Genomic DNA, 57671 nt, shown 5'->3' on the forward strand with positions numbered 1-57671 from the left:
CATTGCAGAACTGGGTTTTATTGTGGTACAGATTGACGGAATGGGAACATCCAATCGTTCCAAGTCTTTTCATGATGTGTGTTGGCAGAATTTGAAAGATGGGGGCTTTCCCGATCGTAAACTTTGGATCAAGGCAGCCGCCAAAAAGTATCCGTACATGAATGCGGATAAAGTTGGAATTTTTGGAACCTCGGCAGGTGGGCAGAACGCCGCCGCTGCCTTGGTGTTCAACTCGGATTTTTATGATGTGGCCGTATCTTCCTGTGGCTGTCACGACAATAGAATGGACAAGATCTGGTGGAACGAGCAGTTCATGGGTTACCCCATCGGACCTCATTATGCAGCTAGCTCCAACATTGAGAATGCGGCCCAAATGGGCGGTAATTTAATGCTGATCTTGGGAGAGGTGGATGATAATGTGGATCCGGCGACCACGATGCAATTTGCCAATGCCCTCATCAAGGCCAACAAAGATTTTGAGTTGGTCACCATTCCAGGCATGGGGCACTCTTCTGGAGGCGATTTTGGGGAACGTAAGCGCAAGGATTTCTTTGTGGAGCATCTTTTGGGAGTTACCCCTCCTTCTTGGGAAGAAGTTTATGATTAATTAAAAAATATTGTTGAACTGAAAATGTTCAGAATAAAAGCTTTAGCATAAAAATGAAAATGAACAAACAATTTTACTTCACCTTGTTGGGCCTTGTTTTTGGCATGTCGACAATGGTGGCCCAAAGTGGCAATCAAATATTGGATGGTATCGGTGAAACGGGAATGATAGCCCGATATATCTTCAATGGTGATGCCAAGGATTGGTCCCGTAATAATCTACATGGTAGAATTTATGGTCCAAATGCCCAATTTGAAGATGATGAAAAGTTTGGTAAGGTACTTTCCTTGCCAGGAGATGACAAGACCTTTGTTTCCATTCCTGGAGAAGCCGTGGAAGGAGAAGAATCTTTAAGTATCACTGCTTGGGTGAATTTCAACGCTGATCAAGTGGGTCAGACCCTTTTTGACTTTGGAAAGGATGACCGCACACACTTTTTTGTATCTCCTTTTGGAACCAAGAAAAAAGATAGATTACAGGCTCAGATTCTTCAAAATGGTAAGGAAAAGTATACGGCCCATGCCAACGATATTACTATTGAAACCAACCAATGGATACACTTGGCGGTAGTCCTTGACATTCCTTCCAAAACCATGGGCATCTTTGTTGATGGCAAGCAAGTAGGACAGGTGGAGAGCATGGAAATGGAACTGGAAGAATTGTTCACGCATGAAAACCTGTTGTATATCGGACGATCAATTACCTCCAATAATCCCTTTCTAAATGCGAAAATCCATGATTTTAGACTGTATCGCATTCCGTTGAGTGAACAACAAATTGGAAGGATTCGATACATTGCGTTAAGGGGAGGTGAAGAAGCGGTTAGGAGAGAAAAACCGGAGGATAATCTTCCCCAATTTGAAACCAATAACCCCCAATTGTACAATAGTTACTTAGCCGGTGTTTCCGATGTTCAGGTAGAAACAAAGGTTGGAAATCTTCCAAGGTTACCACGTTTTGTAAAAGGAACCTACAAAAGTGGTGTCCAAGGTCCTGAGGTTAGGGTTTTATGGCCAGCTCCAACAGACAATGCCGATGTACAACAACCAGGTACTTATGAGGTGATTGGAAAAGTGGCAGGTACCAATTTTCAACCCAAAGCCATTATCACAGTTAAAAGTGGTGATGATGAAGCAACCCCACACCAAACTTTGGAAGCCTTTGAACTTGCAGATGTTACCTTGGATTCAGACGCCTTGGGCAATCAAACCAAGTTTATTGAAAATAGGGATAAGTTCATCAATACCTTGGCGGAGACCAACCCGGATGCCTTCCTATACATGTTCCGAAATGCATTTGGTCAACCGCAACCCGCAGGTGCAACACCTCTGGGAGTTTGGGACAGTCAGGAGACCAAATTGCGCGGCCATGCCACGGGACATTATCTTACAGCCATTGCCCAAGCGTACGCCAGTACGGGGTACGACAAAAATTTGCAGGCCAACTTTGCCAAAAAAATGGATTATATGGTGAATACCCTTTATGAGCTTTCCCAACTTTCTGGGCATGCAAATGTAGCTGGTGGGCCATATGTTTCCAATCCAACTGAAGTGCCACCGGGCGATGGAAGGGAAGGATTTGATTCCGATTTGAGCGAAGGTGGTATCAGAACCGATTATTGGAATTGGGGCGAAGGATTTGTCAGTGCCTACCCGCCCGACCAATTCATCATGCTGGAAGGAGGAGCCAAGTACGGGACCCAAAAAACACAGATTTGGGCACCTTACTACACCTTGCATAAGATATTGGCCGGCTTGATGGATATTTACGAGGTTACCGGAAACCAAAAAGCTTTGGATATTGCCAAAGGAATGGGAAGTTGGGTACATGCCCGTTTAAGTCAAGTGCCGGTTGATACCCTTATCAGCATGTGGAACACCTACATTGCTGGAGAATTTGGTGGCATGAACGAAGCCATGGCCCGTTTGTACCGAATCACCAATGAGCATCGCTATTTGGAAGTGGCACAATTGTTCGATAACATCAAAGTCTTTTTTGGCGATGCCGAACATTCGCACGGACTTGCCAAAAATGTAGACACTTTTAGGGGGTTGCATGCCAACCAGCATATTCCTCAGATCATGGGCGCATTGGAAATTTATCGGGATTCCGAAATTCCCGAATACTTCCGTGTAGCGGATAACTTTTGGTACAAGGCCAAGAACGATTACATGTATAGTATTGGGGGAGTTGCAGGTGCCCGAAATCCTACGAACGCTGAATGTTTTATTGGTCAACCCGCCACTTTGTATGAAAATGGGTTTTCCGCAGGGGGACAGAACGAAACCTGTGCCACGTATAACATGCTCAAGTTGACCCGCAACCTTTTTATGTTCGATCAGCGTACCGAGTTGATGGACTATTATGAGCGAGGTCTGTATAACCATATTTTGGCTTCGGTGGCTGAGGATAGTCCGGCAAATACCTACCACGTGCCGCTTAGACCAGGTTCCATCAAAAGGTTTGGCAATGCCGATATGACCGGATTTACCTGTTGCAACGGTACCGCTTTGGAGAGCAGTACCAAACTTCAAAATTCCATTTATTTTGAAAGTCACGATCATAAAGCCTTGTATGTGAACCTGTTTGTTCCTTCCACCTTGCAATGGAAAGAAAGGAACATCACCGTGGAACAAAAAACCACTTTCCCTAAGGAAGATCATACACAATTGATCATAAAGGGAAAAGGAAAATTCAACCTTAACGTTCGTGTACCCCAATGGGCCACCAAAGGGTTTTATGTGAAGATCAATGGTAAGGAAGAGAAAGTATTGGCCCAGACCGGTTCATACCTTACCTTATCCAGAAATTGGAAAAATGGAGACACTGTGGATATCAAAATGCCTTTTCAGTTTCATTTAGATCCAGTGATGGACCAACAGAATATTGCCAGCTTGTTTTACGGTCCTATCTTGCTAGTGGCCCAGGAGCCAGAAGCTAGAAATGACTGGAGAAAGGTTACTTTGGATGCCAGTGATTTGGGCAAAACGATCCAAGGTAATCCAGAGAAATTGGAGTTCACCATTGATGGGGTGGTTTTTAAACCCTTTTATGAAACTTATGGAAGGCATTCCGTGTATTTGGATGTAACCCTAAAATAAATCAGTAAGAAAAGAGACAACAATTTAATACCTTGAAAGACCAATCGATGCACCTCATGGAGCATTTTTAAAAACCAACACCAACATGATCAAAATGGGTTTAAAGAAAATCGGGACTTTGGCACTTGCCTTAATCGGTTCTATCGCTTCGGCACAGAACAGCAAATTGGCCGATCTAGTTACGGAATTTGAAGCGGACAATTGGGCGTTGAACCGAACCTACAATGTCCATGAATCCCAAGAATATTATCAAAGGTTCAAAACCTTTTATGCCGATTGGGAGAAAAAAATGGCTGCATTGGATTTTGATGGACTTTCGCAACAGGGAAAAGTGGATTATGTGCTGTTGAAAAACCAAGTGACCAAAGGGTCCTATTTTTTAAATCAAGATTATGATGAATTCAAACAAGTAGAGCAAGTTGCGGCATTTGCCAAGGATATTTACCCTTTTATCAAGGAAAGAAGAAGGGGAAAAAGACCTGATGCCAAAAATTTCGCCCAAATACTTCAAGATGCCTCAAAGACCATAACTGCTGATACCGAAGCTTGGAAATCCAAACCCTTCAAGGATTGGCAAACGGCCGACAAGGCTTCGGGAGTAGTAGTGTCACTTCAAAAAGGATTGGAAGAAGCCTATAATTTCTACTATGCTTACGACCCGGATTTTACATGGTGGGTGAAGGAACCCTACAAAAAAATCAACGCAGAGCTTACAACCTATGCCGAGTTCCTCAAAAACAACTATTCGCAGAACAGTGTTAAGGACGATGGAAGTGGAATCATAGGAAAACCCATTGGTGAAGCGGCCCTTAAGGAAAGTCTGGCTATGGAATTTATCCCATACACTCCTGCTGAACTCATCAAAACCGCAGAAGAACAATTTGCTTGGTGCAAAAGTGAAATGATCAAAGCCTCCCGTGAAATGGGTTACGGTGACGATTGGAAAGCGGCCTTGGAACATGTGAAGAACACCTATGTACCAGCTGGGGATCAACCGCAGGCCATCATGGATTTGTATTCCCATTCCGTGAAATTTATTGAAGATCGTGATTTGATCACCTTGCCAGAATTGGCCAAGGAAACCTGGGGGATGGAAATGATGAGTCCAGAGCGTCAAAAGGTGAACCCGTTCTTTTTGGGTGGAAGGGATATCATCATCTCGTATCCCACTTTAGATATGGATCATGACGATAAGTTGATGAGCATGCGTGGCAACAACCCTAATTTTTCGTTTCCAACGGTGCAACATGAATTGCTGCCAGGCCATAACTTACAATACTTTATGACCAGCAGGAACAAGAGTTACAGAAGACCTTTTTCCACACCATTCTGGACGGAAGGTTGGTCCCTGTATTGGGAAATCATTCTTTGGAACAAGGATTTTCCGCAAACACCCGAGCAAAAAATGGGTATGCTCTTTTGGAGGATTCACCGTTGTGCGCGGATCATTTTCTCCCTAAAATTCCATTTGGGTGAAATGACCCCTCAACAGTGTATTGATCTTTTGGTGGATCAAGTAGGCCACGAATATGCCAATGCCGAAGCTGAGGTGCGCCGTTCCTTCACTACCAACTATCCGCCTTTGTACCAGTTGGCCTATATGATGGGTGGCCTGCAGTTTTATGCACTCCGAAATGAGATGCTGGAGAAAGGTTGGACAGAGAAGCAATTCCATGATAGGGTAATGCAGGAAGGCAGAATCCCCATTGAATTATTGCGAAGCTTGTTGCAAGATCTTCCCTTGAACAAAAATTACAAGACCAAGTGGAAATTCTCCACTCAGTTCAAGTAAAAAACTATTGAAATAAGGATAAAGGAACCAGGCAATTCTTTTGAATTGCCCCATTCTCTTCCCACTAATATCGAATACAGACCAAAATGAAGCATATCAATTTTTGGATGGCTGTCCTTCTATGCGCCATCATATTACCTGAAGCACAAGCGCAACAGACCTATTGGAGTCGCGTTGAAAAAAGGGAATCCACCTTGGGGGTTTCCGATGTATATCAAAAATTTGAAACGCCGGATTTCAAGTTGAAATTGGTGCGAGCTTCCCAAACCGTTGCCGCTTTGAACCCGGTCAAAGAACCTTATTTTGATTTCACTCCAGGTGACCGATTGGAAATTAGGGACAAGGATAGTCTGTATCATTTGGGAGACATCAATCTTAGGATCAAGGAAGCTAACGGAGAGTGGAAAAAGTATTCCACTGCATACCACCGGGCTACAGTGACTCCTTTGTCAACCACTGGAAATATATTGGCCGCCGCCGATTTGGCCAATACCTTGCCATCCGATATTCCGGTTTCGGTAAAACGCTATTACGAATTGGATAATGACAAGCTGGTCATACGTTTTGAAATTACAAACAAGTCGGGCTCACCTGTCGAAATTGGAGCATTGGGTATCCCGATGGTCTTCAATAACATACTAGAAGGTAAATCGTTGGTGGAAACACATGCCCAAAATGTATTTTTTGATCCTTATATCGGAAAAGATGCCGGCTATTTGGAAGTAAAGCGTTTAAGTGGAAGAGGACCGGCCTTATTGGTATTGCCGAAAGAAAATATGGCTTTTGAGAACTATAGGCCTTTAATTGACGACCCCACCCCTAAAAGCATCGTGTTTGAAGGTTTTCATGAGTGGATGGTATACAGCAAGGCTTATGCTGAAAATGAATGGAAAGGTGTGGAGCAGTGGAATGAACCGACTTCCCTTGTATTAAAACCTGGGGAGTCCAAGAACTTTTCCTTCAAGCTGGTCTTGTCCGAAGGGATTAAAAATATTCAAGAAACCTTGGTACAGGAAGCGCTACCGGTAGCTGTGGGCGTACCTGGCTATGTGTTGCCACAGGATGTAAAAGGGCAACTTTTCCTTCAATATAAAAATGAAGTGGCCTCTATAAAAGTGGAGCCAAAAGGTGCTTTGGAAATAAAAGCAGATGGAAAAACACCATCAGGCAGCTTAAAATATGTGGTTCAAGGAAAAAATTGGGGCAGGGCCCGGGTTACCATTACCTATGTTGATGGGGTGCAACAAACCGTGAACTACAAAGTCATCAAACCCGAATCTGAGGTCATCCGTGATTTTGGACATTTCTTGACCACTGAGCAATGGTTCGATGATCCCAATGATCCTTTTGGCAGAAATCCATCGCCCATAACATACGATTACGAGAAAAAGGAACAGGTTACCAAAGATGGGAGGGCGTGGATCAGTGGATTAAGTGATGAAGGTGGTGCAGGTAGCTGGTTGGCCGCCATTATGAAGCAATTGGTTCAGCCAGATCGAGGGGAAATAACCAAACTGCAACATTTTGTGGACGAAACCCTTTGGGGAAACATCCAATACAATGAAGGACCGAACAAATATGGGGTAAAAAAGAGCGTGTTTTATTATTCTCCGGATTCCCTGCCCAAAGGCACTTACGACGAAAAAGTGAACTACAATACCTGGGCGGCTTGGGACCACAAGCATGCCAATGATCCAGGCAGGTCGTATAATTATCCCCATGTGGCTGCGGCCTATTGGGTATTATACCGATTGGCGCGATATCATCAGGGATTGGTGGACAACCATTCTTGGGATTGGTATTTGGAAAACGCCTACCAGACCAGTGTTGCCATGGTGGAAAAAGCACCTTATTATGCCCAATTCGGTCAAATGGAAGGGTCTGTTTTCCTTTTGATATTAAAAGATTTGCAAAACGAAGGACTGACCAAGGAGGCCACTGATCTTGAGGAAAGAATGAAACAACGAGCTGAACATTGGAGGGCCTTGGATTATCCTTTTGGTAGTGAAATGCCTTGGGATTCCACCGGTCAGGAAGAAGTGTACATGTGGTCCGATTATTTTGGGTTTGACAGGAAAGCATTCATTACCCTGAATGCCATTTTGGCCTACATGCCTACCATGCCGCATTGGGCCTATAACGGTAATGCCAGAAGATATTGGGACTTTTTGTATGGTGGAAAAGCAGGTCCAACCTCAAGGGTGGAACGTCAGATCCATCATTATGGTTCCTCGTTGAATGCGATCCCCGTTTTGAACCAATTCCGAAAAAAACCGGATGATCTGTACTTGTTGCGTGTTGGTTATGGTGGACTTTTGGGCGGGATCTCCAATATTACGCAGGATGGTTTTGGTCCCGCGGCCTTTCATTCGTACCCATCCACCCTTAAAATTGATGGAATTTCAGGGGACTACGGTTCCGGTTTTTACGGCTATGCAGTGAACACCTCTTCTTATTTGGTTAAAGACGAACATTTGGGATGGTTGGCCTTTGGTGGAAACCTTACCCAAAAAGGAGATGTAGTAGAAATGGAAATTACAACTGCTTCCAAATCAAGGGTGTTCATTGCGCCGAAAAACCTGTGGTTGACCTTGGATGCAGGAACAGTTCAAAAGGTAACCTACAACACGGCAACAGGTGAAGTTTTATTGACTTTAGGTGGTATTACGGAGCATACTCCGGTTGCTTATTTACGGATAGATGGTGAAACAACACTTCCATATAAAAAAGTGAGGGGTGCCTATGAGATTGAGTTGGGCAAGAAAGAAATCCAAATCAAACTTTAAAGACCAGCCATGAGGATTAGGGTTGTGACGAAATTGTTTTGCCTTTTTGGGCTGCTCGTATTGGGGTGCCAGAGAAAGGTAGAACAATCTGAAGTTTCACAATCCTCGCATGGGCCCAATCCCATTTTACCGGGTTATTTTGCGGATCCCACCATTAAAAAATTTGGGGACATTTATTACATCTATGCCACAACCGATAATGAAATGTTGGCATCTGGTGTCCCTACGGTCTGGTACAGCAAAGACTTTAAAAATTGGTACAATTATACCATGGAGGTACCTTCCTTGGAATCGGTGAACCTTAGGAATTTTTGGGCACCTGATATCATTGAAGGTGCGGACGGAAAGTATTATCTCTACTTCGGAAATTGTCAGGCAGGATGCAAAATCTATGGATACGTTTCGGATACCCCGATTGGTCCTTGGAAAAAGTTGAACGAGGACGATACCCCGGTGATTGCCCATCATTATCCACGTGAAGGGTTTCCATCCTTAGATGCACAATTTTTTCAGGACGATGATGGTAAAATCTATAGCTATTGGGGCACTTGGGTGCATTACAATGGCGGTTATGCCGTTGGGGAGCTGGATACTTTGAGTATGGCCAAAATGTTCAATGCCAAGAACATTCCTTTGGAAGAGACCCCGGAACCTTTTGAGGCAGCTTACATGATGAAAAAGGGGGACAAATACATTTTTATGTACTCCGGAGGTTCCTGCCATGATGAAACATATAATGTTCGGTATGCGTATTCCGATTCCCCTTATGGACCTTTCGTGCCAGGGGAAAACAACCCCATTTTGGAGACCAATGCAGATGGAACGGTGCATGGACCAGGGCATCATTCGGTTTTGGAAGAAGATGGGCACTACTATATCGTGTATCACAAGCATGACTATCCCATGACAAGAGGAGGATTGTCTCGTCAGGTCTCTGCTGATGAACTGATTTTTGAAAACGATTCCACCCTCAAAAAAGTGGAACCGGGAACAAGTACTATTTTGGCGGACATTTCTTCGGATGTGCCAAAAAATATCGCATTGGGTGCCAAGACATTGGCATCATCAAGCTATCAGGTACAAACCAAGCAACTCGATTACGAATATAGTCCAGCCCATGCCACGGATGACCACAATGCCACCCTCTGGAAGGCCGGTAACAATTCCTTTCCGCAAGATTTGACTGTGGATTTAGGCCAAGTCACCAACATTAAAAGGGTGATGACCCAATTTGAATTTGCCGGGTATTATTATCAGTACAAATTGGAATATTCAAAAGATGGAAAATCATGGCAACTATTTGCTGATCGATCACAAAACAGAACTCCGGGAAGTCCCATGATCGATGATGGCGATGTAAATGGGCGTTATGTAAAATTGACCATTTTGGGAACCGAGAAAACAGGCTTGTTCGCTTCCGTTTGGAACATTAAAGTGTACGACAGCTTGTTTGAGATTCCGCTGAAAACTGAAAGTAATCCATCTAACGAAGGACCGGGAATAGCCAGCCAGCATAAACAAATAGTTGGGATCGATGCCAAGGAAATCAACCAAAGCAGTTTGGATTCTATTGCTAACCAAGGGAGTCTGGGTGGCTCTTTTGTTAAAAATGGAAAGGTGGAGCTTACTGTTGATGATGAAGGGGTTAAGGCCTTTAAATTTTCCGAAGGTGCATTGGAATTAGATCAACCAGTCCCGAAACGTCTGGAATGGAACGGCGCCTTTACCGTGGCCACTTGGGTAAAAAATCCCGAAATTGGAAAGGAAGGGGAGTGCTTGGTTGCTTGGTGCGATAGGTTCCGATATGGTTTGGCGAACAGCTACAATGCCATGCACTTCAACAGTGGTAATTATGGCGCGGCCGCCCATTTGGACGGCCATTTTGATATGGCATTTGACCAATTGCCGTCTGCCGATACTTGGCATCATTTGGTTTTGACCTTTGATGGGGTAGTGGAAAAAATGTATGTGGATGGGAAATTGGATAATTCCCAGATCATGGTTTTGGCCTCACAAGTAGAGAATGCTAAAATACGGATAGGAGCGTCTGATGTGGGAGAACACTTTTCCGGATATCTGGCTTCTTTAAAGATGTATGATTATGCTTTGGATTTGAACGAAATCACGGATTTGATGAAAACGTCCGCCCCAAATTCTTTGATGGAAAAATAAGGAGCTAATAATTTAGATCTTAAAGTTGAAACCATCCTCTTCCACCTTTTTCTCATATTTTTCCTTGTCGAAAATATAGAGATAAGCACCTTTTCTGGAAACGGTCATATCTTTTTCATCCAATTTTACCAGCACGTCCAAAGAGTTGATCTTGTTGATGAAGTTCCGCTTGTCCAGTTTTTTGTCCAAAATCGATTCGTATAAATTCTGGAGTTGTCGCATGGTGAATTTTTCGGGCAGCAATTCAAATCCAATCGGATTGGTCATAGCCTTGCGCCGGAGTCTTGCGATCGCTTTTTGAACCATTTCATCATGGTCAAATATCAGTTCCGGTGCATTCTTAAGTTCGATCCAACTGGCAGAATCGATTTGTATGCCGTCAAAATTATGGGCGTTCACATCAATCAAGGCGTAATAACAGACAGATATGGTGCGTTGCCCTGGATCACGGTCAACTTTACTGTAGGTGTAAAGTTGTTCCATATAGATATCACCGAGTCCCGTCAGAGTTTTCAAAACCCGGACCGCAGCTTGATCAAGATTTTCGTTTTTCTTTAGAAACCCGCCGATCAGCGACCATTTGCCTTTTTCCGGTTCAAAATTCCGTTTGATCAACAATATTTTTAAATCCTTTTTGTCGAATCCAAAAATGATACAGTCCACCGCTAAAAGGACCTGGTCCTCTTTCTGGTAGTAATTAAGTTGCAAGTTGGCATCTTTGGCAACTTCCAAATTGTCTGAAACTTTCATGAAGTCTAAAATCCTAATTCTAAAATTATAAAACAAATATAGAGGGAGGATTCCACAACAAAATTTATAAGTGTTAAAAATACATTTTTTTAACGGATTGTTTGCATTTCCGAACTTTCTTTCCTTTATTTATAGTGTTTAATAAACACTTATAAAAAACAATACGATAAATCTTTTAGATTCAACTAAATGCCTTGCTTTTGATCTAAACTGTAAAAAGTTTTTCCAATGCTGTAATGTTTTGTCTTTTTAGCTCGGGGCTTTGCATCTAATCTTGAAGTGTACTTGTTTTAAAGTTCTGATTTTTAAATAATTATATTAAATATAATTAAGTTTAGTTAATTCTTGAATTCCGCGTCCTTTACTGGGCGCGGAATCTATTAGTGAAATAATTAACGTCTAGCACCACTTTTGAAAACGCTTGGTGCCTTATGGGTTCTGGATGAATCGAAGGGATTTTGCAAAATCCTAATGGATACACATAAATATATTTCTATGAAAGTAATGACTTGGATTATAGGTGTTTTTGTTTCGATGGCAGTTTCGGCGCAAACTACCGTTACCATATCGGAGCCATCGGAGAAGGTGACCATCAGCAAACATATCTATGGTCATTTTGCCGAACACTTGGGTCGTTGTATTTATGATGGCATATATGTTGGGGAAAACAGTGCCATTCCCAATACTGATGGGGTAAGAAATGATATCATATCGGCCCTGAAGCAATTGGATATTCCCAACTTGAGATGGCCGGGAGGATGTTTTGCCGATACCTACCATTGGAAAGATGGGGTGGGTCCCAAAAAAGATCGTCCTACCATGGTCAACAGATGGTGGGGAGGTGTTACGGAAGATAATAGTTTTGGTACCCACGACTTTTTGAACCTCTGTGAGCAATTGGGTGCAGAACCCTATTTGGCGGCCAATGTGGGTAGCAGTACTGTTCAGGAATTTACGGAATACATACAATATGTGACCCATCCCGGTAAGAGCCCAATGTCTGACTGGAGGAGGGAAAATGGTCGTGATAAACCTTGGGAGGTGAGCTTTTGGGGCGTTGGAAACGAAATGTGGGGATGTGGGGGCAATATGACACCGGAACACTATGCAGATGTATACCGCCAATACGCCACATTCATGACCGATTGGTCCAATACCGATGGATTTTTTAGGGTGGCTTCCGGAGCCAATGTGGATGATTACCATTGGACAGAAGTGATGATGCGCGATATTCCCAAAAGCTTGATCGAAGGTGTTGCACTACATTCCTACTCTTTTGTGGAATGGAACGAAAAAGGTTCGGCAGCTGATTTTGATGAGGCACAATACTTCTCTACCATGCAGACGGCTTTGAAAATGGAGGAGCTGGTCACCAAACATTCCGCTATTATGGACAAATACGATCCCCAAAATAAGGTGGCCCTCGTAGTCGATGAGTGGGGCGGATGGTACGAGGTTGAAGAAGGTACCAACCCTGGCTTTTTGTACCAACAGAATACCATGCGGGATGCCATGATCGCAGGAGCTACCCTGAATATTTTCAATAATCACGCCAAGAGGGTCAAGATGGCCAATCTGGCCCAAACCGTAAATGTGCTTCAGGCTGTAATACTTACCGAAGGCGAAAAAATGATATTGACTCCCACTTACCATGTACTGAAAATGTACAAGGTTCATCAAGATGCCATCTTATTACCAGTAAAATTTGAATCGCCAACCTATAAATTTAATGGTGAAACATTACCGGCAGTTTCCATTTCGGCATCCAAAAAGGAATCGGGCGCAGTTCACATTTCGTTGGTGAACATCGATGCGCAAAAAGAACACATCATCAATCTTTCGATGGAAGAGTTTGGTGCAAAAAAATTGACTGGAACCATCTTGACTTCCAATAACCTACAGGACCACAATACTTTTGAGGCACCCGAAAAGGTAAAAATCAAGGCATTTTCAAAGATGAAGATTAAAAAGGGTCAGGTTGAAATATCCCTTCCCCCATTTTCCGTTGTGGTTCTTCAAACGGAATGAAAGAAGGATTTAGATAGGACAAACACATAAAAAGTAGCAAAATGAACTTAAATTATATGCGATATTTTGATCGATGCATGCTTCTTGCCATTACAATGATCTGTGCATTTGGTTGCAAGAATAAAGAGATTGTAGTCGAGACTGAAGCTGATGTTGCAACTATGGATGGGTATCCTATTGAGGCCATCAATATCAGAAACATCAAATTAAAGGATGAATTCTGGTTGCCCATTATTGAAAGGGTTCAAAAAAAGACCATTGAATACGCCATTGCCAAATGCCAGGAAGAAGGACGTTTTGACAACTTCCTGATCGCCGGCGGGGAAATGCCTGGAGAGGTAAAAGGAGCCATGCCCTTTGATGATACCGATGTGTACAAGATCATTGAGGGGGCTTCCAATTCGTTGATCAGTGCACCCAACCCAGAACTTGAAAAATTGATCGACTCCTTGGTGTCCATCATAAAAGTAGGTCAGGAATCGGATGGTTACTTGACCACATGGAGGACCATCAACCCGGCAAAACCGCCTGCAAAATGGGTAGAGGTCAAAGAAGGAAAAAGATGGGAATCCCTTTTTATGAGCCATGAGCTGTACAACGCCGGCCACTTGTACGAGGCCGCCGTGGTACATTTCAAAGCAACCGGAAAACGCAACTTTTTGGACATCGCCATTAAAAATGCCGATCTTATGGTGAAAACTTTTGGGGATGGTGAAGGCAAGATTGCTGCCGTTCCCGGTCACCAGATCATAGAAACCGGACTTATTAAATTGTATCAGGTTACCGATAAAAAGGAATACATGGATTTGGCCAAATATTTCCTTGATCATAGGGGTGATCCAGAAAACCACAAATTATTTGGACCTTATTCCCAAGACCATATTCCAGTGGTTCAACAAGATGAAGTGGTTGGACATGCCGTAAGAGCTGTGTACATGTATGCCGCCATGACGGATATTGCCGCTATTGAGAAGGATACTGCCTATTTAAAGGCTGTAAATGCCCTTTGGGACAATATGGTGAACAAAAAAATGTATGTTACGGGTGGAATCGGGGCCTTGCATGAAGGTGAAGCTTTCGGAGAAAATTATGAACTGCCCAACCTAACCGCTTACAATGAAACATGTGCTGCAATCGGCGATGTATATTGGAACCACAGGTTACACAGCCTCACAGGTGATGTAAAATACTTCGATGTTATTGAGCGGACCCTTTACAACGGATTGATTTCAGGACTTTCCTTGGATGGGCAACAATTCTTCTATCCAAATGCCTTGGAAGCTGATGGGGTCTATAAATTCAACCAAGGATCATGTACCCGTTCAGATTGGTTCGATTGTTCGTGCTGCCCAACAAATATGATCAGGTTTATCCCTGCCATGCCCGGGTTGATCTATTCCAAAACAAAAAATACTTTGTTCGTGAATCTTTATGCATCCAGTGAAGCTACGGTTTCGCTTAAGGACCGTCATCTAAAGGTGCAACAGGAAACTTCGTATCCATGGGATGGCAAGGTAAAATTGACCATAAATCCTGATCAAACGGGAGAGTTTACTTTAAAATTGAGGGTTCCTGGTTGGGCTAGAAACGAAGTGTTGCCAGGCGATTTGTATCATTTCGCATCACCAATGGATGATCAGAGCATGGTCAGCATCAACGGAGAGCAAGTAAATGCCGAGCAAAAAAATGGCTATTTCACTATTTCAAGGACCTGGCAAACAGGCGATGTGGTGGAACTGAACTTCCCCATGGAAGTTAGAAAAGTGATGGCCAGCGAGTTGGTGGCAGAGAACAAAGGTAAAATGTCCCTTGAGATTGGCCCTTTGGTGTATGCCGTTGAGGAAATGGATAACAAATCTGACTTTGACCAAATTGCCTTATACCCAAATGATCAATTCAAGGTGGAAATGCAACCCGATCTTTTGGGAGGCGTGAATACTGTTTCCAATGAACATTTGACCGCCATTCCATACTATACCTGGTCCAACAGAGGAGTGGGTAAAATGAAGGTTTGGTTGCCTGTCAAGGAAAATTAAGGGGACCCAAAAAGAATCAAATGAGAACACCATGTCAAAATTTGGTCGTTGTTTGGGTATTGATTGTTGGTTTTTTGGGCTGTAAGGACCAGGGAGCCAATACATCTGAACCATCGCATGCCACATTGGATCGTAATTTGATGGTTGACCTTAAGGATACAGGCATCAAGATTCAACCCACCATGTACGGTATCTTTTTTGAAGATATCAATTTTGCTGCGGATGGAGGTTTGTATGCCGAGATGATCAAGAACCGCTCGTTTGAGTTCACCTTGCCCAAAACGGGTTGGATGGAACCGAATAGCGACCGACATTCCTACAACAACCAGTCAGGGATCATGTCCGTGGTAAAATATGGAGGTGAAGGAGCCAACCATAATTTTGCCCGGGTTGAGGTAAAGGATCCTCAAGGGTATGTGTTGATCAACGAAGGATTTAGGGGTATGGGTGTCCACGAAGGCGCCCAATATGACCTCTCCCTGAAGGCAGCTAAACATTTGGGCGACATCACCAAAATCCATTTTCAAATAGTGGATTCTTTGGGCCAGGTATTGGGGGAAACCACAATTCTTCCCGATAATAAGGATTGGAAAACCTATAATGCCAGTTTCACGGTTTCCAAAACGGAAATGAAGGCCAAGGCCAAGATTACTTTCGAAGGAAAAGGAGAAATCGACTTGGATATGATTTCCCTTTTTCCAAAAGATACCTGGAAGGGTAGGGAGAAAGGTCTTCGGAAGGATTTGGTCCAATTGTTGGCCGATTTAAATCCAGGTTTTCTTCGTTTTCCAGGAGGCTGTATTGTAGAAGGACGGACCTTGGAACGCCGATATCAATGGAAAAAGACAGTGGGTGATATTGAGGATAGGGAAATTTTGATCAACCGATGGAACACCGAATTTGCACACAGACCGGCCCCGGATTACTACCAAAGTTTTGGGCTGGGATTCTTTGAATATTTTCAATTGTCCGAGGATATCGGAGCTCAACCCCTTCCTATTTTGGGTTGCGGAATTGCCTGTCAGTTCAATACTGGGGAGTTGGTGCCTATGGATCAATTGGACCCCTATGTTCAGGATGCCCTTGATCTTATTGAGTTTGCCAATGGCAATGTTAACACAGCTTGGGGAAAAGTAAGGGTCGAGATGGGTCACCCGGAACCTTTTAACATGAAATATATCGGTATTGGAAATGAACAATGGGGTCCTGCCTATATTGAAAGGTACATGGCGTTCGAGCAGGCCATCAAATCCAAATATCCTGAAATAGTGATTGTTTCGGGCAGTGGACCTTTCCCTGACGGCGATTATTTTGAATACGGTTGGGACCAACTTAAAAAGTTGAACGCCGAAATTGTGGACGAACATTATTACCGTCCCCCACAATGGTTCAGGGAGAATGCAGATCGTTATGATAGTTACGACCGAAACGGACCCAAGGTTTTTGCAGGGGAGTATGCCGCGCAAAGTGTGGCCATTGCAAGTCCGGAAAACAGGAACAACTGGGATTGTGCCCTTTCTGAAGCTGCTTTCATGACAGGTTTGGAGCGCAATGCCGATGTGGTCTATTTAACCTCTTACGCTCCATTGATGGCCCATGAGGAAGGTTGGCAATGGACCCCGGACATGATTTGGTTCAATAATCTACAGTCATTTGGGACCGCAAATTACCAGGTCCAAAAAATGTATTCCACAAATGCAGGTACCGATCTTTTGTCCATTTCTGAAAATGGAGAAAAATTGATCGGTCAAGGTGGGCTTTATGCCTCAGTGGTCAAGGATTCATATACTGGCGAAATCATCATCAAGGTGGTAAACACATCAAAGGGACAACAACAAATGCATATCTCTTTTGGTAATAAATCACTCAAAGGCAAAGTTGAGGTTTTGACTTTGGCTATGGATGACCTTCAGGCGGAAAATTCCTTCGCCGATCCATTTAATATCAGCCCTCTAGAAAGCACCTTCCAACTGGGAGGAGAAGCTTTGGAAGCTATTGTTCCATCGCAGGCATTTGTAATTTATAAAATCAATATTTAAATAAAATTTATCTTTTGGATAAGTTCATAATTGAAGGATAGTTAAGAAGAATGAAAAAGTATGTAATAGGATTGGATTATGGTTCGGATTCCGTGAGAGCGGTTCTGATCGATTCTCAAAATGGTGCGGAACTGGCCTCGGAGGTATTTTGGTACCCACGATGGAAGGAACAGAAATACTGTAGGCCCGAGATCAATCAGTTTCGTCAGCATCCATTGGACCATATTGAAGGATTGGAACATACGGTGAAATCAGTAGTGGAACAAAGTGGCGTGGATCCAGAAACCGTACGTGGCATTTGTATCGACACCACAGGTTCTTCACCCATGCCCATAACCAAAGATGGTACCCCATTGGCCATGATAAAAAGATTTGAGGAAAACCCGAATGCCATGATGGTGCTTTGGAAAGACCATACAGCCGTTGAGGAAGCCAATGAAATCAATGAACTGGCACGGACTTGGGGAGGTGAGGATTACACTAAATTTGAAGGGGGTATCTATTCCTCAGAATGGTTTTGGGCCAAGATATTGCATGTGGCACGGGAAGATAAAAACGTGGTAGCCAACACCTACACTTGGATGGAACATTGTGATTTTATCACCTATCTCATTGCCGATGATAAAGACCTTACTACCTTTAAAAGAAGTAGATGCGCTGCTGGGCACAAGTCCATGTGGCATGAGAGCTGGGGTGGATTGCCCAGCAAGGATTTTTTGAAAAGGCTCGATCCCTATTTGGCTGATTTACGCGATAACCTTTATGATGAAACCTTTACCTCCGATCAAGTAGCGGGCTATTTGAACCAGGAATGGGCAAAGCGATTGGGATTGACCACCAAAACGGTTGTCGCCGTGGGTACTTTTGATGCGCATGCTGGCGCTGTGGGTGCCAAGGTGGATCATCACGCTTTGGTTAGGGTGATGGGTACCAGTACGTGTGATATTATGGTGTCCTCCAACGAGGCGGTGGGCGATAAAACGGTGAAAGGCATTTGTGGTCAGGTTGATGGTTCCGTAATCCCAGGTATGGTAGGTTTGGAAGCCGGCCAATCTGCTTTTGGTGATGTATTGGCTTGGTTCAAAAATGTGTTGGAATGGCCATTGGAAAATTTGGTCATGACATCTTCCGTTTTGTCCGATCAGCAAAAAAAGGATTTGAAGGATGAAATGGAGTCCAAATTTATCAGGACGTTGGCCGAGCAGGCGGAACAGATTCCGCTAACGGAAACTGTACCGGTTGCCTTGGATTGGGTAAATGGCCGAAGAACACCGGATGCCAATCAAGAATTGAAAAGTGCAATCATGGGATTATCCCTAGGAACCAAGGCCCCCCATATTTTCAAAGCCTTGGTGAATGCCATTTGTTTTGGGGCCAAAATGATCGTGGATCGCTTTGAGGATGAAGGAGTGAAAATTGAAACGGTCATCGGTATTGGGGGTGTGGCCAGAAAGTCCCCTTTCATCATGCAGACCTTGGCCAACGTGTTGAACATGCCCATAAAAGTGGCCGAGTCGGACCAAGCTCCGGCATTGGGTGCTGCAATTTATGCCGCTGTTGCATCGGGCATTTACAATAATGTTATCGATGCCAGTAAAGTAATGGGCAGTGATTTTGAAGCAGAATATTTTCCGCAAGCATCCCAAGTAGAGGTGTATTCCAAGTTGATGGAAGCCTATAAAAAACTGGGAACGTTTGTGGAAGATCAAACCAATAAAAAGAAATAACCAATGAGCTCAAAATACAAATCGCTCAAAGAGGAATGCTACGAAGCCAATATGGAACTCAATGCCTTGGGATTGGTGATCTACACCTTTGGGAATGTGAGTGCCGTAGATCGAGATCAAGCGGTTTTTGCCATTAAACCGAGCGGAGTTCCTTATGAAACTTTAAAACCCGAGGATATGGTTATCCTCGATTATGATAACAATGTGGTGGAAGGTAACTTAAGACCTTCATCCGACACCAAAACCCATAGCTATCTATATAAAAACTGGGAAAATATTGGGGGAGTGGCCCATACCCATGCCATGTACTCCGTTTCATGGGCGCAGGCACAAAGGGACATCCCTATTTTTGGTACCACCCACGCGGATCACCTGACCCAAGACATTCCCTGTGCCCCACCAATGGCCGATGCCTTGATCGAGGGGAACTACGAACACAATACCGGAATCCAGATTTTGGATTGTTTCAAGGAAAGGAACTTGGACTATAACGAGGTGGAGATGGTATTGATCGGAAACCACGGTCCCTTTGCCTGGGGAAAGAATGCGGCCAAGGCCGTTTACAACACCAAAGTTTTGGAAACTGTGGCGCAGATGGCCTATCTCACGCTTCAGATCAATCCGAATGCACCTAGATTAAAAGATTCACTGATAAAAAAACACTACGAGCGTAAACATGGCAAAAATGCCTATTACGGTCAATAATATAATGTAATTCTAAATGAAAATAGCTAATAAAGAAATCTGGTTTGTAACAGGTAGCCAACATTTGTACGGGCCAGAAACCTTGAAACAAGTTGCCGACAATTCAAGGAATATTGTAGATGGATTGAATGGGTCTGGCAAACTACCATTGACCTTGGTTTTTAAACCAGTGGTGACCACCCCTCAAGAAATTTTGTCCTTGTGCAGGGAAGCCAGTAATCAGGAAAGCTGCATCGGAATTGTGGCATGGATGCATACTTTTTCACCTTCAAAAATGTGGATTGCCGGACTCTCAGTTTTGAGCAAGCCCCTGTGCCACCTACATACCCAGTTCAATGCCGAGATTCCTTGGAACAGCATCGATATGGATTTTATGAACCTGAACCAAGCGGCCCATGGGGATCGTGAATTTGGGTTTCTGATGTCACGTATGCGAAAAAACCGCAAAATAGTGGTTGGTCATTGGAAAAGTGAAAGGGTACAACAAAAATTGGGTGTATTTGCTCGAGTAGCGTTGGGTGTAGATGAACTCAAGCATATGAAAGTGGCCCGTTTTGGCGACAATATGCGTGAAGTGGCTGTGACCGAAGGCGATAAAGTGGCCGCCCAAGTACGTTTTGGTGTCGCTGTAAATGGATATGACTCATCAGACATTACCGATCGTTTGGACAGCATCGGTCAAAAGGCCATCGATAGTCTTGTGGAAGAATATGAATCCAGCTATACTTTGTCTTCATCCCTTCAAAAAAATGGTGCCCAAAGGGATTCCCTTTTGGAAGCTGCCAAGATTGAATTGGCCATGCGCTCCTTCTTGGAAGAAGGCGGATTCAAGGCTTTTACCGATACCTTCGAAAATTTAGGGAAACTACGTCAGTTGCCAGGTATTGCCGTTCAGCGTTTAATGGCGGATGGTTACGGTTTTGGTGGAGAAGGCGATTGGAAAACCGCTGCCATGGTCCGCACCATGAAAGTAATGGCCGAGGGATTGGAAGGGGGCACTTCTTTCATGGAAGACTACACCTATCATTTTACGCCGGAGAGGGAATACGTTTTGGGCTCGCACATGTTGGAGATTTGTCCGTCCATCGCTAGTGGTAAACCTTCCTGCGAGGTACATCCATTGGGTATTGGCGGTAAGGAAGACCCTGTGCGTTTGGTGTTCAATTCCCCGGCAGGGAATGCCCTTAACGCCTCATTGGTGGACATGGGAAACAGGTTCCGATTGATCGTGAACGAAGTGGAAGCGGTGAAGCCAATGGCAGATTTGCCTAAACTTCCGGTAGCAAGGGTACTTTGGGATCCAAAACCGAACTTGGATATTGCAGCAACAGCTTGGATCTATGCCGGTGGCGCACATCATACGGTCTATACCCAAGCGTTGACCACTGAATATATGGAAGATTTTGCCGATATATTTGGAATTGAACTTTTGGTGATCGATGCAGATACCAAAATCAGGAATTTCAAGGATCAATTGCACGCCAACGAAGCCTATTATCATTTGTTCCAACACGGGATGTAGGCCAAACACAAAAATTAACGAATAAACTATAATCATGAAAACAGTACAACCTTCCTTATTTTGTTTTGTTTTTCTTTTAACACTTCTAAATTTGGGATGCAAAGAGAACAAAAAGGAAAGCCAAACAGACATGGAAACCGAAAACACCTCAATGGAAAGTGACCACATTGCTAAATCCACCTTTGGAGAAATGCCAGATGGTACTACAGTGGATAAATACACCCTAAAGAATGCCATGGGTATGGAAGTGGATGTGATTACCTACGGGGGAATCATTACCAGATGGACCGCTCCGGATAAAAATGGAAAGTATGATGATGTAGTGCTCGGTTTTGATGACCTAAAATCCTACTTGGATGGCAATCCTTACTTTGGGGCCTTGATTGGTAGATACGGCAACCGAATTGCCAAGGGTAAATTTTCCTTGGATGGGCAAACCTATACTTTGGCCACCAATGATGGTGAAAATCATTTACATGGTGGTTTAAAGGGTTTTGATAAAGTTATCTGGGCGGCAACTCCCAAAAGTACCGATGATGGCGCCATTTTGGAATTGACCTATACCAGTGTGGATGGGGAAGAAGGCTATCCAGGTAATTTGGATGTGAAGGTTACTTACACACTGACTGGTGACAATCAACTTGAGGTTCTTTACGAGGCGGTTACGGATAAACCGACCGTGGTAAATCTTACCCAGCACAGTTATTTCAACCTTTCTGGGGATTTTACCCAAAGTGTTCTGGACCACGAACTTTTCTTGGATGCCGATGCATACCTTCCTGTTGATGGAGGTTTGATTCCAACAGGGGAGTTAAGACCAGTGTCAGGTACCCCTTTCGATTTTACAACATCTAAAGTGATGGGCAAGGAAATTGGGGCCGATGATGCACAATTGAAATTGGGCAAGGGATACGATCATTGCTGGGTGTTGAATGAAGAGGAAAGTGGATTCGGACTAGCGGCTTCGGCATATCATCCTGGTACAGGAAGGGTATTGGAGGTGTATACCGATGAGCCTGGTATCCAATTTTATAGCGGTAATTTTTTAGATGGAACACTACCTGCCCAAAAAGGCGGGGTGTACGGGCAAAGAGCCGGTTTCTGTTTGGAGACCCAGCATTATCCTGATAGTCCAAACCAACCTAGTTTCCCATCCGTCCGATTGAATCCTGGGGAAACCTATAAAACAAAGACCACTTTTAAATTAACCACCAAATAACAGTGCTATGAAAACTTTGGATTCTTTTGATTGGATCACCATATCCATTTATTTTTTGGTCCTTTTGGGCATAGCGGTTTGGGTAATCCGTAAGAAAAAGGAAAGTACCGAAGATTATTTCTTGGCTGGCCGAAATGTAGGCTGGTTCGTGGTGGGCGCCTCCATTTTTGCGTCCAATATCGGCTCTGAACACGTGGTGGGACTGGCTGGTGCCGGAGCAGGCAACCGTTTACCCATGTTGATTTATGAAATACAGGCTTGGATCGTGTTGATTTTGGGATGGGTATTCCTTCCTTTTTATGCAAGGGCAGGAGTTTTCACCATGCCCGAGTTTTTGGAAAAACGATTTGATGCCCGTTCCCGTTGGATTTTATCCGTATTCTCCATTGTAGCCTACGTGCTCACCAAAATTTCGGTTACCATCTATGCCGGTGGGGTTGTGGTTTCCGCCTTGTTGGGAATCGATTTCTGGACCGGGGCCATTGCAACTGTGGTTTTAACTGGGGTGTACACGGTACTCGGAGGAATGCGTGCTGTGGTCTATACCGAAACGCTTCAGGCCATCATCTTGGTGGTAGGTGCTGCTGCCTTGACCTTGATTGGTCTGGATCACGTGGGCGGTTGGCAGAGTATGAAAGAAACCGTTACCCCGGAATATCTCAATATGTGGAGAGCGGCTTCGGACCCTGATTTTCCATGGCCACCGTTGTTGATCGCCAGTACCATTACGGGTATTTGGTATTGGTGTACGGATCAGTACATCGTACAACGTGCCTTAACAGCAAAAAACATTAAAGAAGGAAGGAGAGGAACTATTTTCGGGGCTTTGTTAAAATTGATGCCCGTGTTCTTGTTCCTTATTCCTGGGGTGATAGCATTGACTTTGAAAATGAGGGGAGAATTGAACTGGGACAGTCCCGATCAGGCTTTTCCAGTGTTGATGAGCAACTTGTTGCCTTCTGGTCTTCGTGGATTGGTGGCAGCAGGACTTCTGGCTGCTTTGATGAGTTCCTTGGCCTCCGTTTTCAATTCCTGTTCCACATTGTTCACGGTGGATATCTATAAAAAATTACGTCCCAATACCCCTGAGAAGAAGTTGGTGCGTACCGGACAGATTGCCACGGTTATTACAGTGGTCATCGGTATCATCTGGATTCCTATCATGGCGAATATCTCTGGAGTGTTGTATGAATACCTACAGAGCGTACAATCTTATATAGCACCTCCGATCACAGCCGTATTCCTATTGGGTATCTTCCACAAACGCATCAATGCGCAAGGAGCCTATGTTACCTTGATCGTTGGATTTGTGGTCGGTGCATTGCGAATTATCCTGGAGTTGGTAAAGGATACCTTGGATCCTGGGAGTTTCTGGTTCCTCTTGGGCGATATGAACTTCCTGTCCTTTGCCTCATGGTTCTTCCTGTTCTGTATCATTTTGATTTTGGTAGTGAGCTACGCCACCGCGGCACCTGCCCCAGAAAAGGTGATGAACCTTACCTATGGCACCATTTCAGAAGAGGAAAGAAAGAAAAACAAGAACAGCTACAATTGGAAAGACATTGCCATTTCAGTGATCATTTTGGCCATTGTGGCTTATGTGATGCTTTGGTTCAATGGTAAATAATCAAATGGAAAGTAAAAAAGCCCATCCTTTGGATGGGCTTTTTTTATATCTCTAGGTTACCGGCCAATTGTTTCAAAATAATTTCGGAAACCTTGGCTTGAAACTTGGCATTGCTAAGCCGTACCTGTGCGTTGATGTAGTTTAATTGAGCTGTTCTGAACTCAATGGTAGGAATAATACCAATACGGTACTTCTCTACGGTTATGTCGAGATTTTCCTTGGCAATGGCCTCGTTTTTCTCTTCCAGTTCTATTAAACTGATATTGGTCAAATACGTTTGATAGGTGGTATTGACCAAAGAAGCCAATTCTTGTTCCTGCTGGGAAATGGCAATTTCCGCATTTTGAAGGGCCACTTTGCTCATCTTCTCGTTACGGGTTTGGTTAAAGCCATCAAAAAGGTTCAAAGAGGCGCCAAAACCATAACTGAATCCTTTTGAATCGGAACTTGTGGTAAAGCCCAACTCCGATTTAGAATTGGCTATATTGTATCCAGAGGAAACAAATACAGATGGATACCTTGCTGCTTTAATCTGTTTCAATTCCAATTCGCTTATACGCTTATTGATTTTTTCAGCTTGCAATTGCGGGTTTTCTTCGGCAACCTTGGCTTCCAATGCTTCGAGCTCCAACTTTTGGTCCACAAAGATTTCAGGGATGACCTTAAAATCATCTTTTAGGTCCCTGGCCAACTGCTCATTGAGTTGGGTCTTGGTATTTTTATACAGCTCCTGTTGGCGTTGCATCAAGGTGCGATCGGTGTTCAGGTCCACCTGAGCGTTCAGCACTTCCAATTTGGAAGCTTTTCCAATCGTAAATCGGTTGTGGGCCAACTCTACCCGTTGCTCCGAAATCAAAAGTGTGCTATCCAGCGCGGAAAGTTGCTGTTGTTGTTGCACCAGGTCGTAGTAGGTGATCATGATTTCGCCCACCTTGGTCAAAATGGCTTGCTTCAATTCTGCCTCTCCCAATTTTTGGGTTTCCTTTAATTGCTCGTAGTTTGCGAACATGCTAAATCCATCAAAAACGGTCCACTGCAAGGCTACTCCATAATTGAAACTACTGTTCTTTGCATTGTCCCGTTCTTGTATGGTACCATCGTTCCTAATCTGCGTAAGACTTTGAACGCTGTTGTTATCCGTTAGGTTGGCTCCCACTGTGGGTAACATTCCGGCCTGGCCTGGGCTAACCCCCAATTCATCAATTTTAAGGTCGTTACGGGCCGTTTTTATCTGGTAGTTGTTTTCCAGGGCAATCTTCACGGCCTCATCAACCGTTAACATTTCTTGGGCGATTCCAAAAGTGAATCCACCCACAAAAAGCAATAGTATGCAGATTCGGTTTTTTGTTTGCATTCTAGGACAGTTCAAGGGTTTTGAATTCTGGTCGTTGGACTTTTTTTCTAGACCACATATGATAAAGCGCGGGAATCACGAATAAGGTCAATACCAATGAGAACAAGGTTCCCCCGATGATCACCACACCCATGCCGGTTCTACTGGCCGAGGCGGCACCAAGGGACAAAGCAATGGGCAATGCACCCAAGGCAACGGTAAGACTGGTCATCAATATAGGTCGAAGCCTGGAAACCGAAGCCTTCATGATGGCTTCCATTTTGGTCAGACTTTCATCCTCTTCCTGTAACTGGTTGGCAAATTCTACAATCAAGATACCGTTTTTGGTTACCAACCCGATCAACATGATGGTTCCGATCTGGCTGAAAATATTCCAAGTTTCACCAAAAAGCCAAAGGGAGAACATGGCTCCTGCAACGGCCATCGGTACGGTCAATATAATGATGAAAGGATCGATGAAACTTTCAAACTGTGCAGCTAGAATCAGGAAAATCAATAGGAATGCCAATCCGAAGGCGAAAGCCGTATTGGAACTACTTTCCACAAAATCGCGAGATTCTCCCCCTAAATCCGTGGTGAAGGTTTCATCCAGTACGCGATCCTTTATTTCGTTCATGGCATCTATACCGTCCCCGATACTTTTTCCTGGTGCCAAGTTGGCGGAAACGGTGGCCGACATATATCGGTTGTTGTGGAACAATTGCGGTGGGCTGCTGTGTTCTTCCACAGAAACCAAGTTGTCCAATTGAATCAGTTGTCCTTCTTTGTTCTTTACAAAAATGGAAGTCAAATCCATGGGTTCGTCACGGTCTTGCTTGTCGAACTGCCCGATTACTTGGTATTGCTTTCCGTTCATCAAAAAGTATCCGAAACGCTGACCGCTCAAAGATAATTGAAGGGTTTGGGCTACATCCCGGACGGATACCCCAAGGCTTTCGGCTTTTTCCCTATCGATGGAAACGTAAAGCTCCGGCTTGTCGAATTTCAGGTTGACATCTACGAAAGAAAATGTGGGATTCTTTTCTGCTTCTGCCAGGAATTCTGGAATCTTTTCCTCCAATTTTTCAAAGTTCTTGGCTTGGATGATGAATTGGATCGGTGGCCCACCACGACGGTTGACCGAAATGGTCGGACGTTCCGAAACATTGGAGCGCCCCCCTACGTAGGCTTTTGCCCAACGGCCAAGATCATCCGCAATTTCACGTTGCGAACGTTCCCTTTCGCTTGGATCTACCAAAGCGACGTTGGCACGGCCACTGTTTACGGAAGATGATCCGAAACCGGGGGAGGTCAATACCAAACTAACCTTTTTCTCTGGTACGGAATCATTGATAAGTTCTGTAATATCGGTCATCAATCGATCCATATATTCATAGGAAGAGCCCTCGGGCGCTGTAACGTTCAAGCGAACGAAAGATCGGTCATCATACGGTGCCGTTTCTTTTTGGAGTAGGGAATAGAACAAAACAATCAATCCGATACAACCAAAAAGAATGGGAAAACTTAGCCACTTGCGTTGCATGAATTTTTCCAAGGAACTTTTATAGGATTCGTTCATGGCCACAAAATATTTTTCGGTGACCATGTAGAATTTGGACTTACTCTGTTTACCGGGTTTGGTCAGATAGGCATTCAACATGGGGGTAAGGGTAAGCGAAACAAAAGCCGATACCAGTACCGCAGTACCCAAAACCACACCGAACTCACGGAACAACCTTCCTACAAATCCTTCCAAAAAGATAACGGGCAAGAATACCGCCGCCAATGTGATGGATATGGAAATGACAGCAAAAAAGATTTCCTTGGAACCTTTAATGGCGGCTTCAATGGGGTTCATGCCCTCCTCAATTTTTTTATAGATGTTCTCAGTGACCACAATACCGTCATCCACAACCAGACCTGTTGCCAGTACAATAGCCAATAGGGTCAATACGTTGATGGAGAATCCCAATAGCCACATAAAAAAGAAAGTGGCGATCAACGAAACGGGTATATCCAATAACGGACGCAGGGCCAAGGACCAATTCCTAAAAAATAGGTAAATCACCAGGATTACGAGAATAATGGAAATGAGGATGGTCTCCGCCACTTCGGTCACAGCTCTTTGAACAAATTTGGTGTCGTCAATAACGATGTTCAATTTAAAGTCTTCGGGAAGATCTTTTTGAAGCTTGTCATATTCCTTATAAAACGCATCGGCAATTTCGAGGTAATTGGTCCCGGGTTGGGGTACCACCGCTACGGCAACCATCGGTTGACCGGAATCGCTCATTTTGGTCTCCATGTTCTCGCCTTCCAAACTGGCACGTCCAATATCACTCAACTGTACCAATTTTTCCCCATCGGCCATGATAATGATATTGTTGAATTGCTCTTCGGTATTCAGGTTGCCTAAAGTTTTAACGGTCAACTCTGTATTCTCGCCGGTAAGTTTCCCAGATGGCAATTCAATGTTCTGTGCCAAAAGGGCTGCCCGTACATCTGCAACGGTAAGCCCGTAAGAAGCCAATTTCAAGGGGTCTATCCATAATCTCATGGCATATCGGCGCTGTCCCCAAATTTGGACCCCGCTCACCCCAGGAATGGTTTCTATTCGTTGGGCAATTACATTTTCCGCATAATCGGAAAGTTCCAAAATATTTTTGTTATCGCTCTGCACTGTCATTGAAATGATCCTATCCGCATCGGCATCGGCTTTGGAAACTACAGGCGGCGCATCAAGATCTTCAGGTAAGCTTCGTAAGGCTTGGGATACTTTGTCGCGAACGTCGTTGGCGGCAGCTTCCAGGTCTTTGTCCAGATCAAATTCAACACTGATGGAACTGGAACCCTGTACACTGGAAGAGGTGATGTTCCGGATCCCGTCAATGGAATTGATGGCTTTTTCCAAAGGCTCCGTGATCTGTGACTCGATAATATCCGCATTGGCCCCGGAGTAACTGGTACGTACAGATACCACAGCCGGGTCAATGGATGGAAATTCCCTTACTCCTAAAAAGGTATATCCGATAACCCCGAATAGGATGATGGAAATGTTCAATACAATGGTAAGAACAGGCCGTTTAATACTTATGGTAGACAGGTTCATTGTACGTTGGTCTGAGGTTCAAGTTCTTCAAGTGTAACCTTTACAGGCGAACCATCCTTCAGTGCCATGACACCGTAGGTCAAGATCGTATCTCCAGGCTTCAGGTTCGTCAATACACGGACCACCTTACCTGTACGCGCTCCGATTTGTACATCTACTTCCTTGGCCATTCCATTTTGGTATACAAAGATCCGTTTTCCATTTTGAACAGGGATCAATGCTTCGGAGGGTACCAATAAGGCATCATCTATGGTTTCCAATGGCAAACTTACGCTAGCATATGCACCAGGATATAATCCATTCTCACGATTGTCGGCAATTGCACGCATCCGTAGTGTTCTGGTGGTGATTTCCACCTCTGGGTCAATGGCATAAATGGTAGCCTTGTATTCTTCTTCGGAATCGGAAGTAGCGAACGTAAGTACCGTGCCCATACTGATTTGTGAGGCATATTTTTCTGGCACTGAAAAGGTGATTTTCAGATTATCCGTATTCACCAGTTTGGCAATTACGGTAGATGGGGTAACATAGGTTCCCATAGAAATGGAACGCAATCCGATGGTTCCAGAAAATGGGGCCCTGATAGAGGTTTTGGACAATTGGGCAGCAATGAGATCGGCTTCCGAAGTGGCCGATTGGTAATCTGCACTGGCAATGTCGTATTCTTCTTGGCTGATGGCCTGTTTCTCCAACAATAATTTGGCCCTACGTTCATTTTCCGAAGCCAGTTTTTTGGCAGTCTGTGCCTTGGACAACTGGGCTTGGAGTTCAATGTCGTTCACTTTTAGGAGCACCTGTCCTTTTGTTACCTTGCTTCCTTCCTTAAAATTGATGCTTTCAACAATTCCAGATACCTCACTTCTGATTTCAATCTGTTCATCGGCCTCCAAGGTTCCGGAAATGGCGATGTTGTCCTTGAAAATCTGAGGTTTAAGGATCATTCCGGATACTGTGGTAACTCTTGGGCCAGTATCCATGTTCTGTCCTATTTCAGCGTTGGACATGATTCTGTAGGCGATAAGAGCGCCTATTCCAACAACTAGTAAGATGTAGACTATATGCTTTACTTTCATTTTGGTTTGGTGGATGGTATTGGTTTTCAATAAAAACCGCTCAACGCCAAAGATAAAGTTTACCTAGTGTTCTTTAAAAAACGACGCTGGTATTTTAACAGGCGAATCCCTTGAACGTCCATATGTTATGGGTTAACGACAAAATAGGCGGTGTGAACCACATGATGGGCGGTTAAATTTGTTAAAATTGGCTTTATTAGGGTATTGACCAATATCATTTTCCAGATGTAGGCATAGATGTACCTTTAGGAAAAGAGATAGCCATGAGAACGGTTTTGATCCCTACTGATTTTTCTAAAAATGCGCTGCACGCCCTGCGTTATGCCCAAGAATTGTACAAATGCGAGCGGGTATGCTTTTTTATTTTCCATGCCTATGCCGATGAGGTTTACGGGGAGTATAAAACGGCTTCGTCCGAACAAATAGCGCAACTGAAGGCTGAAAAAAAACAAGGAATAGAAAGGAACTTGGATCAAATGCTAGAGGAAGTCGTGGGAACCCCACCCAATCCTCTCCATACATATGAGTCGGTTGCAAGTTTCGACACCTTGGTGGATGGGATCAATGACTTTGTGGACGACATGAACATAGATTTGGTTATCATGGGCACCAAAGGGGAGACCAGCGACCACAAGACCACATTTGGTAGTTATACCGTGGAGGTGTTCAAATATGTAAAATGTCCCGTTTTGGCGGTTCCTGAGGAATTTGAGTACCGCCAACCCAAGAATATCCTCTTTCCCACGGATTATATGTTGCCATACAAACGCAGGGAATTGAAACTGTTGGGCGATTTGGCGGGTAAGTTCAAGTCCAATGTCTATTGTCTATATATAACCGATTTTGAAGAGCTGAGCCCTAGGCAGGAAGACAACAAAAAGTTTTTGGAAGATACTTTGACAAGGCCCTACGTGTTTTTTGAGACCACAGGTGTTCAGAATAGGGCCGATGCGATCATGACGCAAATAGATGAAAAGAAAGTGGATATGTTGGTCATGGTCAATTCACGACATTCTTTTTTTGAGGATATGCTCTACCGCTCTACTGTAGATCTTTTGAGTTTGAAAATGAAAATCCCCTTTTTGGTGATGCAGAACCTTAACCGTTGAAGATAAAGCGCATCATATTACCCACGGATTTTTCCAAAAATGCTTGGAATGCCATGGTTTATGCCCTTACCATCTTTAAAGATGCAGCTTGTGAATTCTTTGTTTTGAATGCCTTTCAGGTGGGAACATCGGGGTTAAGTACCAAAATAGGAATGTCCAATGATACCCGGTTGTTCAACTTGTTGAAGGAAGAATCGGAACGAGAGGTAAAAAAGACGCTGGGTCAACTACGGCAAGTCAGTTCAAACCCAAATCATCATTTCTATGGATTGTCCGTGGCGGATAACTTGGTCAATGCCATCGGCAGGACTGTATATAATAAAGGGATGGATTATATCATTATGGGAACCAAGGGGGCAACAGGGTTGAAAGAAGTTTTCTTGGGAAGCAATACCTATAAGATCATCCGTGAAATTGACTTTTGCCCGATCATTGCCGTGCCTGATGATTATGAATGTAAGGGAGGATTAAGAACCATCCTTTTGGTGACAGGGTATGAACATCTTTTTGAAACCTATGAGCTAAGTCCAGTTGTGCAGTTGGCGGAAATATTCCATGCCAAGATTCGTATTGCCCACGTGACCAATGGAGGTCTAACAAAGGAGCAGGAACATTCCAAACGGGCGTTGATGCGGAAAGTTAAGTCGGTGCCTTTCGATTTTGTGGAAATGGAAAAGTACGCCACCATTCAAAATTCCATACAAAAAATGATAGCGGACGACCAGTCCATAGATTTGGTGGCGATGATCAATCATGATCGGGGCTTTTTTGAAAAGCTCACCCGAGAACCCGTGATCAAAAAAATCGCCTTCAATTCCATAGTGCCCTTTTTGGTCATTCATCTCTTTGAATAGAGCTCAGTTTTAATTGATTTTGGGTCTTATGATCAATATTGAAATTGAAACACAACTTTCAGTTCAACCAAATTCTCCAAATCTATAGTTCAAAGGGAATACAGGTACAAGCTTTGCAATTACATAAAAGACCGCGCCACCTGAACGATATCCGCTTTTTGAAGGACGCCTGATTGCCTCCAAAGTTGCTTGCCATTTTTGAAGAGCATCATGGTGGGCACGCCCCTAACTTGAAAGGTATTGGCAAGGCCTTGGTTTTTGTCCACATCAATTTTCACAATTTTAAGGGAATCACCAAGTTCCTGTTTCACCTGGCTAAGGATGGGGGCCAACATTTTACAGGGTCCGCACCATTCAGCCGAAAAGTCGATAAGTACCAATTGGTCTGTATTGATGATATCTGAAAAATTACCTTTCATGGCTTCAAAATTTAAGAAGGGACAAGTTATGAAAACTAGAAATCACCGCAATTGATGAAAGTCATCTTATCCAATTTGTGACATTTCGTAGTTCAATATGGAATGACTCAACTTCTTTTTCTAAATTTAAACGCTACGCAAACAAAACAAACTAAAAACGATGCATACTAAATTTTCATTATTGTTCTTCGGCTTATTGGCCATATTATCTTGTAAACAGGAAAGTAAAAAGGAAGATACGCAAACCTGGAGAACCAAAAAAGAGGCCCTTGCCAATGAAACCCATAACCAATTGTTGGAAGTTGAAAAAGAACAAGGCTGGGAACTTCTTTTTGATGGGAAGACCTTGAATGGGTGGCATCTGTACAACAATCCGGGAGCAAATTCGGTTTGGGAAGTGGTCAACGGGGAGATTCACAGTAATACTAATGATGAATCCTTGGTTGCAGGGGATCTTTTAACGGATAAAGCCTATGAAAATTACGAACTTACACTGGAGTGGAAAATAGCCAATCGGGGCAACAGTGGTATCTTTTTCAATGTACAGGAAAAACCGGAGATTCCAACAGCTTGGCAAAGTGGTCCCGAATATCAAATCTTGGATTCGGAACATATGGATTATCAGCTTCCCGCAAAGCGACCAGGTTGCCTGTATGTTTTTGCTCCGCAGAAAAATGAGGTGGAGATGAAGCCAGGGGAATGGAACACCACTACGATCAAACAGGTGGATGGCAAAGTAGAGTTCTATTTAAATGGTGTGCTGACCGGAGAACAGGATTTTAATGATCCGGAATGGAAAAAAATGGTCGCGGCAAGCCACTTTATCAACTACCCTGAATTTGGAAAAGCAACCCAAGGGAAAATTGCCCTTCAATATTGGTATTTTGAAACCTGGTTCAGGGATATTAAGATAAGGGAATTGTAATCCAACATTGTTTTTGGTCGGTTTTTATAATCACACTAAAAATCTACTGATTAATATCTTTCTTTATCCAGTTCCGATCAATTCAACATTATTGTTGGTGGGTTTGGGAAACTATACTTTTATCCTAAAATAAGAGCTTAATGTTTAAATCGATATACCTATCCATTTTAGGGGCCATTTTTATAACCTCATGTACCTCACACAAAGATTCAATTGCTTTAACGGATTTAAAAGTAGAGCACATGAACGCTCCCTTGGGATTGGATACTAAGGCTCCTAGGTTTTCATGGAAAATAGATGCAAATGGAGGTACGATTGGGCAAAATGGATATCATATTTCTGTAGGCACTGATTCAATGGAAGTCGCCAAAGGAAAGGGAATTTATTGGAGGGAGCAAAGGAACTCGGATAATACATTGTTGATTTATGACGGTAAACCGCTCCAACCTTTCACCAAGTATTATTGGGGAGTTCAGGTTTCATCCGATGATAATCAAGAGAGTGGTGTAAGTGTTTCCTCGTTCGAGACAGGGATGATGGATGTTTCCAATTGGGAAGGGAGGTGGATTACCGATGTGGAGGACATGGATCTAAAACCAGCTCCTTATTTCAGAAAGGAATTCAAGCCCCAAAAAGAAGTGATTCGTGCAAGGGCCTATATCACGGCGGCAGGTTTATTTGAACTTACCCTGAATGGCCAGAAAGTGGGCGACCACTGGCTGGATCCCATTTACACCAGATTCGACAGACGAAATCTTTACGTGTCCCACGACGTAACCTCTTTTTTTCAAGAAGACAAGGTTGCCATTGGGGTCCTTTTAGGAAATGGTTGGTACAACCACCAGTCTACGGCGGTGTGGAACTTTCATCAAGCAGGATGGCGTAACCGCCCACGTTTTTTGATGAACATTCGGGTATGGTATACAGATGGTACCAGTGAAATATTGGCTACTGACAAATCATGGAAGACCAAATTGTCTCCCGTGGTGTTCAACAGCATTTACACCGCTGAACATTACGATGCCCGCCTTGAACTCGAAGGATGGGACCAAAGCGGTTATGATGATGCAGGTTGGAATTCGGCCTTGGAAGTAAAAGCACCTTCGGGTAAGATCACGGCAGAGGTGATGCCCCATATCACGGGAGAGAAAATGAAGTTCGCTAAAATGGAAAAGCGTAATGACCGGTACTATATTTTTGATTTGGGGAGAAATATTGCTGGGGTTACGGAACTCAGGATAAAAGGTGAAAAAGGGACCCGGATCAAGGTCACTCACTCGGAACAATTGGATAGTTTGGGAAATCTGGACCTATCCAACATCATTGTGCATTACAGGCCAAAGGACACATTGGACCCATTTCAAACGGATATTTATACTCTTAAAGGTGGTGAAGATGAAATTTTCAGACCGCGGTTTAATTATAAGGGATTTCAATATGTGGCTGTAGAAAGTGATAGGCCGATCAACATGGAATTGGAGAATATTTCAGCTTATTTTATGCATAGCGATGTTGAATCCATTGGAAAAATCCATACCTCCAACGAGACCATCAACAAAATCTGGGAGGCCACTAACGCCAGTTACCTATCCAATCTTTTTGGGTATCCCACAGATTGTCCCCAGCGGGAGAAGAACGGCTGGACGGGGGATGCCCATATCAATATAGAAACAGGGCTCTATAATTTTGATGCGATAATGGTCTATGAAAAATGGATGACAGACCATCGGGACGAACAACAGGAAAATGGTGTGCTCCCTTCCATTATCCCTACTTGGGGGGGATGGGGTTATGATTGGGGCAATGGCCCGGACTGGACCAGCACCGTTGCCATAATTCCTTGGCAATTGTACCAGTTTTATGGAGATGACAGGGCATTGGACGACATGTACGAACCAATGAAAAACTATGTGGATCATATTACTTCCATCAGTTATGAAGGAGGCCTTACCGATTGGGGACTAGGGGATTGGGTTCCTGTGAAATCGGTTACCCCTAAGGAATTCACTTCGTCCATCTATTATTATGTGGATGCCGCAATCTTGGCCAAAGCAGCCAGGCATTTCGGAAAGGAAAAAGATTACCAAGAATATTCGCAACTGGCTGAGAACATAAAAAATGCAATCAATACAAAGTACTTGGATATTGAGAAGGGAATATATGGTAGTGGTTTTCAAACCGAGTTGAGCGCTCCCTTGTATTGGGGCATCGTGCCCGATTCCCTCATACAAAAAGTGGCGGACAACCTAGCCCTGGAAGTCAAAAAAACAAATCATATCGATGTTGGTCTTCTCGGCACCAAGACTCTTTTGGGAGCTTTGAGCCAAAACGGCTATGCAAATTTGGCCTTTACCGTTGCTTCTCAAGAAACGTATCCTTCATGGGGATGGTGGGTCAAGAATGGGGCCACTACCTTGTACGAGAACTGGGATATAGATGCCACTTCCGACTTGTCGCGGAACCATATCATGTTCGGAGCCATAAGTGCTTGGTTCTATAAGGGTATCGGGGGCATTTTGCCAGATGAGAATGCTCCCGGATTCAAAAACTTCATCTTAAAACCCAATTTCGTGGATGGGCTGGATCATTTTGAGGCTGAATTTGAAAGTAGATTTGGCCTAATCGTGTCAAAATGGGAAAGACGGGGCAACCAAGTTGAATATAACTGCACCGTACCACCAAATAGTACTGCGTTGTTATATCTTAAAGGAAAAGACATCAAAGGAAGCAATCAAGGGATGACCATAGAGACAGATGGTCAAGAATTCAAAATAGATCTACTACCGGGCAGTTATACATTCTATATCGAGGAATAGTTGTAAAGGCTTTGCATTTTGGGGCGATTTTGAACATTACTTGATAAATGCCATATATTCTGCGTGGGTTTAGTTGGTTAGAACAAAACACAAGACAAAGGAGTGGTTTGCTACTTCTATGTTGATGATTTAAAGTCGATTTAGTACATATGACCAATCTTGATGGTTGCCACAACCGTTCCCTATATCCCAAAAATATCCTATTGGTTTTTAATAGGATATAAAAAAGGTAGTGGGGATGCAGGCTCTAGAGCTTTTCTCTCAAAAGCCCAATAAATAAGGGTTTTCAGCTGTTCAAAAATTTATGCTCACCGAATAGGTGACTTTACAAAAACTTAACCTGTTTTACGGAAAAACCATAGTTTTATTAAGGTAAATCTGTAATGGATTTTCAGATTGAATTTATAACTTACAGAGCCTCATAGCTTTATCCAATCACTCTTCTTCTTTGTTTTGGTAAAATCCCTAGGAATGGGGATTGTTAAGGTTCATGTTTTGCTTTAATGTTGAAGGACATTAATAATCAATTTAAAACTTATCAAGATGAAAAAAATAGCGTTGGCAACTGTCATTGTTTTTTTGATTGCCTCTTGTGGTGTCCGGGATCAAAAAAAGAAACCAGAGAGTGAAGTACTGGCCCAAACTCAAATTGAACCAGAAGAATGCAACCCAAAAAAATATCAATTGTGTGATAGTTTGAGAAATTATTTTACAATAGAAAACGAGGAAGTGAGGATTAAACTCCATATACCGGTTACAAGTGACAGTTTGCAGCTAGTGGCAATAAAAAATATGCCAAATAAGAATATCAATGCTATCATGGTACATTTAAAAGGAGGGGTCAATTGTACACCTGTTGAACCGATAATTGATTTTATTGAAATCGATACTGTTATCCACTTCTCAAATAGTGATTTAACCCGTTTACAAGGAGACAATAAGCTACTGATTTATATTTATAATAATCAGGACGAATTACAGAGTACCAAAATAGATGGAATTGGAAGCTATGAGGATGCCTTGAGAAAAATAAGGGAAGAGAGCTTGTGTAATGACAGAGTGGAAACAAGTGCTGCTCTGCGAGATACTCTAATAATATTTCAACCCAAAGAACAGGACGGAGACGTGATAGGTGGAAATCAAAAGAAATAATTTGTTGCTATTGTTTCTTATGTTATTCTCGTGCATTACACTCGTAAAGGCACAAGAGCAAGATAGCCTATGGGTTTATTTGAACCAATTGAACAATCAAGGTGCCCATGAGAAATTGATTAAGGAGTGCCGTCAATTGGCAAGTGATGAAGGTGATTTAATTCATAAAGGGGAATACCTGATGCTATTTGCGGGCGCATTTCAGAATTTGAATCAAGCTGATTCTGCTTTCGTTTATTACAATGAGGCCTTAAAGGATTTTGAACATCGAAACTTGGCGGGAGAAGTTGCTGAAACAAACTTAAAAATCAGCGATTTATTGGAAAGTCAGAATAACCTTGAAAGCGATCATTATAGTTATTTTGAAAAGTTTTGGAAATATGCAACATCCGTGAACGATCAATATCTTATGGGGAAAGGGTATAACTATCTTGGGAGAAAAGCATATCTCGATAGTAATCCCCAAATTCCTTTGGAGCATTTCAGAAAGGCTTATGCCCTTTTTTATGCTGTTGACAGTACGAGACTGGCCATCGTCAACTTAATGAATATGGGGGCGGTACACTCAAACAGGTTAAAGAATAATGACTCGGCAAGGTATCATTACTTCCATGCTTTGGACCTACTTCAGATGAAGAAGGACATGCCTGAATATTCCAACCAATACCACGACCTTTTGAACAACATCGGAAATAGTTACCGAAGATCGGAAAATTTCAATGAAGCCTTGCAATACTACAAGATGGCTGAAACACTTCAGGTCAAAAAATATAAGGATATGACCAAAAAGATATTGTTTGGCAACATGGACCTGACGTATTATAACTTAGGTGATTTTAAAAATGCCTATGGCTATCTATATAAATACGATTCTATTAAGGATATAATAAATCTTGCTCAACAAAACGCCACTATTTTGGATATTCAGGAGAAGTATGACAATGAAAAACTTCGGGCAGACAATTTGGAAAGCGAGACCAAAAGGATTCAAAACAAGAATTTTTTATTCGCATCACTTGGATTATTGATTATCGTGGGGATTTTGGCCATCCTCCTCCAAAAAAACACTATCAAAAAACGCCAATTGGCTGAACAAGAGGCCCAGTTAAAACAACAACGAGTAGAGAATCTGCTCAAAGAACAGGAACTGGTCAATATTGATGCCATGATCGAGGGCCAGGAAAAAGAACGCCAAAAAGTGGCAGGGGAGTTACATGATGATTTGGGAAGTCTCATGGCAACCATTAAACTCCATTTTGACAATGCCAAGGTCAGTACCCAAGACCCTGCGTTGAAAAATGCCCAAAGACTGTTGGAAGAAGCCTATCAAAAAATCCGGGGAATGGCCCACAGCAAAAACTCCGGGGTTATGAGTGATCAGGGGTTGTTGTCTGCCATCAAAAAAATGGCAAAGTCCATCTCCGAATCCAATACCCTGCAAGTCACGGTGGAAGATTTTGGATTGGGGGAGCGTATGGAAAATTCTTTGGAACTTTCCATTTTCAGAATGGTGCAGGAGTTGGTGGCGAATGTGATAAAACATGCGGAAGCCACCAAAGTGAACATTCAACTCACTCAGCATGAGGACAACCTGAACATTATTGTGGAAGACAATGGGAAGGGCTTTGACCGCTCCAAACTGGACAGCGGAAAGTCGGGGATGGGACTGACCAATATTGAAAAACGAGTGGAACATTTGGAGGGCAGCTTTACTGTGGACAGTGTGTTAGGGAGAGGAACTTCCATTCTAATCGATATTCCCGTATGATTACCGTGGCCATAGCAGAAGATCACCAGGCTCTGATCGATGGCATTCGATCGTATGTGAGGTATGAAGATGACATATCCATAATAGGCCACGCCAATAACGGGGAGGACTTGGTAAAACTGGTCCGACTGAAGCGCCCCAAAGTGGTCCTTTGTGATATTCGTATGCCCAAATTGGATGGCATTGAGGCGACGAAAACTATCCTTAAAGAACTGCCCTATACCAAAGTGGTGGCCTTTACCATGTTTGACCAGGACGAAGCCGTAAAACAAATGCTGGAGGCGGGCGCCCAAGGGTATATCCTTAAAAACAGCAGTCTGGAAGTGGTTTTGGAAGCCATTCGTACGGTGGTTTCGGGCAACACTTATTATGACAAAAAAATTCACCAACCAAGTACCGAAAAAAACAGCTCCCAAAGCATTTTATCTTCTCGGGAGCGGGAAATTCTACAACTGATCGCAAAGGGCAGAACTTCTCACCAAATTGCCGATGAACTTTTTATAGGTAAAAGCACCGTGGACACCCACCGCAAAAACATGATCCGAAAATTGGGACTGACCGGAGCAGGAGAGTTGTTGAGGTATGCAGTGGAGAAAAAATACGAATTTTAAGTATTTTGTTTTTAATGGTTTAGTGTAAAAATCCCCATGAATGGGGATTTTCTTGAATACCTAAGTTCGATAGGTTTGGACTATCAACTAATCGGTATTGCCATGAAAAACTATGTACTTCTTTTCCTAATGATTTTGAATGCTGGGCTGCTAGCTGCCCAAGAAGGTAAAATGCCAAAAGCAGAGGAAGGCGATAAAAAGTGTGATTGCTCCAAAAAGGAGAAATGCCCCAAAAAAGATTCAACGGCCATTGTTTTGAACCCGTTTGGGGAAAACCAGATTCCAAAATGTGTTTGCTATAGATCTTGGGTTAAATATAAAATAAACAACGTAAATAACATTTTGGTGAATGGAGTTAGCGAAAGTGAATCTACCAACATAGATTTTGAGATTCCGGAGCTCATAACAAATGCTTTAAAGAAGGCAGAGGAGGGAGAAGGAAAAACCCAATTAGAATTAACAAAAAAAACTATTGAAGAACAAGCTTCAAAAAATTATAAAGAACAATATCATTCTTTGCTTTTGAAACTAAAGAGGGAAGAAGATTTTTTAGATTACTTAAAATTGTTTGTGCAACAGTATCGCAAGATTGAAGGCTATACCCAATTGGAAGGCCAATTGGTGGCTTTGTTGAACGACAATCTTTTTATTGAGAACTCGGATGCTTTCAAAAAACATGCTGAGAGTATTGTCCAGTCCCATTTTGATGGGGACAGTATACCTCTCGAGCTTTATAAGAAGCTGCCCAAAACATTGGATTCTTTGGATGCGGCATATTTTCAGCTTAAAAAATTGTATGAGGAGATAAACGCGATGAAGGAAATAGGGACCATGTCGGTTGCCTTGAAGTTTGAAAACGGGGAAAAAAGAAACATCGAAAACATATCCGTGGTGGATGTGGGTCAACCAAAATTTAAGGCAGAGTATGATTTTGTAAAGAAAGCCTATGAAGAGTTGCACAAAAAGGAGAACAAGCAAAATCTGGAGAACAAGGTAAACGCAGGGATTCGGTTGTATCAGAAAATAAACAATGCATGCTTCACCATTTATGGGGATGCCGGTCAGGCCACGGGGGATATTTTCACGACTAAAATTGCTCTTAAAAATGCAAAAGGCGATACCCTACATACCTACAAGCCTATAACCATCAGGACACGGGGTGGCTTCAAAGTCAATTTCAGCAGTGGGTATTTGTTGAGTTTTAAAGGAAATGATAGTTATTCCAGTTTCCGTGCAGATGGCTCCTCCGCTACGTCCATTAAGGCGGACAACAAAGATAAAATGACCCATGCCTTGGGAGCTTTATGCCATGTTTATTTTAGGGGAATACATGATTTACAACCTGGTATTTCAGCAGGATTAAGTGTGGAAGATGATGCTGATCTAGGTTTTTATTTAGGGTTATCTGCACTTTTTACAGAATCAAACCGGCTTGTGTTTACGGCAGGGGTATCCATGACAAAGATTGACAAACTCAATACGGCAAACCTGTCCGATGCCAATAACGGTATTAGGACCTTTCTGTCGGAGGACAATACAAACATCAATTACGATAAAGTGTATCGCCCGGCATTTTTTGTGGGTGTAACTTTCAATTTGAGTAAGGCAGAATCAACTAAGAACTAAAATTTCTTATCATGAAAAATTCAAATGCAAGAATCATGTTTCTCTTTGGCATATTGGCCTTTGGGATAGTCACACTAATTGTTAATCGTGTTCAATTCCCGGAAGGAGATTTTGCCTTATGGGTGTTTCGTGTACTTATAGCATTGGCTGCCTCTGCCATTAGCATTTCAATTCCTGGTATGCTACAGATACGGTACCAGAATAACCAAAATGGAATGCACATGCTCACAAATGCAAGTGGTGATCCAGAACCCGCTAATTTGGCCGAAAAAGAGCCTGCTATTACTGCATCTGGTGCCATTGCCGTATTTGTTTTGGTATATCTTTTCAATCCGATTGGCTAAATTTAAGGTCATGAATTTAAGTCAAATACGACAAGAAGCAGTAAAGAACAATATTGAGGTTAAGTACAGTTGGATTGTACAATTTCTGATTGCCTTGGACCAACTGGGAAATGTTCTTGGTGGTGGGATAGCTGATGGTACCATCTCGGCGAGAATTGGTTTCAATCTCCATGGCAAGGATGGTGAAAGAAACTTATATTGGAAAAGACTTAAAAATATTGTTGATTTTACATTTTATCCTTTGGATGGTCCAAAACATTGCCTTTTGGCATATTGTAGCGACAAAGAAGAAGAGTATAGGGGTGCCAAATTGTTTTTTAGAATAGTTATTGCCATTATTGTAGTGGTTTTTACCATTTTGCTGTTTCTTCCAATTAGGCTTATTTCAATTTTTAAACCAGCGAGAACACATTACAGATTGCCAAATGGGAATAATATCCCTTACAAGGACTTGGAATCCTATATTCATGAAACACTTGAAGACGAAGATCCTTGCGCTGTTTTAAATTGTTTTGCAAAAAAGGGAAGGTTTGCATAACGTCAAACCTCACAATTTTTTGAATTATCTAATGATTTCACAAAGCAAAAAAACCACCCGAAGGTGGTTTTAAAGTGGAGCCGGAGGGATTCGAACCCTCGTCCAAACAAGCAATAACCATGCTTTCTACACGCTTAGTTTCCGTTTGGTTGTCGGCGCACGACCGACCGAAAACCGCCTATCGTACGCTTAGCTTCTTTAGTTTTACGACCTTAACGAAGCTATAAGATCGCTATGTTGACTTTTATGGTGCCCCCAAAAAGACCGCCATCAACAAGGGCTGTCAGGGGACATTCAGCTTTCCCGCCTTGCGGGACTAGGCCATGACTTACTGTAGTTCAGTCAATTAGGCAGCCAAAGCGTAGTTAGACTCGCCATGTAAAAGGTTGGAACGGATATTAACGAGCGTCAATTCCATAGCTCGGCATGCTTACATAGCCATTGGTCTTGCTGTCAAAACCGGTCGGCCCCATAATGAGTTAGGTAAGCAGGGCTTACCGTAAACGAATTATGCCCTGAGCGAAGTCGAAGGGCCTAAACGCATTCTCATTTTTTTATCAAAGAACTTGGCTCGCACTGAGCACAGTCATAATTTGGGCGTTCCCCCCGACTGCTCGGGGGTCGGGCTATCGGCTATATCTTTTTCTGTCATTTCGAGCGCAGTCGAGAAACAGAAAAAGGATGTCGCCTCTATCCCTAACGCGGTCGGCAAAGGTAACCATATCGATCAAAAGATAAAAAGTTTGTTTACCCACTACAAACCTCTTATTTTGGTCAACAATTATACCAAATCAATTTATGAGATTCGGAATCATTCGCGAGCGTAAAAACCCTCCAGATCGTAGGGTGGTGCTCTCCCCGTTAGCATGCCAAAATGTCCTTGCCCAATTTCCAAAGGCCAAAATAGTGGTGGAACCTTCTCCAATTCGGGTGTTCACCGATCAAGAATATACAGATCATGGTATCGAGGTGGTAAATGCCATGGATTCCTGCGAAGTATTGCTCGGAGTCAAGGAAGTCCCCATAGATGCCCTGATTCCTAACAAAAAGTATTTTTTCTTTTCCCATACGATTAAAAAGCAGCCATACAATAGGGATTTGCTTCGCGCTATTTTGGATAAGAACATTGAGTTGTACGATCATGAGGTCATTACCAACCCAAAAGGGCAGCGATTGGTCGCCTTTGGCCGATATGCTGGTATCGTTGGAGCGTACAATGGTTTTAGAACTTTTGGTTTGAAGCACGGTCTATTCCAAATGCCCAAAGCGGAAACCCTGAAAGATCAACAGGCGTTGATTTTCGAACTCAAAAAATTACGTTTACCCAACATCAAGATTTTATTGACCGGTAGGGGTAGGGTTGGTAATGGCGCCAAGGAAATGTTGGACGGCATGGGACTAAAAAGAGTGGGCGTGGACGATTATTTGAAAAAGACCTTTTCCGAACCGGTCTATTGCCAGATTGATGCTTCGGAATACAATAAGCGCAAGGATGGTGTACGGGGCAATAAGGCGGATTTCTTCAAAAATCCGCAGGAGTACAAATCCAATTTCTTCCGTTTTGCAAAGGTGACCGATTTTTATATCGCCGGGCATTTTTATGGGGATGGTGCCCCATTTCTGTTTATGAGGGAAGATGCCAAGCAACCCGACTTTAAAATAAAGGTAGTGGCAGATATCAGTTGTGATATTGATGGGCCCGTAGCAACTACCATTCGGGCTTCCACCATTGCTGATCCCATTTACGGTTATGACCCCATTTCGGAATCGGAAACAGATTTTAAAAATGAAAACGCGATAGCTGTAATGGCCGTGGACAACTTGCCTTGCGAATTACCACGAGACGCCAGCAACGGGTTTGGGGAAGCGTTTTCCAAATATGTGATTCCTGCCTTTTTCAATAAGGATGAGGATGGCATTTTGGAACGGGCACGCATGACCCAAAACGGGAAGCTTACGCCACGTTATGCCTATCTGCAGGATTACGTGGATGGGAAAGAATAGGCCTCAAATTGAGAAGCCTATTTTAAAAGTTGGTAATCTCTTGTTTTTTAGTATATTGTCTGTCCAATTCTGCAAAATGCATTTTAATTGGTTGATTTCGGGCGACAATAACCCGGCCACAAAAAGGGCCTGTATCGATATGGAATACAGCTTAAGGCCAAGAATCACCAGATTTCTTTTAAAGAAAATCGATGGGGAATGTTGCGGCGATTTCTCCTGTTTCCATTTTGATGTGGATTTGAAACGCAAGTGGGTCTGGATCTCTGAAAAGACCCCGAGGGAATGCATTAAGAAAATCTTACCCGATTTCGATATCGAGATCAACGGTTCCGTCGTTCCTTCGGTAGCGTAATTTTATTCGTCCGCTTTAATGGACCATTCAATGACTGGTTGTTCCTTTGGGGCCACATAGGCGCCCAATGCTTTCAGTTTTAAGGTTATTCCGTCTTTCTTTTCCAAGGTTTTAATGTTGATGGTCATGATACCCTCAGCAGGAACAGTGAACACCGGGGAACTGGAATAAAAGGTATAGGGCATTTGGTTTTCGAAGATGAGGTCACTACTGGAAACATTCTTCAGGGTAACTTCCAAAATAGAAGTTTTGTCAATGTATTGGGCTTTTTCAATCTTAATGCAAGCCTTTAACAGTGGAACCAGATTTTCCTTCTTCCCAACCAATAAAGAATTGAAAACGGCTACTGTTCTTCCGGCGAAAAGAGCCTCTTTTAAGGCTGCTTCGGATTTTTCCTTGGCAAAGACCAACGTTATGGGGCGATCTTGTCCTTTTTCAATATAATCCCAATCGATCAAACCATGGATATCACTGGTCCCCATAATAGTAAGGTTGTTTTCGAGGGCCAGAGCAAGGGATTCTTCGGCATAATCCCCAGTATTGATGACCTCAATGCCATGTAGCTCCCCTTTTTTGATGCGTTCCTTTTGAAAATCACTCAAAATAGGAGTTCCCTGTGGGGACTGTGCATACCATGCCGGGTGGTTCCAAAAAATAAATGCACCTTGTTTTTTGGCTTCGGCAAAGGAGGATTCTGCTTTATCGTTCAATATTTTATTGGCATCCTGTATAAAAACTGCATTATTGTGTCCCATGGGTGCCTGTTGTGTAATTTCCGATCCATGAATGATCAAAAGGTCATGATCCTTGGCTTCCTGTAATGCCAAGTGATACGATCGGTTCCGGTCTGGGTGGGGTATATCCTCTTTGTGTGGCTGGTATTCCAAATGCTCCGTCAATGAAATCACATCCAAATTATCCCGTAACGCTTCCATCACACGGATGGTAGGCCACACATTGCCGTCAGAAAACACGGAGTGTTGATGAAGGTCGGTCTTCAAGGTTTTGTAACCTGGAACATCGGGGAAGGTAATGGCCCGTGAACTTTTGTGCGAATGGTCTTGGGCGGATAGGGCCAAAGTGGAAACAAGGGCAATAAAAAAAGGATGGATTTTCATGTCGGTGGTTTTTTCAAAAGTATAAAACCAACGTATTCTTTGGTTTAAGAAACGGTTAATTGAAATCTTTTTTCGATTTTTAATTTATGAACCCAGCCGAAAATTATATCCTGAATCAAGTAGAACCATTTAGGAGCATCTTATTGCAATTGCAGGTGCTGGTAGAGACCACTGTGCCAGAGGTGAAGTTGGACTACAAGTATAAACTGCCTTTCTATTACTTGAACAATAATCCATTTTGTTACTTCAATGCTTCACGCAAAAAAGGATATGTGGATATGTGCCTGTGGAACTCGGCACACTTGACAATTCATCAAGACAAATTGGTGACCGATGCACGAAAGGTCATGAAGTCCCTTCGCTATTTCCACGTGGACGAAATTGATGGTGAGGTTGTTGTTCAACTTTTGCAAGAAGCCAAGTTGGTAAATCACAAAGGATTCTACAAAAACTAACCGTTTGCAATAGCTTTTTTACTTTTTGATGTTTCCAATCTGAAAAAAGCGATCCATAATGCCACTAAACCTAAAATCAACCAAAGTAAGTCTACCAACAGCACCTGTTGCTGCCCCTTGATGTATGCCGTCCAAAGCCAGTTACCGGTCATAATGCCATTGACCACCGGAATCCAAACGGCCAAAATTCCCCCGGAAATTAGTGTCCATCGGTTGGTGAAGCCAATATTGTTCTTGAAGATAAAAAAGAGCGTCGTGACCAACCAAATGGGGAAATAAGTTCGGTATAAGAAGGCCATATCCACATGAATGGCACATTTTACCAAGATGAATTCCAAAGCCGTAACAGGAAACATGGACAAACATATGGCCATGTAAACATTGGCCACTTGTTGGTTGAATTTTCGTCTTTTTTCAGGGATGTTTTTTTTGTCACGAGCCGTTAACCAGATCAAAATTCCGGAAAGGATCACAAAACAGGAAATAAGTCCCAAAACAAAGGAAATGACCCGTAGCCCATACCCGGCATAATCCCCAAAATGAAGGCGGAACATCATGTTTTTTACCCCATCGAGATAGGCATTATTGGTGACGGGTACTTTTTCTTCCACAACTGAGCCATCTTTTATTTTGTAGATGCGATGCCCCATACCATTAAGTTTGGTTTCGTATCCCAAGTGACCACTAATAGAAGCATGCATGTTGGTGTCCCCAAAATTGAAAAGATGTACCTCCGTCACCCTGAAATCTGGCCAATCTTGCTTTATTTCAGTAATCAAAGGGTCAATTTGGACGGGTTCTTCCAACCTTTCGTTATGATAGGAGTAAACAGGATGGTTGTATTCCAGGTCTTCATACAATTTGTTCTGGTCCCCATTGTACAGTCCCATCACAATGGGCAAAATCAAAATCCCCTTCAATAAAAAGAAGGCCCCTGTCACTGCATATACAAATTGAAATGGAAACCCGATCACACCCAAAGCGGTATGGGCATCGGTCCAAACCGTTTTCAGTTTGGCCCAGGGCCTGAAGGTGTAAAAGTTGGATACAATTTTGTTCCAATGCACCAAAATTCCAGTGATGATGGCAAAAAGAAAGAAGAAAGCCACCAATCCTGCCAAATAGCGTCCGTAAGGGTAGGGGATTTGGTCCAAAAAGTGAAGACGGTACAAAAACTCGCCCAAATGATAAGATCCTCGGTAATCCGAAGCTGTCTTATCCACAGTGTCCATATAGAAAAATGCCCCAGCCTTATCCGCTTCGGTAGCCAACGAATCCTTGGAGGCGGACATGCTTACGGAAATGCTCCTTTCGTTGAAATAATGGTAAAGTTCCACATCGCGCCCCTGCAAATTGTAATCCTTGGAAAGATCCTTCAAATAGTGGTCTACACTCCCCGGAATGGCATCTTCTTGGGACACTTGGTGTCCACGTTGCCAATTGGCAATCTCGTCCCTGAAAAAGGAAAACGACCCTGCAAAAAAGATGACATAAAGTGCTACACTAATCACAATACCACTCACGGTATGCGTATGAAAAAGGAGGTTGTAAATTCTGTTCCCCATAAGATCAAACAATTGGAAGGGTTTGGATTCCGAAATAATAAACCACGCCAAGGGCTGCACTTACAAGCAGATAAAGACCCCAAATTTTCCAACCATTTTTGGCCAAGAAGGCAATGACCATTAAAATGGCCCACATTATAAAAGCCGTAAAAGTACTGGTGATGATAATGCTGACATGATCGAACCAACTGGCCAATGCCATATGAAAAGTGACAGCGACCATAAGTCCACCCAAAATAGCAGCACTGATTTTGGCAAATCGTTGCCACGGAGACTGGGTCAAGTATTTTTTGTTGGCAGGCATTTAAAATAGAAATAATTCGAAGATTAGGGACAATGTAAATGCGATGAATGAGGTGCGGTAATTCAGTAATTGTAATGGAGCCAAAAGAATGACAAGGTTGGCAAGGGTCATAAGGATAATGCTGAACGTAAACACTCCCGATCCCCATCCCCATTGGTAACAGCTAAGCCCCAATGAAATGATCATTAGGGCCGAGCCGATAAATTTTGAGGTGCTTGCATGTTCACCGATCCACTTTTCCATACCAAAACTATGGATGACCACCATTTTTTTAGAGGTACCATAGAACAGATAAAAGGAAATGAAAATGAGCAGTGAAATGAAGGTGACCATAACTTGCAAAGCTGTTATTTAATGCAATACGTGGCGCAGTGCCAAATAAATTGATAATCCTCGCCTTTGTAGGTGCCAGGAACTTCTTCCTTTATGGTGGTCTCCACGATGTATTTGGTGTCCCAAGGTTTTACAAAGGAAACCTGTCCGTTATCATCGGTATACAAAGTCTTCGACCAAAGGTCGGCTACATAAATTTTTAGTTCGTTCTTGGCCAAAGGTTCTCCTTTATAGAATACCTGAAGCTTAACCTCATCAGCAGTATTGCCCAATTGCTTAACCACAATTCCCTCTGGATTTTGAGTTTGGGTATCGGCATCCTTTTTACCTACCTGTACCTTGGCGGTGGAGTGGTAGTGCGTCTTGAAAATACCAAAATCGTATTGGGTGTAGTCGATGACATCAATTTCATTGTTGTTCAGGGCAACGGTATAAACACCGTTTTGGGTAGGGGTAAAATAGGCCAGATAATGATCTTCCTTGGCCTCGGTACCCAACTCGGTCTTGGTGCCATCAGGAGCGATCAACCATAGTTTAAAATTGGCCACCAATGGAAAGGCTTCTCCTTCCACTTTTTCGATGACACCATAGGTGTATTCCCCATAATGTACTCGAACTTCATGTTTTTGCCCCGATTTTGCGGTGCCGTTGGTTTCGATCCATAAGTAATGGGCATTGGCCGATATAGCGACAAAGAAGAAAAGGAAATATAAAAGTGTTGTTTTCATAGTATGGATTAAAGGGTCCCTGATACCAAGGACCCGTTGATTTTTTAAATTAAAAAGTATAGGAAACGGTCAATCGTCCATTGATGCCAGGCTCGGATTGCCAGTACAGGTAGCTACCATAATTGGCACCGGAATACAAGTACTCATCCAAAATATTGTTGATGTTAACCTGCACCCTGAAATGATCGTTTTTCCAAGAAAGGGCACCATCCAATCGGAAATAATTGGGAAGGTCTGATTGGTTATCCGCTGCCCACGCCCATGTAGAACGATCCACTTGATATTGGTAGCCCAAAGAGGCTCCAAATCCTTTCAAGTTGGATGTTTCAGCAAAGTTGTAGTTCAACCAGCCATTGGTAACATGTTTGGCAAAACCGGCCACCAAATTTCCAGATTGGTCCTCTACATTGGTGTTGGCATAGTTAAGGACAAGGTTCAGTTCAGGAGTGATCTGTCCTTGTGCATCAAACTCGATTCCCTTGGATTCTATTTCCCCGGAATAGATGGAGAAATTGTCATTTGGAAAGGCAGGATCGCCTACCAAGATCTTGTTCTTATTGATTTTGTAAACACCCAAGGAGGTCACCAATCTTCCATCAAAAAAGTTGGCTTTAATACCTCCTTCAATATCCTTTCCTTCCACAGGATCGTTCAAAATATCCCCAGAACTGTTTACACCACTCTGTGGTAAAAAGGATTGATCATATAGGGCATAAGCTGTCAAAGAAGGGATGATATCAACACTCAATCCAACTCTAGGCGTGATAACATCATCTGTTTCCGTTTTGCCCAAGGAATATAAGTTGGTATATCTTCCTGCAAGGGTCAATCGGATGTGGTTTTCCAAGAAACCGATTTCATCCTGTGCATAATAGGCTCTAACTGTACTTGATCCATAAGGGGTTCCACCATTTCGGTATTGAACGGAAACGGAACGATTAAAATTGGTCTCTGGACTTACACCATAAACAGGATTATAAATGTTGAACGGCCCATCGGTATCAACTACTGAAGACTCGAACCAATCCGCCCAGTAGGTTTTGTCACTATAGTCAAAACCACCCATTACTTTATGTGAAATGCCTCCGGTATTGAAGTCGCCATAAATGTAAATCTGTCCAAATTTACCAATGGAAAGGGCGTCCCATTTGGAGGTATAGCGATATGCATCACCATTATCCGCCATGGAAAGCAACCAAGTAGAGTTTCCTACTTGATCATAACGTAGGTAAGCCAATTGCCCTTCCATGCTCCAATGGTCTGAAAACTCATGCTTCAGGTTGGCAAAGAAGGTGACTTCCTGGATATCGGTCACGGGATAGTCGTTGTTGGTGAATTTGAAATCCCTGTCCAAACTGGCATACCCTGCATTTGCTGGCGCGAAGATATAGGCAGACCCTAAATAAGATTCGGCCTGTTGTAGGTTCATTTCGGTGGTAATGGAAGTCTTGTCCGAAAACTTGTAGGTCAAGGAAGGGGCAATACCATATCGAGTCACATCTTCGTTACCTCGGTGGCTATCCGTGGTTTGGTACATGGCGTTGAAACGGCCCAACAATTTGCCATTTTCGGAAAGTTTACCACTAACGTCAATGGTACCACGGTAGAAATCAAAACTTCCAACGGAGAAGGAGGCGTTGGCAATAAATTGCTCGGTAGGTTTTTTGGTCACCACGTTATAGAAACCGCCTGGTTCCCCGGCAGACATCATAAATCCGGCCGGACCTTTCACGAATTCGATACGTTCCACTGTGTTCATGTCCTCGGATAAGGGTCCCCAAGTATCTTGGATGTTCACCCCATTCCTGAAGGCTGGCAAACGAAATCCGCGCATATGGATACGGGCAAATTGGCCCCAATGCTCCAACATGGTCACACCACTCACGTTGCGGATCACGCCGTCCATGATGTTGGTGGCTTGTTGGTCTTTCAAAAGATCGGCACTGATGACCTGAACGTTTTGAGGAAGTTTCACCAATTCGGTCTTTAAGCGCAGGGAGGTGGAAGGTTTGTTTTCCACATATTTGTTTTGATGGCCTTCAACCACTACTTCGTTCAATTGTTGCTGTTGTTCTGAAAGACTAACGGTGGGTACAGCTGTGGTTTCATTGGCAGAAACGGTAATGTTAACCTTTTTGGTTCCGAAACCGACCATGGAGAAGGTCAGTTGATAGGACCCAGGGGCCAGATTGTTGATTTGATAATTCCCGGTATCATTTGTGGTTGCCCCTAAACTGGTATTGGAGAGTGCAACGTTCACGTTGTGGAGGGGATGGTTTTGGGAATCGGTTACTTTTCCCTTAAGATTTCCGGTTTGGGCTTGCGAAGTGTAGAAAACTGCCAAACACAGGAGGAGTACTATATTCTTCATTTTATTATTTGTAATTGGTCTAAATAAATTTCAGATGCAAATGTATATTCCAACGCTTGACTGTCCAAATAATATTTAGACTAATTATAAATAAAACTAAAAATAATTTTTATCTATCTGTTAATCAGGTATATGTACATTTTTCTGATTTGTAAATTCGAGAATTACAAGGAATTGATGGTGGTCCGAATCGCTGTTAGATCAGTCAAAAGTTTTTCCAATAAACTTAAATCCAACATATTGGCGCCATCACTTTTGGCATTAGCCGGGTCAAAGTGCGTTTCCATGAATAGTCCGTCCACACCGGCAGCGATTCCGGCCCTTGCCATGGTGCCGATCAAAGCGGGTCTACCACCTGTAACTCCAGAAGATTGGTTGGGTTGTTGAAGAGAGTGGGTCACATCCAAAACCACAGGGGCATATTGCTTCATGGTAGGAACGCCCCTAAAATCCACGATCATATCGTGATACCCGAACATGGTGCCACGATCGGTGATGATAGCTTGTTCATTTCCCGTTTCGGTCACCTTGGTCACCGCATGTTTCATACTTTCAGGGCTCATGAACTGTCCTTTTTTCAAGTTGACCACCTTGCCAGTTTCGGCGGCAGCTACAACCAAGTCGGTTTGACGTACCAAAAAGGCGGGAATTTGAAGTACATCCACATATTCTGCGGCCATAGCGGCATCTGAAATTTCATGGATGTCCGTTACTGTTGGTACCCCAAAAGTATCGGAAACTTTTTTCAGGATTTTCAATGCTTTTTCATCCCCAATGCCCGTGAAGGAATCGATACGGCTACGGTTCGCTTTTTTAAAACTTCCTTTGAAAATATAGGGAATCTTGAGGTGGTCCGTAACGGCAACCACCTTTTCGGCAATCCGCATGGCCATTTCTTCCCCTTCAATGGCACAGGGGCCTGCCAAAAGGAAAAAATTGTTGCTATCCGTATGTTTTATCTGGGGAATGGCTTCTAATCGCATCGATTTATATTTTCAACAAAAATACTATTTTCAAAAACGATGTGTTATAACAATACCAAATTTACCTACTATGCACCGCATTGTTTTATTGGTGATGTTGTTCACAGGCTTTTTGGGTCTATCCCAATACGGCAAAAACTGTGAAATACGGCAGATTAAACTGAACGTCTTCAATCCAGGTTTGGAATATGAAATGGGTGTTGGGGTCAACAGTACCTTGGATTTTCGGGTAGCCTGGCAAGTGGCCTTGGAGCCTGCAAGCAGTGAACCCATGCAAAATCTTGAATTTTTCCCCGCCATCACTACCCAATATCGATACTATCACAACTTTAATGGTAGGTATCATCATCGGCGTTCCATTTATGGCAATTCTGGAAATTATATTGCACCAACAGCTGCCTTGTTTTCTCCCGGGCAACGTACGGTGGAAGGGCAATTGGTTGATGGGGTCCATGGTTATGGCGGTTTGGTATACGGCATTCAACGCAGCTATAATTCAGGAATCAGCTTTTCCATTGATGCAGGTGCGGGCTACTATGCAGGACCCTTTAAAGGTGGTATTTACCCCGTTGTGAACCTCAGTATTGGTTTCATCATCAGTGAAAAACGATGGTGTGTGGGTCTGTAGTTCTCAAACTACCACAAAATCAATAAGATAAAAATAACATTCGGGTGTATTGACAAGTAAAAAATAGCAGTATCTTTGCGGGCTTAAAAATCAGGTTATGTCCAACATCAAAAATATTGCAATCATTGCCCACGTAGACCACGGTAAGACTACCTTGGTAGATAAAATCATGTACCATTGCCAGTTGTTCCGCGATAATGAGAACAAGGGCGATTTGATTTTGGACAACAACGACCTGGAAAGGGAACGTGGAATCACCATCGTATCCAAGAACGTTTCCGTGGTGTACAAAGACACCAAAATCAATATTATCGATACTCCTGGGCACGCCGATTTCGGTGGGGAAGTAGAGCGTGTATTGAACATGGCAGACGGAGTTTTGTTGTTGGTGGATGCTTTTGAAGGTCCGATGCCACAAACCCGTTTTGTACTGCAAAAAGCCATTTCCCTTGGTTTGAAACCCTGTGTGGTAATCAATAAAGTGGACAAGGAAAACTGTACTCCGGAAGAAGTTCACGAAAAAGTATTCGATTTGATGTTCGAATTGGGTGCCGAAGAATGGCAGTTGGATTTCCCAACGGTTTACGGTTCTGCCAAGAACAACTGGATGGGTGAGGACTGGAAAGTACCGACCACTAATATTGAACCTCTTTTGGATATGGTCATCGAGCATATCCCGACCTTTAAACCACAGCAAGGATCTACCCAAATGTTGATCACTTCATTGGACTATTCTTCTTTTACAGGTCGAATTGCCATTGGAAGATTACAACGTGGTACCCTTAAAGAAGGCCAGAATATTTCTTTGGTAAAAAGGGATGGAAAGATCATCAAATCCAAAGTAAAGGAATTGTACACTTTTGAAGGACTTGGAAGGGTAAGGGTTTCCGAAGTGGTAGCTGGAGATATTTGCGCTATTGTGGGTATGGAAGGTTTTGAGATTGGTGATACCGTTGCCGATTTTGAAAATCCTGAGAAATTGAAGACCATCGCCATAGATGAGCCAACCATGAGCATGTTGTTCACCATCAACGATAGTCCATTCTTTGGAAAAGATGGAAAGTTCGTTACTTCAAGGCACATCAAGGAAAGATTGGAAAAAGAGCTGGAGAAGAACTTGGCCCTTAGGGTACAGGAAACTGGCAGCGCAGATAAATTTATGGTTTTTGGTAGAGGGGTGTTGCACCTTTCGGTATTGATCGAGACCATGAGAAGGGAAGGTTATGAACTTCAGATTGGGCAGCCACAGGTGATCATCAAGGAGATTGATGGTGTTAAATGTGAGCCAGTGGAACACTTGACCATTGACCTTCCGGATGAAGTTTCCGGTAGGGCAGTGGAAATGGTATCCATCAGAAAAGGGGAAATGATAAGCATGGAATCCAAAGGATCCCGTATGTTGTGCGAATTCTTGATTCCATCCCGTGGAATCATCGGTCTAAGAAACCAATTGTTGACCGCAACGGCGGGTGAGGCCATCATGGCACACCGTTTTATGGAATATCAACCTTTAAAAGGAGATATTGCTCAACGTTTGAACGGTTCCTTGGTATCCATGGAAAACGGAACGGCTATCCCTTATTCCATTGATAAACTACAAGAAAGAGGTAAATTCTTTATTGATCCGGGAGAGGATATCTATGAAGGACAGGTAATCGGTGAAAACTCCCGTGGTGATGATATGACCGTGAACGTGACCAAGACCAAAAAACTTTCGAACGTGCGTTCTTCAGGAGCGGATGAGAAGGCCAAAATTGTTCCTGCCATCAAGTTTTCTTTGGAAGAAGCGTTGGAATACATTCAAAAGGATGAATATGTTGAGGTTACCCCCAACCACATCAGAATTAGAAAGATATTCTTGAAAGAAGTAGATCGTAAGCGTAATAAGCCGATCTAACCTTTAGCACTTAAATGCCCGTGGTGCTGTTCGCGAAGGCAGGCCACGGCTGCACCTATAATACCGGCGTGGTTCATAAGCTCGGCCTTGACAACTTCTGTCTCAATGTCAATGAGATGGCTGAATTCTTCCCATTTTTTGGAAGTTCCGCCACCAACAATGATCAAGTCGGGGCTCACGATCAGTTCCACATATTCCAAAAATTTGTTGAAACGTTTGGCCCATTTTTCCATGCTTAGGTCCTCACGGTCCTTGGCTGAGGCTGCGGCCCATTTCTCAATTTTCTTGTGTTTTTTGTAGGGAATCTGACCTAATTCGAAATTTGGGATGAGTACCCCGTTCAAAAAGGCACCGCTACCCAATCCGGTACCAATGGTGATCATGATCACCAAGCCAGCTTTTCCTTTACCAACACCATAGTTCATAGAGGCATACCCTGCCGCATCGGCATCGTTGAGAACGGTAAATTCGTGGCCAGTGGTTTCGGTGAAAAGTTCATCAATATTCACACCAACCCAACTTGGGTGAAGGTTACCTGCGGACTTGCACACTCCGTTCTTTACGATGGAAGGAAAGCCACAACCAACAGGACCTTTGTAATTAAAGTGTTCCACAATTTCGGCCACCACCTGTGCCATATCGGCCGGTTTTTTGGATTTTGGCGTGGCAACTCGGTAACGTTCTGTAAGCATTTCACCTGTTTCTGCATTCACCAGGGCACCTTTAATGCCCGTTCCGCCAATATCAATACCAAGAATTTCCATACAAGGAGGTGTCAAATTATTTAAACAAAGAAACGAAAACTTTTTCGGGTTTAATAATATTGGGGTAAGCAAGACATAAGACCAAAAAACCCGAATGGCATTGCATGGGGCCATCCGGGTTCAACAGATTAAAAATGAAAACTAAATCAATAGGAACTGTTCTTCTCCAATATCAAAATGATGGCATTTTCCGAGAGGGACTCCAATTCCAACTCGGCAATGTCCAACAGCACAAGGCTGTCACGGCTCTCTAATAATCTATTCTGAATTTCGAAGGCACCATTGATCACAAAGGATATCACGGTATTTTTAGTGTTGTTAGGCGAAAAGGTAGCTTCTGTCCGGCCATCAAGTACCCCAAAATGAATTTTAAAGTATGGGTTATCAAGGATGGTGTTCAATACATTCTCCTTGTAGTTGTCAAACTTGATTTTTTTACGGGTTACATCAACTTTGATCCAAATCTGTAAATAGTTGACCAATTCATCTTCACTTGGATTTTTTATGGAAAAGTAGGATCCTTTGGTCAGGTAGAAAGTCTGCAATTCCTCAGGAGAAATTTTTACCGAATATTGAGATTCCAATGAACCATAAACAATAGTTCCTACCAAGGGAATCAAAATCAGGGAGATATTTTCGTCCATGGTAAAAAACCTGCTTTTTCCCGGGGCAAGGGTCTCATCGGAAAACCTTACAATTTGATGATTTGCACCATTTTGATGAATGGGCGTGCTCAAGCATCGATACTCATTGGACTCATAGCAGGTCCGTTTATCGGCCAAGAAAATTTTTGCAGGCTGTTGTACCATGGACGCCATAGCTTGGGTTTATGCTTTTACGTAAATGTCGTGTGTAAGGGTAAAACCTTCGGAAACACTACCACTTACACTGGCCAATTCTTCATCCACACCATCACTGAACACATTATCCTGTGCGTTGTAGGTATAGCCACTCATACCTTTGGTATACCCGTATTCGGTGGCGGCATTAACCCGGACCACGGCACTGTTATCGCCTTCAGGAAATGCAATTTGGGTTACCAAAAGCGAATCTCCATCGGCATTGTAGATGTGTACGTGGATATGGGTAGCTCTTCCGTTGTACCAACCGGGGAAAATGGTGGCAAATTCCACCAAACCGTTGGTGTCACTGGATTGTCTTCCCCTTAAAAAGTGGTTACTGGTGAACCCGCTATATTCCGAGTAATTTCCATCCTTATCACAATGCCAAACATCAACAATGGCACCTTCCAATACATTACAACTGTCATTTACATTCCGGATGGTGATGTTCAGGTCGAGGTCGATACCTGTTCGATCACCTACTATGTTTACCCGTTCATAATTTTCTGGATTATGTGTTGGGTATGGACCTTCCGTTTCAGTCGGTGTTACTTCGCAACTATCCACTGTCCCTGTATCCGAAGAGGTATTAGAACTACCATCGCTGCTAGAATCCGTTGTGGTGCTGGAGGAAGAGTCCGAGGTGTCGGTGGTAGTATCCGCATCCGCAGAAGTATCCTCTTCCTCCAGAAGATAGGTGTCACTATCAGTTGAACATGAACGCAATAATGCCAAACTGGTGACCGAAAGTCCCGCAAGTCCAAAGCCTTTTATAAATTCCTTTCTTTTCATAGTTTTATTTTCTGTGAAGTAAAACTATGTGGGTTAAGGGGTTATCTATAATTTATGAGGTGAATGAAGATTTTGTTGCGGTAAAGGAGACCCAAAAGTTAAAGGTTTTTTAAAATCTCGGCTTTATACGACTTGCCTAGGGGAACCGTGAAAGTTCCAATTTTGGCAGTGTCCTTATAAATGGTTCCAATCTTTTTCAAGGGAACAATATAAGAACGGTGAGCTCTTACAAATTGTGGATAAGGCAATTTTTCCATGATGCCCTTCATGGTATTTCGGGCTACGATTTTAGTCCCATTTTCTATATGGATTTGTATGTAATCGTCCAATGCCTCGATCAACAGGATATCATCCAAGGCCACATGATGCAATTTAAAATCGGCCCGTATGGAGAGGTGTGTTTTGTCATCCGCATTGCCCAATTCAAGTTCGATCAGGTTTTTGGCCTTTTCCACTGCTTTTAGGAATCGTTCAAAAGAGAAGGGTTTTAGGAGGTAGTCAATGGCATCCACATTAAAACCTTCCACTGCATAATGGTCATAAGCCGTGGTAAAAATAACCTTGGTCTTGTTTTTTAGGGTTTTATACAGGTCGATGCCGTTCAATTCCGGCATCCTAATGTCAAGAAAAAGGAGATCCACCTCGAACTTGTTCAGATAACGGATAGCCTTTCCCTGTTCCGTAAAAACGTGCACCAGATCAACGTGGTCAATTTGACCACAATAGGCCTGGATCACATCCAAAGCC

General features: G+C 43.1%; 44 protein-coding genes and 1 other RNA gene (2 of these 45 only partly in view). 28 read left to right on the forward strand and 17 right to left on the reverse strand.

Annotation, left to right across the window (positions count from 1 at the left end; genetic code table 11):
- The 5 genes from LKX84_RS00885 to LKX84_RS00905 all read left to right on the forward strand — a co-directional run.
- Positions 1-607, forward strand: partial view of a S9 family peptidase gene (locus LKX84_RS00885; protein WP_228235089.1) — the end only. The gene continues 1646 nt to the left of window position 1, outside the view; the window shows 607 of its 2253 coding nt (coding positions 1647-2253); its start codon lies beyond the left edge, outside the window; it ends in the stop codon at positions 605-607.
- A 59-nt stretch (positions 608-666) separates the two neighbouring features.
- A complete protein-coding gene (locus LKX84_RS00890) occupies positions 667-3708 on the forward strand; it encodes a beta-L-arabinofuranosidase domain-containing protein (protein ID WP_317206449.1) in 3042 nt (1013 codons plus the stop codon).
- Between the two features lie 94 nt (positions 3709-3802).
- Positions 3803-5500, forward strand: coding sequence for a DUF885 family protein (locus LKX84_RS00895; protein WP_228235093.1), 1698 nt, complete (start codon positions 3803-3805; stop codon positions 5498-5500).
- A gap of 86 nt (positions 5501-5586) precedes the next feature.
- Positions 5587-8286, forward strand: coding sequence for a DUF5695 domain-containing protein (locus tag LKX84_RS00900; RefSeq protein ID WP_228235095.1), 2700 nt, complete (start codon positions 5587-5589; stop codon positions 8284-8286).
- Between the two features lie 9 nt (positions 8287-8295).
- Complete coding sequence (locus LKX84_RS00905; protein ID WP_228235097.1) at positions 8296-10458, forward strand: family 43 glycosylhydrolase; 2163 nt, start codon at positions 8296-8298, stop codon at positions 10456-10458.
- A gap of 12 nt (positions 10459-10470) precedes the next feature.
- Here LKX84_RS00905 and LKX84_RS00910 read toward each other — a convergent pair whose 3' ends face one another.
- Entirely contained in the window at positions 10471-11208 is a 738-nt protein-coding gene (locus tag LKX84_RS00910) for an NUDIX hydrolase (RefSeq protein ID WP_228235099.1), read from the reverse strand.
- A gap of 495 nt (positions 11209-11703) precedes the next feature.
- On the opposite strand from LKX84_RS00910, the gene LKX84_RS00915 reads away from it, so the two are divergent.
- The 8 genes from LKX84_RS00915 to LKX84_RS00950 are packed head-to-tail and all read left to right on the forward strand — an operon-like array spanning position 11704 to position 24111.
- Positions 11704-13236 carry an alpha-N-arabinofuranosidase gene (locus tag LKX84_RS00915; protein ID WP_317206450.1) on the forward strand — a complete coding sequence of 511 codons (1533 nt, stop codon included), beginning with the start codon at positions 11704-11706 and terminating at the stop codon, positions 13234-13236.
- Between the two features lie 41 nt (positions 13237-13277).
- Complete coding sequence (locus LKX84_RS00920; RefSeq protein WP_228235101.1) at positions 13278-15272, forward strand: glycoside hydrolase family 127 protein; 1995 nt, start codon at positions 13278-13280, stop codon at positions 15270-15272.
- A 20-nt stretch (positions 15273-15292) separates the two neighbouring features.
- Positions 15293-17311, forward strand: coding sequence for an alpha-L-arabinofuranosidase C-terminal domain-containing protein (locus LKX84_RS00925; RefSeq protein ID WP_410548857.1), 2019 nt, complete (start codon positions 15293-15295; stop codon positions 17309-17311).
- A 50-nt stretch (positions 17312-17361) separates the two neighbouring features.
- On the forward strand, positions 17362-19038 hold the full coding sequence (locus tag LKX84_RS00930) for a ribulokinase (protein WP_228235103.1): 1677 nt from the start codon (positions 17362-17364) through the stop codon (positions 19036-19038).
- 3 nt (positions 19039-19041) lie between these two features.
- Positions 19042-19743 (forward strand): L-ribulose-5-phosphate 4-epimerase, encoded by a 702-nt coding sequence (locus tag LKX84_RS00935; RefSeq protein ID WP_228235105.1) that lies wholly within the window; start codon positions 19042-19044, stop codon positions 19741-19743.
- Between the two features lie 16 nt (positions 19744-19759).
- Complete coding sequence (gene araA, locus LKX84_RS00940) at positions 19760-21265, forward strand: L-arabinose isomerase (protein WP_228235111.1); 1506 nt, start codon at positions 19760-19762, stop codon at positions 21263-21265.
- 34 nt (positions 21266-21299) lie between these two features.
- A complete protein-coding gene (locus LKX84_RS00945; protein ID WP_410548858.1) occupies positions 21300-22484 on the forward strand; it encodes an aldose epimerase family protein in 1185 nt (394 codons plus the stop codon).
- Positions 22485-22491: 7 nt separating this feature from the next.
- Positions 22492-24111, forward strand: a complete 1620-nt coding sequence (locus tag LKX84_RS00950) for a sodium:solute symporter (RefSeq protein WP_228235115.1) — start codon at positions 22492-22494, stop codon at positions 24109-24111.
- A 43-nt stretch (positions 24112-24154) separates the two neighbouring features.
- Here LKX84_RS00950 and LKX84_RS00955 read toward each other — a convergent pair whose 3' ends face one another.
- From LKX84_RS00955 to LKX84_RS00965, 3 genes are read right to left on the reverse strand one after another with little or no spacing between them, the layout of a single operon-like run.
- Positions 24155-25465: a TolC family protein gene (locus tag LKX84_RS00955; protein ID WP_228235117.1), complete on the reverse strand. Its 1311-nt coding sequence runs from the start codon at positions 25463-25465 to the stop codon at positions 24155-24157.
- Position 25466: 1 nt separating this feature from the next.
- On the reverse strand, positions 25467-28553 hold the full coding sequence (locus LKX84_RS00960; protein ID WP_228235119.1) for an efflux RND transporter permease subunit: 3087 nt from the start codon (positions 28551-28553) through the stop codon (positions 25467-25469).
- Positions 28550-29626 (reverse strand): efflux RND transporter periplasmic adaptor subunit, encoded by a 1077-nt coding sequence (locus tag LKX84_RS00965; protein WP_228235123.1) that lies wholly within the window; start codon positions 29624-29626, stop codon positions 28550-28552. Before LKX84_RS00965 ends, LKX84_RS00960 begins: the two co-directional genes overlap by 4 nt.
- A 263-nt stretch (positions 29627-29889) precedes the next feature.
- Between LKX84_RS00965 and LKX84_RS00970 the strand changes: the two genes are divergently transcribed.
- Positions 29890-30735, forward strand: a complete 846-nt coding sequence (locus LKX84_RS00970) for a universal stress protein (protein WP_228235124.1) — start codon at positions 29890-29892, stop codon at positions 30733-30735.
- Positions 30732-31589, forward strand: coding sequence for a universal stress protein (locus LKX84_RS00975; protein WP_228235125.1), 858 nt, complete (start codon positions 30732-30734; stop codon positions 31587-31589). Before LKX84_RS00970 ends, LKX84_RS00975 begins: the two co-directional genes overlap by 4 nt.
- A gap of 119 nt (positions 31590-31708) precedes the next feature.
- On the opposite strand, the gene trxA is transcribed toward LKX84_RS00975, so the two are convergent.
- Complete coding sequence (trxA, locus tag LKX84_RS00980) at positions 31709-32008, reverse strand: thioredoxin (RefSeq protein WP_228235127.1); 300 nt, start codon at positions 32006-32008, stop codon at positions 31709-31711.
- A gap of 160 nt (positions 32009-32168) precedes the next feature.
- Here trxA and LKX84_RS00985 point away from each other — a divergent pair, with 160 nt between their 5' ends.
- The 8 genes from LKX84_RS00985 (at position 32169) to LKX84_RS01020 (ending at position 41788) form a co-directional block, all read left to right on the forward strand.
- A complete protein-coding gene (locus LKX84_RS00985; RefSeq protein ID WP_228235129.1) occupies positions 32169-32933 on the forward strand; it encodes a DUF1080 domain-containing protein in 765 nt (254 codons plus the stop codon).
- 140 nt (positions 32934-33073) lie between these two features.
- Entirely contained in the window at positions 33074-35749 is a 2676-nt protein-coding gene (locus LKX84_RS00990; RefSeq protein WP_228235130.1) for an alpha-L-rhamnosidase, read from the forward strand.
- A 543-nt stretch (positions 35750-36292) separates the two neighbouring features.
- Complete coding sequence (locus LKX84_RS00995; protein WP_228235132.1) at positions 36293-36901, forward strand: hypothetical protein; 609 nt, start codon at positions 36293-36295, stop codon at positions 36899-36901.
- A 19-nt stretch (positions 36902-36920) separates the two neighbouring features.
- The gene (locus LKX84_RS01000) at positions 36921-38669 is read left to right on the forward strand and encodes a sensor histidine kinase (protein WP_228235134.1); all 1749 of its coding nucleotides are present in this window, start codon (positions 36921-36923) and stop codon (positions 38667-38669) included.
- Entirely contained in the window at positions 38666-39280 is a 615-nt protein-coding gene (locus tag LKX84_RS01005; protein WP_228235136.1) for a response regulator, read from the forward strand. Before LKX84_RS01000 ends, LKX84_RS01005 begins: the two co-directional genes overlap by 4 nt.
- A 102-nt stretch (positions 39281-39382) precedes the next feature.
- Entirely contained in the window at positions 39383-40906 is a 1524-nt protein-coding gene (locus tag LKX84_RS01010) for a hypothetical protein (RefSeq protein WP_228235143.1), read from the forward strand.
- A gap of 11 nt (positions 40907-40917) precedes the next feature.
- Positions 40918-41250, forward strand: coding sequence for a hypothetical protein (locus tag LKX84_RS01015; RefSeq protein ID WP_119639490.1), 333 nt, complete (start codon positions 40918-40920; stop codon positions 41248-41250).
- A 10-nt stretch (positions 41251-41260) separates the two neighbouring features.
- The gene (locus LKX84_RS01020; protein WP_228235144.1) at positions 41261-41788 is read left to right on the forward strand and encodes a hypothetical protein; all 528 of its coding nucleotides are present in this window, start codon (positions 41261-41263) and stop codon (positions 41786-41788) included.
- 72 nt (positions 41789-41860) lie between these two features.
- Here LKX84_RS01020 and ssrA read toward each other — a convergent pair.
- Positions 41861-42259, reverse strand: a transfer-messenger RNA (tmRNA) gene (gene ssrA, locus LKX84_RS01025).
- A gap of 327 nt (positions 42260-42586) precedes the next feature.
- Between ssrA and LKX84_RS01030 the strand changes: the two genes are divergently transcribed.
- Together LKX84_RS01030 and LKX84_RS01035 are read left to right on the forward strand one after the other, a co-directional pair.
- Complete coding sequence (locus LKX84_RS01030; protein ID WP_228235146.1) at positions 42587-43792, forward strand: NAD(P)-dependent oxidoreductase; 1206 nt, start codon at positions 42587-42589, stop codon at positions 43790-43792.
- A 76-nt stretch (positions 43793-43868) separates the two neighbouring features.
- A complete protein-coding gene (locus LKX84_RS01035; RefSeq protein ID WP_228235148.1) occupies positions 43869-44144 on the forward strand; it encodes a hypothetical protein in 276 nt (91 codons plus the stop codon).
- Positions 44145-44146: 2 nt separating this feature from the next.
- Here the strand turns inward: LKX84_RS01035 and LKX84_RS01040 are convergent, their stop codons facing one another.
- A complete protein-coding gene (locus tag LKX84_RS01040) occupies positions 44147-45262 on the reverse strand; it encodes an Sb-PDE family phosphodiesterase (RefSeq protein WP_228235150.1) in 1116 nt (371 codons plus the stop codon).
- Between the two features lie 86 nt (positions 45263-45348).
- On the opposite strand from LKX84_RS01040, the gene LKX84_RS01045 reads away from it, so the two are divergent.
- A complete protein-coding gene (locus LKX84_RS01045) occupies positions 45349-45717 on the forward strand; it encodes a DUF1801 domain-containing protein (protein WP_228235152.1) in 369 nt (122 codons plus the stop codon).
- Here LKX84_RS01045 and LKX84_RS01050 read toward each other — a convergent pair.
- From LKX84_RS01050 to kdsA, 6 genes are all read right to left on the reverse strand, one after another.
- A complete protein-coding gene (locus LKX84_RS01050; RefSeq protein WP_228235154.1) occupies positions 45714-47282 on the reverse strand; it encodes a PepSY-associated TM helix domain-containing protein in 1569 nt (522 codons plus the stop codon). The two genes, LKX84_RS01045 and LKX84_RS01050, sit on opposite strands and share 4 nt — an antisense overlap.
- A gap of 4 nt (positions 47283-47286) precedes the next feature.
- On the reverse strand, positions 47287-47586 hold the full coding sequence (locus tag LKX84_RS01055; RefSeq protein WP_228235155.1) for a hypothetical protein: 300 nt from the start codon (positions 47584-47586) through the stop codon (positions 47287-47289).
- Entirely contained in the window at positions 47587-47919 is a 333-nt protein-coding gene (locus LKX84_RS01060) for a hypothetical protein (RefSeq protein WP_228235157.1), read from the reverse strand.
- A 14-nt stretch (positions 47920-47933) separates the two neighbouring features.
- Positions 47934-48647 carry a DUF4198 domain-containing protein gene (locus tag LKX84_RS01065; protein ID WP_228235159.1) on the reverse strand — a complete coding sequence of 238 codons (714 nt, stop codon included), beginning with the start codon at positions 48645-48647 and terminating at the stop codon, positions 47934-47936.
- A 49-nt stretch (positions 48648-48696) separates the two neighbouring features.
- Positions 48697-51018: a TonB-dependent siderophore receptor gene (locus LKX84_RS01070; protein ID WP_228235161.1), complete on the reverse strand. Its 2322-nt coding sequence runs from the start codon at positions 51016-51018 to the stop codon at positions 48697-48699.
- A 164-nt stretch (positions 51019-51182) separates the two neighbouring features.
- Positions 51183-52001: a 3-deoxy-8-phosphooctulonate synthase gene (kdsA, locus tag LKX84_RS01075; RefSeq protein ID WP_228235163.1), complete on the reverse strand. Its 819-nt coding sequence runs from the start codon at positions 51999-52001 to the stop codon at positions 51183-51185.
- Positions 52002-52071: 70 nt separating this feature from the next.
- Here kdsA and LKX84_RS01080 point away from each other — a divergent pair, with 70 nt between their 5' ends.
- A complete protein-coding gene (locus tag LKX84_RS01080; RefSeq protein WP_228235165.1) occupies positions 52072-52629 on the forward strand; it encodes a DUF3575 domain-containing protein in 558 nt (185 codons plus the stop codon).
- 97 nt (positions 52630-52726) lie between these two features.
- The gene (gene typA, locus LKX84_RS01085) at positions 52727-54526 is read left to right on the forward strand and encodes a translational GTPase TypA (protein WP_228235167.1); all 1800 of its coding nucleotides are present in this window, start codon (positions 52727-52729) and stop codon (positions 54524-54526) included.
- Here typA and ppgK read toward each other — a convergent pair.
- From ppgK to LKX84_RS01105, 4 genes are all read right to left on the reverse strand, one after another.
- A complete protein-coding gene (gene ppgK / locus LKX84_RS01090; protein ID WP_228235169.1) occupies positions 54523-55290 on the reverse strand; it encodes a polyphosphate--glucose phosphotransferase in 768 nt (255 codons plus the stop codon). The genes typA and ppgK overlap by 4 nt on opposite strands.
- Positions 55291-55436: 146 nt before the next feature.
- The gene (locus LKX84_RS01095; RefSeq protein ID WP_228235171.1) at positions 55437-56108 is read right to left on the reverse strand and encodes a hypothetical protein; all 672 of its coding nucleotides are present in this window, start codon (positions 56106-56108) and stop codon (positions 55437-55439) included.
- Positions 56109-56117: 9 nt separating this feature from the next.
- A complete protein-coding gene (locus LKX84_RS01100; protein WP_228235173.1) occupies positions 56118-56924 on the reverse strand; it encodes an intradiol ring-cleavage dioxygenase in 807 nt (268 codons plus the stop codon).
- A gap of 98 nt (positions 56925-57022) precedes the next feature.
- Positions 57023-57671, reverse strand: partial view of a LytR/AlgR family response regulator transcription factor gene (locus LKX84_RS01105; RefSeq protein ID WP_228235175.1) — the 3' portion only. 35 nt of this gene lie beyond the right edge of the window; only the last 649 of its 684 coding nucleotides appear in the window; its start codon lies off the right edge, out of view; its stop codon occupies positions 57023-57025.

The organism is Allomuricauda sp. M10, assembly GCF_020782875.1.
In the GTDB taxonomy this organism is placed as follows: domain Bacteria; phylum Bacteroidota; class Bacteroidia; order Flavobacteriales; family Flavobacteriaceae; genus Flagellimonas.

Coding starts and splice junctions, on each gene's coding strand:
- LKX84_RS00890 (WP_317206449.1), top strand. CDS start 667: ATGAACAAACAATTTTACTTCACCTTGTTGGGCCTTGTTTTTGGCATG.
- LKX84_RS00895 (WP_228235093.1), top strand. CDS start 3,803: ATGGGTTTAAAGAAAATCGGGACTTTGGCACTTGCCTTAATCGGTTCT.
- LKX84_RS00900 (WP_228235095.1), top strand. CDS start 5,587: ATGAAGCATATCAATTTTTGGATGGCTGTCCTTCTATGCGCCATCATA.
- LKX84_RS00905 (WP_228235097.1), top strand. CDS start 8,296: ATGAGGATTAGGGTTGTGACGAAATTGTTTTGCCTTTTTGGGCTGCTC.
- LKX84_RS00910 (WP_228235099.1), bottom strand. CDS start 11,208: ATGAAAGTTTCAGACAATTTGGAAGTTGCCAAAGATGCCAACTTGCAA.
- LKX84_RS00915 (WP_317206450.1), top strand. CDS start 11,704: ATGAAAGTAATGACTTGGATTATAGGTGTTTTTGTTTCGATGGCAGTT.
- LKX84_RS00920 (WP_228235101.1), top strand. CDS start 13,278: ATGAACTTAAATTATATGCGATATTTTGATCGATGCATGCTTCTTGCC.
- LKX84_RS00925 (WP_410548857.1), top strand. CDS start 15,293: ATGAGAACACCATGTCAAAATTTGGTCGTTGTTTGGGTATTGATTGTT.
- LKX84_RS00930 (WP_228235103.1), top strand. CDS start 17,362: ATGAAAAAGTATGTAATAGGATTGGATTATGGTTCGGATTCCGTGAGA.
- LKX84_RS00935 (WP_228235105.1), top strand. CDS start 19,042: ATGAGCTCAAAATACAAATCGCTCAAAGAGGAATGCTACGAAGCCAAT.
- araA (WP_228235111.1), top strand. CDS start 19,760: ATGAAAATAGCTAATAAAGAAATCTGGTTTGTAACAGGTAGCCAACAT.
- LKX84_RS00945 (WP_410548858.1), top strand. CDS start 21,300: ATGAAAACAGTACAACCTTCCTTATTTTGTTTTGTTTTTCTTTTAACA.
- LKX84_RS00950 (WP_228235115.1), top strand. CDS start 22,492: ATGAAAACTTTGGATTCTTTTGATTGGATCACCATATCCATTTATTTT.
- LKX84_RS00955 (WP_228235117.1), bottom strand. CDS start 25,465: ATGCAAACAAAAAACCGAATCTGCATACTATTGCTTTTTGTGGGTGGA.
- LKX84_RS00960 (WP_228235119.1), bottom strand. CDS start 28,553: ATGAACCTGTCTACCATAAGTATTAAACGGCCTGTTCTTACCATTGTA.
- LKX84_RS00965 (WP_228235123.1), bottom strand. CDS start 29,626: ATGAAAGTAAAGCATATAGTCTACATCTTACTAGTTGTTGGAATAGGC.
- LKX84_RS00970 (WP_228235124.1), top strand. CDS start 29,890: ATGAGAACGGTTTTGATCCCTACTGATTTTTCTAAAAATGCGCTGCAC.
- trxA (WP_228235127.1), bottom strand. CDS start 32,008: ATGAAAGGTAATTTTTCAGATATCATCAATACAGACCAATTGGTACTT.
- LKX84_RS00985 (WP_228235129.1), top strand. CDS start 32,169: ATGCATACTAAATTTTCATTATTGTTCTTCGGCTTATTGGCCATATTA.
- LKX84_RS00990 (WP_228235130.1), top strand. CDS start 33,074: ATGTTTAAATCGATATACCTATCCATTTTAGGGGCCATTTTTATAACC.
- LKX84_RS00995 (WP_228235132.1), top strand. CDS start 36,293: ATGAAAAAAATAGCGTTGGCAACTGTCATTGTTTTTTTGATTGCCTCT.
- LKX84_RS01000 (WP_228235134.1), top strand. CDS start 36,921: ATGTTATTCTCGTGCATTACACTCGTAAAGGCACAAGAGCAAGATAGC.
- LKX84_RS01005 (WP_228235136.1), top strand. CDS start 38,666: ATGATTACCGTGGCCATAGCAGAAGATCACCAGGCTCTGATCGATGGC.
- LKX84_RS01010 (WP_228235143.1), top strand. CDS start 39,383: ATGAAAAACTATGTACTTCTTTTCCTAATGATTTTGAATGCTGGGCTG.
- LKX84_RS01015 (WP_119639490.1), top strand. CDS start 40,918: ATGAAAAATTCAAATGCAAGAATCATGTTTCTCTTTGGCATATTGGCC.
- LKX84_RS01020 (WP_228235144.1), top strand. CDS start 41,261: ATGAATTTAAGTCAAATACGACAAGAAGCAGTAAAGAACAATATTGAG.
- LKX84_RS01030 (WP_228235146.1), top strand. CDS start 42,587: ATGAGATTCGGAATCATTCGCGAGCGTAAAAACCCTCCAGATCGTAGG.
- LKX84_RS01035 (WP_228235148.1), top strand. CDS start 43,869: ATGCATTTTAATTGGTTGATTTCGGGCGACAATAACCCGGCCACAAAA.
- LKX84_RS01040 (WP_228235150.1), bottom strand. CDS start 45,262: ATGAAAATCCATCCTTTTTTTATTGCCCTTGTTTCCACTTTGGCCCTA.
- LKX84_RS01045 (WP_228235152.1), top strand. CDS start 45,349: ATGAACCCAGCCGAAAATTATATCCTGAATCAAGTAGAACCATTTAGG.
- LKX84_RS01050 (WP_228235154.1), bottom strand. CDS start 47,282: ATGGGGAACAGAATTTACAACCTCCTTTTTCATACGCATACCGTGAGT.
- LKX84_RS01055 (WP_228235155.1), bottom strand. CDS start 47,586: ATGCCTGCCAACAAAAAATACTTGACCCAGTCTCCGTGGCAACGATTT.
- LKX84_RS01060 (WP_228235157.1), bottom strand. CDS start 47,919: ATGGTCACCTTCATTTCACTGCTCATTTTCATTTCCTTTTATCTGTTC.
- LKX84_RS01065 (WP_228235159.1), bottom strand. CDS start 48,647: ATGAAAACAACACTTTTATATTTCCTTTTCTTCTTTGTCGCTATATCG.
- LKX84_RS01070 (WP_228235161.1), bottom strand. CDS start 51,018: ATGAAGAATATAGTACTCCTCCTGTGTTTGGCAGTTTTCTACACTTCG.
- kdsA (WP_228235163.1), bottom strand. CDS start 52,001: ATGCGATTAGAAGCCATTCCCCAGATAAAACATACGGATAGCAACAAT.
- LKX84_RS01080 (WP_228235165.1), top strand. CDS start 52,072: ATGCACCGCATTGTTTTATTGGTGATGTTGTTCACAGGCTTTTTGGGT.
- typA (WP_228235167.1), top strand. CDS start 52,727: ATGTCCAACATCAAAAATATTGCAATCATTGCCCACGTAGACCACGGT.
- ppgK (WP_228235169.1), bottom strand. CDS start 55,290: ATGGAAATTCTTGGTATTGATATTGGCGGAACGGGCATTAAAGGTGCC.
- LKX84_RS01095 (WP_228235171.1), bottom strand. CDS start 56,108: ATGGCGTCCATGGTACAACAGCCTGCAAAAATTTTCTTGGCCGATAAA.
- LKX84_RS01100 (WP_228235173.1), bottom strand. CDS start 56,924: ATGAAAAGAAAGGAATTTATAAAAGGCTTTGGACTTGCGGGACTTTCG.